Source organism: Mesorhizobium sp. L2C084A000, from assembly GCF_000502875.1.
Classification (GTDB): domain Bacteria; phylum Pseudomonadota; class Alphaproteobacteria; order Rhizobiales; family Rhizobiaceae; genus Mesorhizobium.
On sequence record NZ_AYWX01000010.1, the window covers coordinates 113,784 to 167,742 of the forward strand.

Sequence of the window (53,959 nt, forward strand, 5' to 3'; positions counted from 1 at the left end):
ACGCACCGGTCTGGCCAGGAAGGTTGCGTAGCCGCTGGCTCGGAACTCGCCAAGCATGCCGCGATCGGTCGGCGCGATCAGCGTGATCGCCTCACAGTCGGAGAAACCGCTTTGGCGCAGGCGCTTGAGCAGCCTTCCGTCGCCTTCTTCCATCGCTGCATCGACCAGGATCGCATCGCAGCCGGCGGCGAAAGGCGCGGCCTGTGCGGCAGTGGTGGCGATGTCGACCGCGCCGCCATTGGCGCGGATGGTGCGGGCGATGGCGTCGGCCTCGACGGCGTTCTTCGACAGGATCACCGCGCGTCTGCCCGAGAGAGCATTCTGGTGGCCCTGCGGCGCTTCGGTGGCCGCTATCGCAGGGATTTCGAAGACGAACTCGGATCCCTGGCCGAGCCGGCTGGATACCGAGATCGTGCCGCCCATGGCGGCCACCAGGCGTCTGGAGATGGCAAGGCCGAGGCCGGCCCCGCCATGTGTGCGTGTCGACGTGCCGTCGGCCTGCTCGAACTCCTCGAAAATGCGCTCCAGGTCGGCATCACGCAGGCCCGGACCGGTATCGGCGATGGTGAAGCATATGCGGTCGCTGGTTTCGGTGCGTGCGCGTGCTATGCTCACCAGCACGCCGCCGCTGTCGGTGAACTTGATGGCGTTGCCGATGAGGTTGAGAAGCACCTGCCTCACCTTGCCCGGATCGGCGGTGATCAATTGCGGCACGTCGGGTTCGACATGGCAACCCAGCCCGATATCCTTGGCGAAAGCCCGCGCTGCCAGCAATTCGATGATGTTGTCGGCGATCTCGCGCACCGACATCGGCTGCGGCTCGGGGTCGAAACGCCCGGCTTCGATCTTGGAATAGTCGAGAAGATCCTCGATCAGGGCAAGCAATGCGCTGGCCGAGGTCGAGACGGCGCCGACATAGGTTTGCTGCTCCGGCGACAGGCTGGTGTCGGCCAGCAACCTGGCCATCCCCATGATGCCGTTCATCGGGGTGCGGATTTCATGGCTGACGGTGGCGAGGAAGCGCGATTTGGCCTGGCTGGCATATTCGGCCCGTTCGCGTGCGGTGATCAGCGAGGATTCGGCGCGTTTGCGGGCGGTGATGTCGCGGGCGATGGCGCGGTGCGAAACCGCGCCGCTGTCCTTGTCGCGCACCGACAGTTCGATCCAGGAGAACCAGCGCTGCCCGCTCGGCGTGCTGATAGAGACATCGGTGGAACTCAGGCACTCATGGTCGGAAAAGGCGGCATCGGGAACCATGCCGACCTCGATGCCCAGTTCTGCCAGGGTCTTGCCGGCAAGGTCGCGCTGGTCGATCTCGACGAGATCGGCGAAGACCTTGTTGGCATAGACGATGTAGCCATCGCGGTCGCGATGGATGACGAGATCGCCAAGCGCGTCGATCAGGCCGCGAAAGCGCTCATCGCTCTCCTGCATCTCCCACATGCGGTCGGCCAGCGTCTCGATCTCGGCGCGGCTGCGGGCAGTGGTTTCGTCAAGAAGGGCAGAGGTGCGATGTTCGCTCCGCCTGGCGCGCAGATGCAGGGCAAGACCGGCAAGACCGGTTGCCAGCAATGCGACGCTAATGAAGATTGGTGCCCCGGTCAGATGCGCCAGCCCGGCCACCACCACGATGGCGACGAATGTCAGAAAGGGCAGGCTTTCGCGCCTGGAGAATTCCGGCTCGGGCACCAGCGGCGGCGCGGCGACAAAGCGCCGCGCNGACGTGTGCTCTTCCGATCTTTCCGCGATCATGCGAAATCCTTGCCAGACAGAGATTATGGAAAATTGCGGCGGATCGTTCGAATTTTAGCGGATGAGCGCTTTTTGCCGAGGCGCGGCGGGTTTGCCGCAGATCTGGCGATTCCATCCTTCCGGCAGTTGGGCGGAGTCACATATCCACGACGACGCGGCCGCGGATCCTGCCGTCGACGATGTCGCGCGCGGCATCGACGATGCCGTCGAACCCGATGGTGCTGGACAGGCTGGCGAGCTTCTGAAGATCGAGGTCGGTGCCGATGCGGCGCCATGCCTCGAGGCGGACTGCTTTCGGCGCCATCACTGAATCGATGCCGAGCAATGAGACGCCGCGCAGGATGAAGGGCGCGACGCTGGTCGGCAGGTCCATGCCGCCGGCCAGGCCGCAGGCGGCGACCGCGCCGCCATAGGAGGTCATCGAGAGCACATTGGCCAGCGTGTGGCTGCCAACTGCGTCGATGCCGCCGGCCCAGCGCTCCTTGGCCAGCGGCTTGGCCGGCTGGGCAAGCTCGTCGCGCGATATCACTTCGGCGGCGCCAAGGTCGATCAGATAGGGGCTTTCGGCATTGCGGCCGGTGGAAGCAATGACATGGTAGCCGAGGCTGGACAGGATCGAGACCGCGACCGAGCCGACACCGCCGGCCGCCCCCGTCACCACCACCGGGCCGCGATCGGGCAGGATGCCGTGCCGCTCCAGGGCCATGACGCAGAGCATGGCGGTATAGCCTGCGGTGCCGACGGCCATCGCGTCATGCGGGCTGATGCCCTGCGGCAGCGGCACCAGCCAGTCGCCTTTGACACGGGCGCGGCCAGCATAGGCGCCGAAATGGGTTTCGCCGACGCCCCAGCCGTTCAGGATGGCTTTGTCACCGGCGCGCCAGTCGGGATGGGAAGACGAGATGACGGTGCCGGCGAAATCGATGCCCGGCACCAGCGGCCAGCGGCGGATCACCGGCGCCTTGCCTGTGATCGCCAGGCCATCCTTGTAGTTCACCGTCGTTGCCTCGACCGCGATGGTGACATCGCCTTCCATCAGGTCGGCGTCGGTGAGATCGGTCACGGTTACCGACTGCTTTTTCTCGGCGTCACGCGAAACGAGGATGGCTTTGAAGGTTTCGGACATGTCTTTCTCCGCGATCGTGTTTGGCGACATGAACTGTGCGGCGATGGCGGCACGGGGTCAATCCTTCGAAGACTTGGCCTTCGAAGACTTGGCCTTGGAAGGCATGGCTTTGGAAGGCTTGGCGTTGGACGGCCCGGGCTCGCGCCGCCAGCCGAACAGCTCGTCGAAGACGACCAGTGCCGCGCCCACCGAGATGAAGGCGTCGGCAAGGTTGAAGACGGCGAACGACCAGACCGTCGTGTGGAACAGGATGTAGTCGATGACGTGGCCGTAGACGGCGCGGTCGATCAGGTTGCCGAGCGCGCCGCCGACGATCAGCGCAAAGCCGGTGCGGGCAAGGATCTGGGACGGCGCGATCCGCGTCGCCAGGAACAGCACGAAGGCAACGACGGCGAGCGAAATGACGATCAGCCCGGTGTCGCCGAAGGATGAGAACATCGAGAAGGCGATGCCGGTATTGTAGGTGCGAAACAGCGCCAGGAAGGGCAACAGATCAACCTTTTCCTGAAAAGGCAGACCGGCCTCGACCAGGTACTTTATCCACTGGTCGAGCGCGATGGCCGCGACGACGAGCAGTGCGTAGGGAGACCATGATCTCACGGGCAGGCAACCTTCATTGCTGGTCCAGGATTGGCTCGAGCTTCAGCGCGCCGCGCCGGATCTCGAACAGCATGATGCCGGTGGCGACGGCCAGATTGAGCGAATCGGCACGGCCCGCTTGCGGAATCCTGAGCAGCCTGTCGCAGCTCGCAGCCAGGCTTTCGGGCAGCCCCTGCTGCTCGTTGCCCATCATCAGCAGCACGGGCCCGCGGGAAAAATCGACCGAGCGGTAGTCGACGGCGCCTTTCAGGTGGGTTCCGGCGACGAGGCCTGAGAAGCCGCCCCGCCAGGCAAGGAAAGCCTCGGTTGTCGCCTTGGCTACCGGCACGGCAAAGATCGAACCCATGGTGGCGCGCACCGTCTCCACGGAGAATGGATCAGTGGTATCGCCGACCAGAATGACGCCTTTGGCGCCGACGGCATCGACGGTGCGGATGACGGTGCCGAGATTGCCGGGATCGCGTACCCGATCGAGTGCCACCCAGACGTCGCCATTGTCGGCGCGCACATCCTTCAAGGCGAGGAATTTCTGCGAAAAGACGCCCACCACCATTTGCGGATTGTCGCGGCGGGTGATGGCGACCAGCACCTTTTCCGACACTTCTAGCACCATGCCGCCTGCGGCAACGGTGCGTGCGGCCACCTTCTCCACCGCCGCATTGCCGCGCCCGGCTTTGGCGAAAACCAATGTCCTGATCTGCCAGCCGAGATCGAGCGCATCGATGACCAGCTTCAGCCCCTCGGCCATGAAGGCGTTCTGCTGGTCGCGGAACTTCTTCTGAGCGAGCGCCTTGATGTCCTTGACCAGCGGATTGGCGAGGCTGGTGACCTCCTTCACCTGGCCAGGTGCGCCTGCATGCCGCTCGTTCATTCAGCCACCCAACGCGAAAACAATGAGGTCGAGAGCGCCCGGCCGGCGGACTTTTCACGGATGATCAGCTCACCCGATTCAATCTTGCCGCCCATGCCGGCAAACGTATCGCGCATCAAGGCGTGGATGGCGAAGAAGGAGGCGCGGATCGAATAAGCGGTTAGCACCACGGCGAGCGGCTTCGGCGTCAGGATCGCGCGGCAAAGGTCGGTCAAATCAGGCAGGTCCTCGAACAATTGCCAGACCTCGCCCTTGGGGCCGCGGCCATAGGCCGGCGGGTCGAACAAGATGATGTCGTAGCGGCTGCCGCGACGCTCCTCGCGCTCGGCGAATTTGACCGCGTCGTCGACGATCCAGCGGATCGGCTTGCTGCCGAGGCCGGCCATCTCCTGGTTTTCACGGGCCCAGCCAATTGCCTTCTTCGAGGCATCGACATGGGTGACCTCGGCGCCGGCGCGAGCCGCCACCAATGAGGCGAGACCGGTATAGCCGAACAGGTTCAGCACCTTGACCGGCCGCTTCGCCGCCGCGATCAGCCCGGCCATGTGATCCCAATGGGAGGCCTGCTCGGGAAAGACGCCGACATGACGAAACGAGGTGAAACGGCCGAGATAGTCGATGCCGTCATGCTTCATCGGCCAGGTCTCGCCGAGTGGCAGCTTGGGAAAACGCCAGCGGCCGATACCCTCCTCGTCGGTGTCGCCGGTGAAGACGGCGTCGGCGCGCTCCCATTCCTTTGCCGGCAAGGCCTTTTGCCAGATCGCCTGGCCCTCGGGCCGCACGATACGGTAGGGGCCATATTGTTCGAGCTTTTGGCCGGTGCCGCTGTCGAGGAGCGCATAATCGGCATTGGGCGCCACTTCCAGGATCACGGGAAGATGTTCGGCGGGCAGAGCGCCTTCGCGGCGGGCCAGGATGCGCGGCGCCGAGTTCGGTTCGGAACGACTTTCCGTCTTCGCCTCATGGCGCTCGCGCGGTGGCGCTTCCGGTCTGGCGGGAGCCTGGCCGGGACGCGGACGTGACACGTCCGCCGCACCCTTCGCGGATGGATGTGGACGGTTGTCGCGGCGTTTGTCGCGAAAAGACTTCAAGCGGGGGCAACTCCGAACGGGGTGGCCGCTTTTGACATAGGGCAACCGGCTTCGCAACCAAGTCCGACAGGTCGGCCTCTCCGGTTCAGGTTGGCCGCGATGGACCAATGTCAAAGAAACAGGCAAATCTACCGGATGTCCCGCTCCGAACGCCTGCTCGACCTGATCCAGTGCCTGCGCCGGCATCGCCGGCCGGTGAGCGGGCAAGCGCTGGCCGATGAACTCGGGATTTCGATCCGCACGCTCTACCGCGACATCGCCACGCTGCAGGGCCAGGGCGCGCCGATCGAGGGCGAGGCGGGTGTCGGTTATGTGCTCAAGCCCGGCTTCATGCTGCCGCCGCTGATGTTCAGCGACGAGGAGATCGAAGCCATCGTGCTCGGCTCGCGCTGGGTCGCCAAGCAGCCGGACCAGCGTCTTTCGGCCGCCGCTGCCAACGCGTTGGCCAAGATCGCGGCTGTCCTGCCGGACGATCTGCGCGAGGATCTCGACGCGAGCACACTGCTGGTCGGCCCTCCCGCCATGGCCATCGAGACCATCGACCTTGGCCTCGTACGGCAGGCCATCCGCAACGAGCGCAAGCTCGGCTTTCTTTACCGCGACGCTGGCGGCGCTGCGTCCGAGCGTGTCGTGTGGCCATTTGCGCTGGGCTTCTTCGACAAGGTGCGGGTGGTGGTGGCGTGGTGCGAGATGCGGCACGATTTCCGGCATTTTCGCACCGATCGCATTACCGAACTCCATGCAACAGATACGCGCTATCCCATCGTCGCCAGGCGCTGCTCAAGGAATGGCGGGCAACGCTCGACACGTCGCGTGGTTCGTGACGGCTACTGCCAGAAACTGACAGTAGCGCATCCTATGTTCGCCAAGTCGAAACGCTGAACCTTGGAGAGCAGACATGACCACCCCGAATTTCGTCATCCTCTATGTCGACCAGCCGCAGCAGAGCGGCGCCTTCTACAGCGCGCTGCTCGGCCGTCAGCTGGTCGAAAGTTCGCCGACCTTCGTGCTGTTCGTGCTCGATGCCGGCTTCAAGTTCGGCCTGTGGTCGCGCCATACGGTGGAGCCGGCAGCCGCCACGTCAGGCGGTGGCGCCGAAATCGTGTTTGCGCTGGATACGCCCGATGCGGTCGATGCCGCCCATGCCGACTGGTCCGGGCGCGGGCTGACAATCCTGCAGACGCCGACCGACATGGATTTCGGCCGTACTTTTGTCGCGCTCGATCCCGACAATCATCGCCTGCGCGTCTATTGGCTGTCCGACGGCGCACAAGCCGATGGTGACCAGAAATGAGCGCGTATTGGATCGCGGTGGCATCGGCCGAACATGTCCGGCGGGGTCGCGCAGCCGGCTTCATGCAGGTCAATCACGGCAAGGCGGCACCGCTGCGTCGCGTCAAGCCAGGCGATGGCATCGTCTACTATTCGCCGACCACTGTTTTGGGCGAGAAAGATGGCCTGCAGGCCTTCACCGCGATCGGCACGGTGCGGGAAGGCGGGCCCTATCAGGGCGATATGGGCGCCGGCTTCACGCCGTTCCGCCGCGATGTTGCGTGGGCTAAGGCCGAGGAAGCGCCGATCAAGCCGCTGCTCGACAAGCTCGAATTCACCGTCGGCAAGTCGAACTGGGGTTATCAGCTTCGCTTTGGCCTGTTTTCGGTCAGCGCGGCCGATTTTGCTCTGATCGCAGAGGCGATGGGCGCCAAAACGGCTGCGGCGGCGAATTAAGTCTTCATCGCCTTGTAGACGGCAATGCCGGCGGCAAGATCCTCGAGCGCCGCGCCGACCGACTTGAACAGCGTGATCTCACCGGCGCTCTCGCGACCCTTCTTCTGCCCGCGCGCCAATTCGTGCAGATCGGCGACGATGGTTTCCGGCTTCAGCACGCCGGAGGCCAGCGGCTGGACGATGTCGCCGGCTTCCTTGGTGGCGCCGGCGCGGGTGTCGACATAGACGCGGGCAAGCCTGATCGCGTCGTCATCGCTCTCGCGCATCGTCGGCGTAAAGCCTCCGACCAGGTCGACATGGGTTCCCGGCTGCAACAGCGCACCCTTGATCAACGGCGTGGTGGTGATCGTCGCCGAGGAGACGATGTCGGCCTGCCCAAGCTCGGCATCGAGATCGCTCGCCGCGCTGGCTGCAAAACCCTCGGCGCGCAGGTCGGCGGCGACTTTCTCGGCATTGGCCGGAGTGCGGTTCCAGATGCGGATGGTCTTGATCGGCCGTACGGCCGAGTGCGCCTTGGCGAGGAAGGGCGACAGCGCGCCGGCGCCGACCACCAGCAGCCGCGAGGCATCGTCGCGGGCGAGATAGGAGGCCGCGAGCGCCGAAGCGCAGGCGGTGCGCCACTGTGTCAGCCGCTGGCCGTCGATCAAGGCCTCGGGTTCGCCGGTGGCGCCATTGAGCAGGAGATAGAGCCCCATCACCGCCGGCTTGCCGATGGCATTGTTGTCGGGGGACACGGTAACGATCTTGACGCCGACGTGACCGCCGGCCGACGTGCCGGCCGCGTTGAGATCGGTCCAGGCCGGCATCAAAAGCAGGGTGGAGGCGGCACCATCTGGCCGCTCGATCGTATGATGATGCCTGACCGGCTGCACCGCACCGTCGCGAAACGCCATGCGCAGCGTCTCGACCAGCCTGGCAAAGCTCAGGGCATGGTCAACCTCTGCGGCCGAAATGGTCAGCATGCAAAACTCCGTGGGGACAAAACCGCCAACAGGCGGTTCAAGCGGTCGGCTTCGGCAATGCGGACCCTTGGGCGGACCCGTGGGCGGAGCCTGGGGCCGTTCCCGGAGCCTGGCTTTGTGATACCGCCGGCGCACGGCTGACCGCCTGGCGCAGGTTCTCGGCCTCGACGCCGCGCTGGCGCGCCAGCTTGCGATAGCGGCCCTGCTTGACCCAGGTTGCCAGGCTGCCGACGATCATGCCGATGGCGAGTGCCAGGAACAGGAAGATGAACAGCGGCAAAGTCAGGGTCAGCTTCGGATTGCCGGGGTTGAACGGATCCAGCGTGAAGGCGACCAGTTCGCGGTTGGCAACGGCGAGTGCGATCAGGATGATCGCCAGGGGCACGAAGATCGCGATGAGCATGAAGCGATTGAACATGATGTTTTCCGTCGGAAGCTGGCCTGTCCGAAGGCCGTCAGGCGCTGACGTCGCGCCTACTTGCCGCCGTTCAGCCTTTCACGCAGTTCCTTACCAGTCTTGAAGAACGGCACCCATTTCTCCTCGACCTCGACGGATTCGCCTGTGCGCGGATTGCGGCCGGTGCGGGCGGGACGATTTTTCACCGAAAAAGCGCCGAAGCCACGCAACTCGACCCGGTTGCCTTCGGCAAGGGCGTCGGTGATTTCATCGAAGATGGCGCCGACGATGTTTTCGACGTCGCGCAGGAAAAGATGCGGATTGCGCGTGGCAATAATCTGCACAAGTTCGGACTTGATCATGAGACGGGTCCCCGTGAAAGCAGTGCGGTCAAAATTATGAGGATGATTTTATTTGCTTTTTTCACTTGCCCCAAACGGCGTCTCAAGGGTGCCAGACGGAAACGAGACCGTCAAGAAACAAGCGGTCGGCTCCGAGTTCATGGATGACGTCGCCGCTGTAGGCGGGCAGGCCGAGCGCACTGCCGATGGTTTGCGCCATCGCTTTCGAGAACAGGAAGCTGCCGCGCCGTTCGGTATCCTTCCACTCGACGACCTTGAGCTTGGCATCGACGCCCTTGGTGGCCAGCCAGTCGACCGCTACGGCCTCGCCGCCGACGGCGTCGATCAGCCCGTTGGCAACGCCTTGGCGCCCGGTGAATATCGAGCCGTCGGCAAGCGCCAGCGCTTGTTCGCGGGTCATCTTGCGGCGTTCGGCGACGATGTCGACGAACCAGTTGTAACTGTCGAGGATGAGTTTGCGAACCATGGCGCGCTCGTCGTCATTGGTCGGCTTGAAGGGAGAGGGCGCGGCTTTCAGCGGCGAGGATTTCACCTCCTCCAGCTTGACGCCGAGCTTGTCCATCAGGCCGCTGACGTCGGGATACTGGATCAGCACGCCGATCGAGCCGACGATCGAGGTCTTGCGGGCAACGATGTGATCGGCGGCACTGGCGATCATATAGCCCGCCGATGCGGCGAGCGTGCCGACTTCCGCCACCACCGGCTTGTCGGCGGCCAGCTTGCGCACTTCTTCATAGATCGATTCACCGCCAACGGTGGTGCCGCCAGGCGAATCGATCGACAGGATCACCCCTTTCACCTTCGATGAAAGACGGATGGTTTCCAGGCGCTTGATCAGTTCCTCGTCCTCGGTGATCGTGCCTTCGATCTTGACCTTGGCAATATGGTCGACCGTCGAGCCGCCGAAATCGTCGCCATAGAACCAGGTTGAAAGCGCAATCACCCCAAGGGCTACGATGCCTATGGCGACAACGCGCCAGAATGTCAGCTTGCGCCGCAAACGGCGGCGGTCGATCAGGTCGTCGGCTCTCAGTGCCATGGTCAGCCTTTCAGTCGGCGGAAGGGGACGCTTTTAGACCATGATCCTCTCATCGGGAAGCAGTTCTCTTTCCGGCAGTGTCTCAGTCTGAAGTTTGCGCAAACGGCTAATCCTTTGGCCGAGTTGCGCAAACGCCCTATATACCGGCAAAAGGCATAGGAGATTTCATGATCGCCAAACACACAACCGCCGAAGATATGGCTCGAACTGTAGGCGTCGACCCGAACACATTCCGCCAAGCGTTGCGTAATGTGAAGCACCCTCGGAAACGCAACACTGATTGGGAAGTGAAAATTGGCAGCCCATCGTATTCGGGAATGCGCACCGTTCTTGTTGGTCTCATACAGAGGAAGGCGGCCTGACGCCGACCGGATCTAAAGCCAAAAGCGTCCCGCCGACGTGATCGGCAACGCCGCATACACGATCGGCCAGGCTGGCCAGGCGGGGCATCCGACATCTCCCCTCACGTTTTTGGGCAATTACCGCGAGGTCGGGCGGCGAGACAGGCGCTGATAAATTTTACGCCGCGTGTCTGTTTCTGCTATGGAGAACACGCAGTTGTGCGGACTTCGTTTTCGTCTGTACAAAGGCGGTTGTCACACTTTTGCAGTTTTCGTGGGCTTGTGCTTGCTTGAAAGCGCCGGCGTCCCACCTATAGGCGGTGCTCAAGGGCGGGCAGGGTTAGAAGAAAGCAGTGAATGTTAGGGCGACCTATTGAACCAACCAACGCCGAGGCGGTGTTGGCTCCCCCGGCGGACGGCCGGACGCGCGGCGATGCTTTCGACCGTGCACAGCGTCATTCGCGCCGCGTGCGCGTTCTCAAATTTGCCGTGCCAGTGGCCGCGGCACTGATAGCGGTCGCTTTCCCGGTCTATTCCTATCTCGCCGCACCCGTCGCCGTGAAGGTTCAGGCGGAAGGCACTGCCTTTTCCAACGGCAAGCTGGTGATGGCCAATCCCAAGCTCAACGGTTTCACCAAGCAGAAGCAGCCTTATTCGATGACGGCGTTGCGTGCCATTCAGGATGTCAGCACGCAAGGTATCATCGAGCTGGAAGGCATCGACGCCAAGGTGCCGATCGCGCCCGACAATGTGGCGGCGGTCAAGGCCTCGCACGGCACCTACGATCGCGACGGCAATACGATGAACCTGACCAGCGACGTGACGATCACCACGACCGACGGCATGCAGGCCAAGTTCAAATCGGTCTTCCTCGACATGGGCAAAGGCACTATGAAGACGGGAGATCCCGTCGATGTCAGCCGTGGCGGGTCACGGATCACGGCGGATACGATGTCGGTCCAGGACAATGGCAAGGTTCTGGTTTTCGAGAACAAAGTGCGCGTCAACATCGATTCCGCCGCCTTGAAGGCGGCACAGGGAAACAGCGGAGAAACCAATGCGGCTCAGTAGTTCGACGCGGCTCGCGGCTGCAACTTCAGCGTTGCTGCTGCTCGGACTCGTGCCGTCATGGGCGCAGACGACCAGTCAATCAGGCCTCAAACTGTCCGGCGACAAGCCGATCCAGATCGAGAGCGACAAGCTGGAAGTCCGCCAGGCCGACAGTGTCGCCATCTTCACGGGCAATGTCAGCGTCGTCCAGGGGCCGACATTGATGAAGGCCGGCAAGATGACGGTCTACTACGTCAAGGACCCCAACGCCGCTGCCAAGGGCACGGAGGCCGCGGGTGCGGCGATGACGGGCTCGGCCAACATCGATCACCTGGAGATCTCCGACAAGGTTTACATCAAGTCGGATGCGCAGGTCGCGACCGGCGATCAAGGCAGCTTCGATATGAAGAGCCAGGTGCTGGTGCTTTCGGGCAAAAAGGTCGTTCTGTCGCAAAACGACAATGTTCTGGTGGGCTGCAAGCTTACGGTGCAGATGAAAAGCGGACTGGCTCAGGTGGATCCATGTGCTGGGCAACGCGTCCAGATGTCGATCACGCCGCCGCCGAAATCGGGAGCGACGAACCCCTGATGGCCAGCCTGTCGTCGTTGACGGCGCGTCTTCCGGGACGGGCCGCCGGCAAGCTTTCGGCGCCGGCCACGGTGACCGTCGATGCGGGAAAGTTCAAGGGAACCCTGATCGCCAAGGGGCTGACCAAGAGCTACAAGGGCCGCAAGGTCGTCAGCGGCGTCACCATCGGCGTGCGCGCCGGCGAGGCCGTTGGACTGCTCGGCCCCAACGGCGCCGGCAAGACGACCTGTTTCTACATGGTTACCGGCCTCGTGCCGGTGGATGAAGGCACGATCGAGATCGACGGCTTCGACGTCACGTCGATGCCGATGTACCGTCGCGCACGCCTCGGCATCGGCTATCTGCCGCAGGAAGCGTCGATTTTCCGTGGGCTCAATGTCGAGCAGAATATCCGCGCGGTGCTGGAAGTGGTCGAAAAGGACCGCAAGGTGCGCGAGCGCAATCTCGACGAACTGCTCGAGGAATTCCACATCAGCCATCTGCGCAAGGCGCCATCCATGTCGCTTTCGGGCGGCGAGCGGCGACGCCTGGAAATCGCGCGAGCGCTGGCGACGCGTCCGGCCTACATGCTGCTCGACGAGCCTTTCGCCGGCATCGATCCGATCGCTGTCGCCGATATCCAGCAACTGGTGCGCCACCTGACAGCGCGCGGCATCGGCGTCCTCATCACAGATCATAATGTGCGCGAAACGCTCGGCCTGATCGACCGCGCCTACATCATCCATGCCGGCCAGGTGCTGACCCATGGCAGGGCCGACGAAGTGGTGGCAAACCCGGATGTGCGGCGACTTTACCTCGGCGAGGGTTTTACGCTCTGAACGGTTCGTCGTTTCGCGGAAAACGCCAATCCGCTCCGTCTTTTCGTCTTGACGCAATTCCCAAGGGAAAGCGCTATGCGCTTTTCCGGGAAAACCGTTTCACACTTTTCCTGGAATTGCTCTGAGCGTGAAATTTGTTTCCTGACACGATTTTTGCGGTTCGCGCGGCGCTTTTTTCTCGATTTTGCTCCGGGATAACGCTCCGGTAAGCGCGTTTTGCTACCAATTGCCTTGACAAGCAAAAGCCGGGCCAGTTTTTATGGCCGGCTGCAAAATTCTTGCCCGGAAGTCGGGATGCGTAGACGAGGCGTTTGAAACCGAACCATGGCGTTGGCGGCCAAACTACAGCTACGACAATCGCAGTCGCTGGTGATGACGCCGCAGCTGATGCAGTCGATTCGGCTGCTGCAGTTCACCCATGTCGAGCTTGAGCATTTCATCGACGAGGAAATCGAGCGCAACCCGCTGCTGGAACGCGCCGAGCCGCAGGACGATGCCGCCAGCGACCAGGCGCAGAAGATCGAGGCGGAGCCGCAAGCCACCGCCGAAGGCGACTGGTTCGAAAACGAGACGCAGTGGAGCGCCGAGGCGATCTCGGACAAGCTCGACACGTCGCTGGAAAACCTGTTTCCCGACGACCCGGGCACCAGCGAGCGGCTCGGTCCCGACCTGACGGCACAATGGAAGTCGGCTTCGGGCAATGGCGCGGGTTCCTCATCCGAGTGGTTTGATGCGGGCGATATGGCGGCCGCGACGATCACGCTGCGCGACCATGTCGGTGAACAGGTGGCGCTAGCCTTCGCCGATCCGGCTGCACGGCTGATCGCCGCCGAACTCGCCGACGGCCTTGACGAGACCGGCTATCTGCGTGCCGACCTGGCCGAGATCGCCGCTCGTCTCGGTGCGGATGCCGCTGCCGTGGCGAAGGTGCTGGCGGTGTGTCAGACCTTCGAGCCGGCCGGCCTGTTTGCCCGCGACCTAGCCGAATGCCTGTCGCTGCAACTTGCGGTGCGCAACCGGCTCGATCCGGCGATGAAGGCGCTGGTCGCCAATCTCGAACTCCTGGCACGGCGTGATTTTCACGCATTGAAACGGATCTGCGGTGTCGACGAGGAGGATCTGCTCGACATGCTGGCGGAGATCCGGGCGCTCGATCCCCGGCCGGGCATGGCGTTTTCGGGCGGCGCCAGCGACGCGATCGTCGCCGATGTCGAGGTGCGCGCGGCCAATGACGGCAGCTGGACGGTCGAACTCAATGCCGAAACGCTGCCGCGGGTTTTGGTCGACCATATCTATTTCGCCCAGGTCTCACCGCAGGCCAAGAACCAGGCGGAAAAGGATTTTCTGGCCGAATGCCTGCAGAACGCCAACTGGCTGACGCGCAGCCTCGACCAGCGGGCAAAGACCATCCTCAAGGTCGCCTCGGAAATCGTTCGCCAGCAGGATGCCTTCCTCGTCCATGGCGTGCGGCAGCTGAAGCCGCTCAATCTGCGCACGGTGGCCGACGCCATCGGCATGCACGAATCGACGGTCAGCCGGGTCACAGCCAACAAATACATGCTGACGCCGCGCGGCGTGTTCGAGCTCCGGTATTTCTTCACCGCCTCGATCGCCGCCTCGGGCGGCGGCGATGCGCATTCCTCGGAAGCCGTGCGTGACCGCATCAAGCAGTTGATCGACGAGGAAAAACCCGTCGACGTGCTTTCCGACGACGCAATCGTCGACATGTTGCGTGAAAGTGGCGTCGACATTGCAAGGCGTACGGTCGCCAAGTACCGGGAAGGCATGAATATCCCCTCTTCGGTGCAGCGCCGACGCGAGAAACGGGCGATGGCCAGCGCCGGGCGCTGAGCGGGTCGATTTTCCACAGGCCGGCACTTCATTGACAAGCCGCGGTGAAGTGGCTAGAAGCCCGCCCGCATGAGACGGGCTAGATGCCCGCATGCGGATGGTCCGTCACGACGTTGGCCTCGGGACGGTCAAAGGGCGGCTTGTGATCAACCGGAAAGTTTGGATTTAAAATCGGCGCAAGTGACGCCGCAAAGCTTGTGCGCACGGATCACGAGTATAAACTCTGGCCAGTTTGAAGCCTGAGCAAGGAAGGTCAGTTTTCAGATGAATCTGCGCATATCGGGAAAACACATGGACATCGGCGATGCGTTTCGGACACGCATCAATGATCGCGTCGGCGAAGCGATCGGCAAATATTTCGATCGCGGCTTTGCCGGACATGTCACGGTCATCAAATCGGGCTCGCGCTATTCGGCGGACTGCATGATCCGGCTGGATTCCGGCGCTTCGCTGCAGGCCACCGGCGATGCCCAGGATCCGACGCTTGCCTTCGAGGCGGCGGCGGACCGTCTGGAAACCCGCCTGAGGCGCTACAAGCGCCGGCTGAAATCGCACAATTCGGGCGCCGCCAACGGCCAGCCGACCGACATAGCCTACACGGTGATGGCGCCGCTTGCCGATGACGACGAGGACATTCCGGAGAATTTCGCGCCGGCCATCGTCGCCGAATCAACCATGACGCTGAAGACCATGTCGGTGGCGTCGGCGGTCATCGAGCTCGACACCAAGGACAGCCCGGTCTTTGTCTTCCGCAATGCGGGAACCGACCATCTCAACATCGTCTATCGCCGACCCGATGGAAATATCGGCTGGATCGACCCGTCGACGACCAAGGTCGCGCAAGCGTGACGACAAAGGTCGCACGGACGTGACGACCACGGTCGCACTGGGATAAGAGCCGGCCGCACGAGGGGTGGGGACTGGTGACGGCAGGCGAACAAGGGATTTTCAAGCATGGATCTGAGCGATCTTATCAACGTTCCGGCGATACTGCCGGCGTTGAAGGCGAACTCCAAGAAGCAGCTGCTGCAATTGCTGTCCGAACGGGCAGCGGCGATTTCCGGCATTCCGGAGCGGGAGGTGTTCGACACCATCCTGCAGCGTGAGCGGCTGGGTTCGACCGGCGTCGGCAACGGCATCGCCATTCCGCACGGCAAGCTGGCCGGCGTGAAGCGCATCGCAGGTGTTTTCGCCCGGCTGGAGACGCCTGTCGATTTCGAATCGCTGGATGATCAGCCCGTCGATCTCGTGTTTCTGCTATTGGCGCCGGAAGGGGCGGGCGCCGACCACCTCAAGGCACTGTCGCGCATCGCGCGGGTGCTGCGCGATGCCGACACGGTGGCCAAGATCAGGGGTACGCGCGACGCCGCCGCTATCCACGCGCTTTTGTCGGACACCCAGGCTTCGCACGCGGCCTGAATTTCGAGAATGATATCGCCACAGGGCCGCCATGGGCGGCCCTTTTCCGTTTCAGCCGGAATCGCTGTCAGTGAATGGCGACGGTGGTCAGGTCGTTTTCCATGGCGCCGGCCAGAGCGCGGTCACGCGCATCGGAAAGCAGGATCGGCTGACCATTGGCGGCAAACAGCGCCCACAGTTCCATGCCGGGGGCGATTTCGCCGAGATTGGGGAAACGGCCGAGCAATTCGTCGCTCGAGACCTTTCTGAGATAAGCGACCGAGCCTTCGCCGAGATGAGCGAATTCGCCATTGGTCATGGTGATGTTTTCAGTTCTGGTCATTTCAAAGCCTCCTTGGCGCGAGGACGCCGCTCAAGGCCATCCCGCATGAGAGCCATTCAATTTGCTGCATCGTGCTTTCGAAAAATCGGTGCCGATTTTCCGGCCGATGCAGTGGTAACGATCAGTCTTTCACCGATATGTTTATTTTCCGTACCAGCCGTTCGGACTCCGGCCGATCGAGGTCGATCGACAAAAGACCGTTCTTCAACTCCGCCGCGATCACCCGCATGCCGTCGGCCAGCACGAAACAGCGCTGGAACTGGCGCGCGGCGATGCCGCGATGAAGAAATTCGCGCTCGGTGTCGTCGGTCTGACGGCCGCGCACGACCAGCTGGTTTTCCTCCGTGGTGACATCGAGATCGCTTTCGGCGAAACCGGCGACCGCCAATGTAATGCGCAACCTTTCGGTCTTGCCGTCGGCGCCGCTGAGGCGTTCGATGTTGTAGGGAGGGTAGCTGTCGCCGGATTTCGCCAAGCGTTCCAGGGTCTTTTCCATGGCGTCGAAACCAAGGAGAAGCGGGCTGGAAAAGGGCGTCATTCGGCTCATGTTACACTGTCCTCTCAAGAGCGACATAAAGTGGAAAAACCCAGATGGCATTTTTCCCGATGGCCTTGATATGGTCCGCCCCGCGACCAAGTTCAAGCCGTCAACAGACCCGCCCAAAAAGACCAGGCGTGGACTCACAGGAATGACCGACATGGCGCTTGAAACGGCGAGCAGATGCAAGGAGAAGCGCGCAGGTCGGGGATTGTCTTCCCCGGTCGAGCGGTTCGGCGTGGCAGCTCGCGGCCGCTTCGGCGTCATTTGGATGCTTCGATCGGATCGGTTCAAGCCCACGACCTCGCCAAACAAGGAATTGAAATGCCCCAGTCACGCAAGATCATCATCGACACGGATCCCGGTCAGGATGATGCCGTCGCCATATTGCTGGCGCTCGGCAGCTCCGAACTGGAGATCGTCGGCATATCAGCCGTTGCCGGAAACGTGCCGCTGAAGCTTACCGAAAAGAATGCCCGCAAGATCTGCGAGTTGGCTGGCCGTCCGGACATCAAGGTCTATGCCGGCGCCATCCGGCCCCTGATGCGCGAATTGGTCACCGCCGAGGAAGTGCATGGCAAGACCGGTCTCAACGGACCGCAACTGCCCGAACCGACGATGAAGCTGCAGGACCAGTACGCGGTCGATTTCATCGTCCAGACGCTGATGAGCGAAGAAAGCGGCACGATCACGCTTTGCGCGCTCGGCCCGCTCACCAACATTGCGCTGGCGCTGATCCGCGAGCCGCGCATCGCACCACGCATCAAGGAAATCGTGCTGATGGGCGGCGGCTTCTTCGAAGGCGGCAACGTCACCCCGACCGCCGAATTCAACATCTACGTCGATCCGCAGGCCGCCGATGTCGTGCTCAAATCCGGCATCCCGATCGTGATGATGCCCCTCGATGTCACCCATAAGGCGCTGACCACTGCCAAGCGCACGCAAACCTTCCGCACGCTCGGCACCAAGGTCGGCACCGCCACCGCCGAGATGCTGGAGTTCTTCGAGCGCTTTGACGAGGAGAAATACGGCACCGACGGCGGCCCGCTGCACGACCCTTGCGTCATCGCCTATCTGTTGAAGCCGGACCTGTTCAAGGGCCGCAACTGCAACGTCAGCGTGGAAACGGCCTCCGAGCTCACCATGGGCATGACCGTGATCGACTGGTGGGGCGTCACCAAACGGCCGAAGAACGCCATGGTGATGCGCGACATCGACCATGACGGCTTTTTCGCGTTGCTGGTGGAGAGGCTGGGGCGGCTGTAGGTTCTTCCTTCTCCCCGTTCACGGGGAGAAGGTGCCGGCAGGCGGATGAGGGGNGGCTGTAGGTTCTTCCTTCTCCCCGTTCACGGGGAGAAGGTGCCGGCAGGCGGATGAGGGGCGGCACAAACGTTAATATTTTGTCTGCAGACCCGGCGTTGCCCCTCACCCGATCGCTTCGCGACCACGCTCTCCCCATAAACGGGGCGAGGGAAGAGGCACACCTTACTTCGCCTTTGAAAACGCCAGCCAAAGGCCGCCGCCGACCATGAAGCTGCCGCTGATCCTCGACAGAAGTTTTATGCGCCCGGCCGACAACAGGCGCCCGGCGCGGCCGGCGGCCAGCGCATAGGTCGAATCCGAGAAGGCGGCGAAGATCATGGCGGTGAGGCCCATGACGGCGATCTGCAGCGAGTAGTTGCCTTGCGGCGAAATGAACTGCGGAAAGAAGGCGCCGAAGAAAATCAGCGTCTTGGGATTGCTGAGCGCCACCAGCAGGCCCTGCAGGAAGAAGCCGCCGCGCGGCTTTCTCGCCGTTCCATCGGCATTCAGCGTGCCCTTGGAACGGAACATCTGCACGCCCATCCAGATCAGATAGGCGGCGCCGATCAGCCTGACCCATTCGAACCAGTGGCCCATGCCTGCGATCAGCGTGTTGAGGCCGATGCCGACGATGGCGATCATCACGGCAAGCCCGGCCTGCGTGCCGGCGACATTGGCGAGGCCGGCGCGGGAACCATGGCGAATGCTGTTGGCGATGATCAGCGTGACCGTCGGGCCCGGCACCAGGATGATGACGACGCAAGCGAGCACATAAGCGGCGTAGAGTTCCAGCGACATGGTTTTTCCCCAAGAATGCCGCCGATGCGGCGCAACCGATGATAATCATGCATAGCAGCGCAGCCGGTGCAAGCCGTTACGCGGCGCCCTGCGACACGCCAGTCCGCCCGATTCAGGCGCCGGCCGGCCAGGGCAGCGTTGCCTCATAGGCGGCCGCCGCCTTCAGCACGGCGAGGTCGCCGCGTGGCCGCCCGATCAGTTGCATGCCCATCGGCCTACCCTTGTCGTCGAAGCCGACCGGCACGTTGACTGCCGGGCAGCCGCCCAAGGTCGCGAAGGCGGAAACCTGCATCCAGCGGTGATAGCTGTCCATTGCGCGTCCGGCGACCTCACGGGGCCAATGTGTGCCCATGTCGAAGGGGAAGACCTGCGCCGTCGGCAGCGCAATCAGGTCATAGCGGTCGAAGATCGACAGCAGCATGCGATGCCACGATGTACGGGTCACGGAGGCGGCGCGGATCTGCGGCGCCGTCAGCCGCATTGCGTTCTCCACTTCCCAGATGGCTTCCGGCTTGAGCAGACCGCGCTTCGCGGGATCGTCATAGTGGGTTTTGAGCGCACAGCCGCTGCTGGCCTGGCGCAGCGTCACGAAGGCCTGCCACAGCGCTTCGAAATCGAAATCCGGCAGCAGGGGTTCGGTCGTGAAGGACGCTTCCGCAAAGCGGCCAAGTGCCGCCTCGCACAGGCCGAGAATGCCTGTTTCAACCGGCAGATGACCGCGGAGGTCACCGAGCCAGGCGATGCGGCCACCAGTTGCCGGTATTCCAAGCCCTTCGAGGAACGAGCCGGGTTTCTCGTAGGACAATGGCGCGTGCGGGTGGTAACCGGCCTGCACATCGAGCAGCAGTGCCATGTCACGGACGTTGCGGCCCATCGGTCCGTCGACGCCCATCTGCGCATGGAAGACTTCAAAATCGGGTCCGCCGGGAACAAGTCCTTGCGACGGGCGGAAGCCAAAAACATTGTTCCAGGCGGCCGGGTTGCGCAGCGAGCCGCCGAAGTCGCTGCCATCGGCGACGGGCACCATGTCGAGCGCCAGGGCCACCGCCGCGCCGCCGCTCGAGCCGCCGGCGGTCAGGGCCGGATCGAAGGCGTTCAGCGTCGGCCCGAACACGGCGTTGTAGGTGTTGGAACCAAGCCCGAATTCGGGGACGTTGGTTTTGCCGATGATGATGGCGCCGGCATTGCGGATGCGCTCGACGAAGAAATCGTCTTCCTGCGGCACGAAATCGGCGAAGATCGGCGAGCCGAAGGAGGTCTTGAGGCCCGTGGTCGAGGCGAGATCCTTGATGGCGATGGGGAGGCCGAAGAGCGGGCCGGTTTTGGCTCGTGCTGGGCTGGCATTGGCCGCATCGGCTTCGCGCAGGATATCGGCGCGATCGCGCAAGGAGACGATGGCGTTGACCAGCGGATTGACCGCCTCGATGCGGTCGAGGAATGCCGCCACCACCTCGCGCACGGAAAGCTCTCTCTCCCGGATCGCGCCGGCGAGTTCGACCGCGGACAGGCGGCAGATGTCGCCTGCCGGCGGCACGGCATGTTTCGTTTGAGGGCGCAGCATTTTAACGGGTTTCCTGCAGCGCCTGATCGACGTCTTTGGCGAGCGGGATCGCCGGTTGGGCGCCAGGCTTCAGGCAGGCCAGCGAGCCGGCCGCGCCGGCGCGCGCCAGCGCCTGTTCGAGCGTGAGGCCCGACGACAGGCTGGCGGCGAAATAGCCGCAGAACGTATCGCCGGCCCCGACCGTGTCGACAGGGGTGATCTTGCGTGCCGTAACGGTGAGGAAATCACTCGGTGTCGCCGCCATCACGCCGTCGCCGCCGAGCGTGACGACGACGGTGCGGCCGGTCTTTCCGGCAAAGTCGCGCATGCGGGCCGCCCGGTCGCGGCCTTGCAGCGACAGCGCTTCGCCATAGAGGTCGAACTCGGTTTCGTTGGCGACGACATAGTCGGCCTTGTCGAGAAAGCCGGCTGCCTGCCCCTGGAAAGGGGCGGTGTTGAGCACGGTGATGGCGCTGGCCGCCCTTGCCTGGTCGAGGGCGGCATCGACGGTGGCCAGCGGAATCTCATTTTGCAGCAGCACGACGTCGCCTTTTTTCAGAAAGGCCTTGGAGAGATCGCCGGGCACTACGGAAGCGTTGGCGCCCGGCACCACGGCGATGATGTTCTCGCCGTCGTCGGCGACCATGATCAGTGCCGTGCCGGTCGAGGCGTGAGTCTCGGCAACGCCGGACAGGTCGACCTTGCCGTCGCGCAGCAATGCCAGTGCCTCGGCGGCGAAGCTGTCCCTGCCGACGGCGCCGACCATGCGCACCGAGGCGCCGGCGCGTGCGGCGGCCAGCGCCTGGTTGGCGCCCTTGCCCCCGGGCGCGGTGGTGAAGGCCGAGCCGCCTACCGTCTCGCCGGGGCTAGGCAAGCGGTCGACCTTGGCAATAAGGTCGAGGTTGATCGAACCGATGACGATAATCAAGCAAGGCCTCCTGGCAACGCAAATTCAAATGTCGGAGCATCCTTGTGCGTCCAAGCGAACCCAGGTCGTTCCGATTGCGCGGAAGCTAACCTGTAAGGCCGCGGCTTGCCAGACCACGCGCATGGTCCAGCCCGATTTGGGGTGTCGTGGCCTTATTCGCAGCGCAGGGTGACCGTGCCCTGATAGTTGCCGGCGGGAAAGATACCGCTCGACCTGGTGGCGGTGAGGTCGACCTGCATCGTGTGGGTGCCGTTGGCAACCCTCTGCGGCACACTTCCGTTGACATCGGCCCCCGAGCCATCGAGGCGGAAGACCGAAGCGAAGGTCACGTTGGTGCCGCCGCCGCTCGGCGCGGACGAGAATGCGGCAGGCGCCGGCGCCGAAACCGAATAGCAGTCAAGCAAATTAAGTATCGAGCACAACAGGGAGCTTGCCACCACGGTGGCGCTGGCGCTCGATCCGCCTGCCTGTTTGGAGCCCAGTATGCTGATGGCGGGATTGGCCTTCATCGTTCCGGACGCCCCGACCATGATGGTGCAGGTGCCGATGATCGCCGCCTGCACCGGAAGGCAGGAACCGGCAAGTGCTGCCATCGCAAGCAGCGCGCGACTACTGCTTCTTCTTTTTCTTGCCATCACCACTTCCGGTCCTGATGCTCCAGCCTTCGTTGGCCCACCCCGGTGACGCGGCCGTAGAAGTGCTGGCAGCCACGCTCGCCGTCTGGCCGTCGGCGCCGAGGCCCATTTTGAGGAGCTTCAGTTCCAACTGCAGGCGCTCGACCTCAAGCTCATAGAGACGGCTGCAATCGACGCGCTTCGGCGTGCGCCCGATCGGGATCACCACCCGACCATAGGTGGCAACGCTGTTGTCCGACTGGCTGTTGCCTCTGATAACGCCGAGATCGACATAAGCGCCGGAACCGGAGACGGCGGAACGGCAAGTGGTACCGTCCGCGGCATGGACCTCGTCCTGGCCCTGGGGCAAGGTGACGCCGGGCAGGTTGAAGCCGCTCTCATTCTGGTTAAGGTTATAGACGTCCTCGGCCCCGGCCGGCGACGCACCCGCCCAAGCAGCCGCGAGCGCCAGTGTCAGGACTTGCGGCGCCCAAAAAACTTTCCGCATATCTGTGCCCTTATCTGCGTCTGTTGATTGGGAAAGGGGATGCTTTCGGTACAGATACGCACTTTACGCTCGGCAGCGCCGTCAAAAGGCACAACCACAAGGACAGAACGGGAGGCCTGGGAAGCCAGCTGGAATATATCTGGAGAGATTCTGGCATCTACCGGCTGAAAATCCTGATCGTAGACATGGATTTCGACCCGGATCTTCCGGTCGTAGGGATTGGCGGGGAAGACGCGAACCGCGAAGACGTCGGTGAAGCTGTTGATCTCGCCACGCATCGGCGACATCGACTGGGCCTTGGCGGCAATGGGCGCCAATCCGACGGCCAGTGCCGTCGCCAGGATTCGAGCATGTTTCACGACCCCCTCCTTCGCTCGCGTCATTCGCAGCGCAGCGTTACCGTTGCCTGATAATTGCCGTTGGCGAAGCGATTGCTGCCGCCCTTGGTGCCGGCGAGGTGGACCGAAACGAGGTCGGCGCCGGGGGTGGTGATGCTGCTTGCCGAGCCGGTCTCACCGATGGCATGCGCGCCGGCGGCTGAGTAGGTGGGCGTCCAGGTCGTCGACGTGCTGTCTGCCGATGGCACCGTCATGGTGGTGACCGGGTCGACACTCAGCGACACACCTCCGGTCGTCGTCAGCGTCACGGTTCCAGCCGAGCCGCCGCTGTTGTGCGAACTGAGGGACTGGAGATCGGGGCTGGCCGTCATCGTGCCGTTGGTGGCAACGACAAGTGTGCAGGTGGGCGCGATCGTACCATTGAATATGACATTCTGCGTCGTGGCCAGCGCGGCCTCGTCGATGCTGGCAACCAGCAGAGCTGCGCCGCAGACGGCGCGAAACAACGTCATCGGGACCTCCTATCAAGCCGGATCGTCCGGATTAACATGGGGTATCATCACTTTATCGTGGTTAATTTAGAGTTACCTAAAATAAAGGCTCGAAATAACAATTACAGGAACCGGAGGTTGTCCTCGGTTGCAAAGGCGAAAACCACAGTGGAAATCGCGCTTATACTTAATAACGCCGACATACCCATGGTTTTCTTCCTAATATCGAAAAAAATCGATATTATGATACCTGTCCGGCTTCCCAGCCCAGAATGGCGCGCTTGCGGGTCAGGCCCCAGTGATAGCCGGTGAGGTCGCCTGATTTACCGATGGCGCGGTGACAAGGCACCACGAAAGAGAGCGGATTGGCGCCGTTGGCCGCACCGACCGCACGGCTGGCGGACGGTGCGCCGATGCTGGCCGCAATCGAGGAATAGGTGCGGGCCTTACCCATCGGGATCTTGAGCAGCGCCTCCCAGACGCGAACCTGGAAGTCGGTGCCGATCATGACGACATGCAGCGGCTGGTCGGGGCGCCACAGCGCCGGGTCGAAGATACGGGCGGCATAGGGGCCGGTAGCAATCATGTCCTCGACATAAATGGCGTTCGGCCAGCGGCTGGACATGTCGGCGAAGGCGGCGCGTTCCTCGCCGGGGTCGCTGAAGGCGAGGCCGGCGAGTCCGCGCTCGGTGGCCATGATCAGGGCGGTGCCGAACGGCGAGGAATGGAAGCCGTAGCGGATGATGAGCCCGGCGCCGCGTGTCTTGTAGTCGCCCGGCGACATCGCCTCATGCGTGACGAACAGGTCATGCAGCCGGCCCGGGCCGGACATGCCCAGTTCAAACGAGGTCTCGAGCAGCGGCATGCCGGAATCGAGCAGCCTGCGCGCATGGTCCAGTGTCACCGCCTGCAGGAAGGCCTTGGGCGACAGGCCGGCCCAGCGGGTGAAGAGTTTTTGCAAGCCGGTTGGCGTCTCGCCGACCTCCTCGGCCAGTTCTTCAAGGGAAGGCTGATCACGATAGTCGAGACTGATCTTCTCGATGGCACGGCGCACGATTTCGTAGTCGCTGCCTTCAGGCGTGATGTCCTTTTTGAGGACCGCGGTGTGTGTGCTCATGGAACTGTCTCCTTGAGCCGGAATATCGCCCCTCGGGGCGTCGATCGCCACCCGAAACTTGCTTTCTTGCGGCGCATCCCAGATGGACACAGGATTCGAGCCCTGGAGTCGCTCGTGGCTGGCTCAGCGTGCCTTGGCGGTCGCCAGCGCCCGCGAAAAGGCGGTGGCAAAACTCTCGCGGGAATCGGGGTCCAGGAAGGATCCGATCGGCACGTTCTGCCCTTGGCCTTCCACCGTCATCCCTGTGATGCCGATCTCGGCGTGACGGGCCACCGAAAACCGCGCCCAGAACGGATTGAAGCGATGCGCTTCCGATTTCCCCGAGGGGGCTGTCTTGCGGATGTCGAGGCTGGTGCGCGAGACCGAGACTTCTTCGCGGGCACGAGCGGCACGATAGTTGATGCGAAAGGCGATGTAGACGGCGGCCACGTCGAGGCCGAAGAAGCCGAACACCGGCCAGGCGCCGCGCGACAGGAAAAACGCGCCTGTCACAAGCCAGCCGAACAGCAGCGCACCGATCAGGACGAAGAATCCTGTCCGGCCCAGAGACCGGTGCGGGGTGAGTAGCGCCTGAAAGAATGGCTCGTCGGCCTGAAACGAGGCGTTTGTGTCGCTCATGAGGGGATATTATAGGAGGGAAATGGCAAGCCCCAAGTCCAAAGATTCTTCCCTGTCCAAAAAAGAGCTGTTGCCCGCACGAAGCGATGGGTCGAACGCCAAGCCGCGTCCGCGGCCGGTGCGAAGCGCGTCACGCTACAGCCCGGCCGAAGTGAACGAGATATTCCGGCGCTTTTCCGTCCAGCGGCCCGAGCCGAAGGGCGAGCTCGAACATGTCAACGCCTTCACGCTGCTGGTCGCGGTGGTGCTGTCGGCGCAAGCGACGGATGCCGGCGTCAACAAGGCGACGCGGGCGCTGTTCAAGGCCGCCGATACGCCGCACAAGATGCTGGCGCTGGGGGAGGCAAGGGTCGGCGAATATATCCGCACCATCGGGCTGTGGCGCAACAAGGCGAAGAATGTGATTGCGCTGTCGCAGGCGCTGATCCGCGACCATGGCGGCGAGGTACCCGACAGTCGCGATGAATTGGTCAAGCTGCCCGGGGTCGGGCGCAAGACCGCCAATGTCGTGCTCAACATGGCCTTCGGCCAGCACACGATGGCGGTCGACACGCACATTCTCCGCATAGGCAACCGGCTCGGGCTGGCGCCCGGCAAGACACCGGAACAGGTCGAGCAGGGATTGTTGAAGATCATTCCGGACGAATATATGCGCCATGCACATCACTGGCTGATCCTGCATGGCCGCTACGTCTGCAAGGCGCGCAAGCCGGATTGCCCGGCCTGCGTCATCGCCGACATCTGCAAGGCCGAGGTCAAGACGACCGATGTGCCAGCACCGCTGGTGCCGATCGCACCGCTCGATCCTGTCGAAGAGATCCAGGACCGAAGCGGAACGACGACGTAGTTCAACTCTCCTCCACAAACACCTCTTCGCGCTTTTTCTTGACCGCCGGCAGGAAGACGATGACGAGCACGGCGAGCGCGATGAGCAGCAGGCCGGCGCTGATCGGTCTCGTCACGAAGGTGCTTGGGTCGCCGCGCGAGAGGATCATGGCGCGGCGCAGGTTTTCCTCGAGCAGCGGGCCGAGCACGAAGCCGAGCAGCAGCGGTGCCGGTTCGCAGCGCAGCTTGGTCAGGAGGTAGCCGAGGAAGCCGAAGAAGGCGACGGCGTAGAGGTCGTAGACGTTGCTGTTGACGCTGTAGACGCCGATCGAGCAGAACGCCATGATGATCGGGAAAAGCACGTAGTAGGGGATCGTCAGCAGCTTCACCCAAAGCCCGATCAGCGGCAGGTTGAGGATGATCAGCATCAGATTGCCGATCCACATCGAGGCGATGATGCCCCAGAACAGCGCCGGCTGTTCGGTCGCGACATTGGGGCCGGGCACGATGCCCTGGATGATCATGGCGCCGATCATCAGCGCCATGACCGGGTTGGCTGGAATGCCGAGCGTCAGCATCGGGATGAAGGAGGTCTGCGCACCGGCATTGTTGGCCGATTCCGGTCCGGCGACGCCTTCGATGGCGCCCTTGCCGAACTCCTGCGGGTTTTTCGAGACGCGTTTTTCGACCGTGTAGGACGCAAAAGCTGCCAGGATCGCGCCGCCTCCCGGCAGGATGCCGAGCGCCGAACCGATGATTGTTCCGCGCACGATGGGCGCTGCCATGCGCCGAAAGTCCTCACGGGTCGGCATAAGGCCGGTGACCTTGCGGATCATCACGGAACGCTCATCCTCGTTTTCGAGGTTGCGCAGGATCTCGGCGACGCCAAAGACGCCGACCGCCACCGCAACGAAATTCAATCCGTCGGCATATTCCCGGATTCCAAGCGTGAAGCGCGGCGTGCCGGTGTAGATGTCGGTGCCGACAATGCCGAGCAGCAGGCCGAGCACGACCATGGCCAGCGCCTTGACGATAGAGCCGTGGGCGAGCGCGACGGACGAAACCAAGCCGACGATCATCAGCGAAAAATACTCGGCCGCGCCGAATTTCAGCGCGATCGCCGTCAGCGGCGGGGCAAAGATGGCGACGAGGAACGTCGACACCGTGCCGGCAAAGAACGAGCCGATGGCCGCGATCGCGAGGGCCGCTCCGGCGCGGCCGTTCCTGGCCATCTGGTAGCCGTCGATCGCGGTGACGGCGGACGAGGATTCGCCCGGCATGTTGATGAGAATGGCGGTGGTCGAGCCGCCATATTGGGCACCGTAATAGATGCCGGCGAGCATGATGAGGGAGGAAACCGGGTCGCCGATCTGGAAGGTGATCGGCAAAAGCATGGCGATGGTCGCGGTGGCGCCGATGCCGGGCAGGACGCCGATCAGCGTGCCGAGAAGGACGCCGATCAGGCAGAAACCGAGGTTGGTCAGCGACGTCGCCGTCGAAAAACCGAGCGCGAGGTTGTCGAGCAGATCCATGCTCATCGCCTCACGACACCAACCATGGGGCCAGCCACGGGCCGAAGCGGCGGAACGGCAGGCCGAGCGCGTAGCTGAAGACGAGGTACGCAAACAATGTCAGGCCGGCCGACAGCACGAGCGCGGTCAACGGCTTCATGCGGCGGCTGGCAAACGACGCGATCAACGCCGTCAGGAAGATCGACGGGATGAAGCCGAGGCCGCGCACCGTCAGGCCGAAGAAGATCGGAGCAGGCAGGATGAGCAGCATGCCGCGCCACGCGATATGCCCGATCGCTTCGCCCTCGACGCGTACGGCCTGGACGAGAATGACGGCGCCAAGCAGGATCAGCACGATCGCCAGGACCAGCGGAAAATAGCCTGGACCCATGCGCAACGCGGTGCCGATTTCGAGGCCGAGCGATTGCAGCGCGAACCATGCGCCGAAACCGATGAACAGGGCGGCGCACAGGCCGTTGGCCCTGTCGATCGCGAAAGGTTTCATGATGGTTCTCCCAAGCCCGCAGTGGGTAGCGGATGCCAAGCGAATAGGGGCGCTGGTGGCGCCCCTATTCAAACCTCAGTCGGCGTACTGGCCGGCGGCTTCGATGATCGGCTTCCAGCGCGCGATCTCGCTTTCCAGCTTGGCCTTCAGTGCGGCGGGCGTCGCATCGGCCTCGGGCGACGGCTTGGTGCCGAGTTCGGCGAAGCGGGCGACGACGTTCTGGTCCTTCAGCGCGACCTGCAGCGATTTCGACAGGCGTTCGGTGATCCCGGCCGGCGTGCCCTTGGGTGCATAGAGACCGTGCCAGATGCCGACCTGCACTTCGGGAAGGCCGCCTTCCACCGTCGTGGGCACGTCTTTCAGCACATCAAGGCGCTCCGGCGAGGTGACGGCATAGGCCTTGATGGTGCCGCCCTGAATCTGCTTGGTGGTGTTGGTCGTCTGGTCGCACATGATGTCGACCTGGCCGCCGAGGAGATCGGTCATGGCCGGGCCGGTGCCCTTGTAGGGTACGGTGACCAGCGGCGTCTTGATGGCGCTCATGAACAGCATGCCGCATAGATGCGAGGCCGCACCGATGCCTGCATTGGCGACGGTTATGGAATCCTTGTTGGCCTTGGCGTACTCCACCAACCCCTTGAGGTCGGTCGGCTCCAGGTCCTTGCGGCCGACGATGGTCATCGGCACCTCGGTGACGAGGCCGACATATTCGAAGGCGTTCAGCGTGTCGTAGGCGAGCTTTCTGTACAGTGTCGCACTTGTCGCCATGCCGATATGATGGAGCAGCAGCGTATAGCCGTCAGGCTCGGCGTTGGCGACGCGGCCGGCACCCAGCGTGCCGCCGGCACCGCCGACATTTTCGACGATGACCTGCTGGCCGAGATCCTTCGACATCGCTTCGGCGACGAGGCGCGTGACCGTGTCGGTCGGGCCGCCGGCCGCAAACGGCACCACAACGGTGATGGTGCGTTCGGGATAGGTCTGCGCGCCGGCAGTGAACCCATAAAGCGTGACGGCCGCGGCAGCAGCCAGAGTGGCGACAAATCTTCTCATCGTGATCTCCTCCCAGTGTATCAATCTCCAACCGCTGCGCGGGGTCCCTCTCAGCACCGCCTGCGGATGAAGCAACAACTAGCGCAAGCTAGCAGATTGCAACCGGAGGCAAACGGCAAACTGCTGATCAGCCCTATCCTAGTAGCCGTAGCCGCGCGCCATCGCCGCCGCGAAGACCGGGATGAGCAGGAAGATGAAAGCTTCGGCTCGGATGTAGGTCTTCACGGACGCAAGCTCGGCCGCCGGCACCTGGAACGAGGCATTGCCGCTCGCCTGCCTGTTCCAGGATATGAAGCGGACGGTTGGGATGATCGACAGCAGGCCGACAGCGCCGAACGCCGCTATCTTGGCCCAGAACACCCAGTTGTAGACGTAGAATTCCCAGCCCTTGAGGCCATAGAAGACGCGGCCGATGCCGACGACGATGATCAGCGCGGCGATGACGCCGTAATGGCGGTCGATGCCGGCGAGCCTCTTGAGCGTCGCAGCACCCAGATCGCCGCGGATCAGGACGAATTCGGCGCCGATGATTCCCGCCAGCGAAAACACCAGCAGATGATGGAAGATCGCAAGCGCAAGATCGGCGGTGTCCATGCTCTTTCCCTGGGTTTGACGGCGCCAATGCGCGCTTGAAAGTCGCGCCGGCAGGTGTTGAAATCGGCCTGCGGTGAAAAATAACACCGTCTCGCAAAATTCCCATAGCGGCGCCTGGATGATGGGCCGTGTTGCCCTGGCCCCTTGCGCCGCATCGGCGATTTGCTAATCGCTGGCGATCCGTGCGAGGCAGATCCCATGAACAATCCACAAGCGACCAGCGCTCCTGTCATCGAAACGAAGCGAACCATCCTGCGGGCACACCGGCTGGACGATTTCGACGCCTATGCCGCGATGTGGACCGATCCAGTGGTCACCCGTTTCATCGGGGGCAAGCCGCGCACGCGCGAAGAGAGCTGGATGCGCTTCCTGCGTCACGCCGGCCTGTGGTCGCTGCTCGGCTATGGCTTCTGGGCGATCGAGGAGAAGGCGACCGGGCGCTTCATCGGCGAGGCCGGGTTTCACGATCTGAAGCGCGACATGGAACCATCGATCGAAGGCATTCCCGAGGCCGGGTGGGCGCTGGTTCCGGCCGTGCACGGGGCGGGCTTCGCCACCGAGGTGGTTGCCCGCGTCCTGGCGTGGGGCGAAGCGATTTTCGGGCGCGAGAAGACCGTCTGCATCATCGATCCGGAAAACGGCGCTTCGCTGAGGGTGGCTGCCAAGTGCGGTTACCGGGAAGTGGTGAAGACCACCTATCATGACACTCCGACCGTCCTGCTGGCGCGGTGACCTGAGCGGCGAGGCTGCCCGCTGCCGGCGCCGGCATGATGGCGCCTGTCGCCAGCAATAATGACAGGCGGGCCCCGCCAAGAACCGCCGTGTGGTTCTGGTCAAATTGACCCTGAGCGAGCCTTCCAACCAGGACGCATTCTACGGCATGGCGTCCGCTGCCAGGCTTGCCCGCTCCAGCATGGAGGCGTCCTCGCCGAAGGCGCGGGTGGCGCGGGCCGCCGCCTCGAGCAGCGGACGCTTCATGCGCTGCAGAAATGCCGCGTCGACGCGCGTGCTGGGCCCAGCCAGAGTCAAGGCGCCGAGCAGGACGCCTCCCGGGCCGAACACCGGCGCCGACACGCCCCCCGTCTCGGGGTCCCGGTCGCCCACGGCGAGGCAGTTGCAGGTCTTGCGGATGGTCTCGTAGGGTTCGCCCTGCTGGCCCGAAAACGCTGCGAGCACGCGGCCGCCCGAGCCGAGCAGCAAAGGCAATACGTCGCCTTCGCGTATCGTGTAGCGGATCGGGTGCTTGGATTCGACGCGGTAGAGACAGGTGCGGACATCGCCCGAGCGAACATAGAAGGCAACGCTCTCCCAGCTTCGCTCGGAAAGATCGCGCATGATCGGCAGCAGGATATCGACCGCCACGACCGAACGCTGGTAGAGCGCACCGAGCCGAAAGGTCGCGGGTCCGACGCGGTAGCGCCCATTGTCGAGGCGCTCGAGCAATCGTCCGCGCAAAAGGGAATTCGCAAGCCGCAGGATGGTGCTCTTGTAGAGGCCGGTGCGCGCCGCGATTTCGGCCAGGCTGAGCGACCGGTCATCCGTGGTGAAGGCATCGAGGATGGCAATGGCCCGATCAAGCGCGGCAACACCGTCCGCCGAGGTGCGATCTATTTCCCCATTTGCCGATTTGCTTGGCGAGTCCATGGCGGTTCCAGTTTGAAGAAAGCCGAGCACGCCACTCTGTCGCGCCGCCAAATCGTTCTGTCCAGTAGAATATCGTTTCCGTTGACAGAACTCCGTAACATCTGCTTGAAATCGATGACGGGTCTGGATGCAGGCGCGTTTTGGCGGGCACCGGAGGAGGTGTCGTGATTTGGAGGAATCCCCATGCTGAACAGACGCAGATTTTTGATGAGCACCGCAGCCGTGGGTGCCGGGCTGATGACGTCGCATCTTTCTCCCGCTTTCGCCGAAGGCGCGCCCCAGATACAGCTCTTCGTGCCTGCCGCACCCGGTGGTGGCTGGGACCAGACGGCGCGCACGATCGACCAGGTGCTGCGCAGTGAAAAGCTCATCTCGGGTTCGCAGATCACCAATGTCGGCGGCGCCGGCGGCACTGTCGGGCTGCCGCAATTCATCAGCCAGTGGACCGGCAAAGGCAATTCCCTGATGGTTGCCGGCATGGTCATGGTTGGCGCCATCATTGCCAACAAGGCCGCGAACAATCTGACGCAAGTCACCCCGATCGCCCGCCTCACCGGCGAGTTCGAGGCCTTGGTCGTGCCGGCGGAGTCGCCGTTCAAGACGGCCGCTGATTTCGTCGCCGCGCTCAAGGCCGATCCGACAAAAGTTCCCGTCGCCGGCGGCTCCGCCGGCGGTTCGGATCACATCCTGTTCGGCTTGATTGCCAAGACGGTCGGCGTGCCGGCGACAAACCTGTCCTACGTGCCGTTCGCCGGCGGCGGTGAGGCATTGTCGGCGCTGCTCGGCAACCAGGTCGCGGCCGGCATCTCCGGCTTTGGCGAGTTCTCCGAGCAGGTCAAGGCGGGCGCGCTGCGGCTGCTCGCCATCTCGGCAGACAAGCGCCAGGACGGCATCGATGCGCCGACGCTGAAGGAGGCCGGCATCGATGTCGAGCTGTTCAACTGGCGCGGCGTCTTCGCACCGCCGGGCATTTCCGACGCCGACAAGGCGGCGATGGTCACAATGATCGAGACCATGGCCAAGAGCGATGCATGGGCAACCGAGTGCAAAAACCGCAACTGGACGCCCATCCTTTTGACTGGCGACGACTACGCAAAATTCCTCACCGAGGACACGGCCCGCATCACCGCGATCCTCAAGGATCTCGGCCTCGCCTGATGTCTTCAGGGGGCGGTTAGAGTGCCGCCCCCTTCCCATCTCGCCTGCCGCATGGACATATGATGCGGCGAAACTGCGGATGCGGTCGGCTGGAGGATGCCGGCCACCTTGGGAGGACACCGATGAGCACCAGCGACCCTCAGGCGGCGGCGCCGCGCCTTGCCATGCCCGAATTGTTGATCGGCGTCGGGCTTCTCGCCTGCGCCGGGGCCGTAGCCTGGCAGACCTTGGCGATCCCGGTGTCGCCGCTCTATTCCAAGGTCGGGCCGACCGTCTTTCCCTATATCACCATGACCGGCATGATCGTGCTTTCGCTGCTGCTCATCCTCGCAGCGCTGCGCGGCGGCTGGCAGCCGGAGGAAGAAAAGGAAACGCCGACCGACTGGAAGGCGATGGGCATCGTCGTTATCGGGCTGGTGGCAAACCTGGTGCTGATCCAGCCGCTCGGCTTTACCGCCGCCTCGGTCATTATGTTCGTTCTGGTCTGCTACGGCTTCGGCAGCAAGCGCACACTGCGTGACGCAGTGCTCGGCCTGATCCTGGCGCTGGCCGCCTATTTCGGCTTCGCCAGGGCGCTTGGCGTCAACATCGGTGCCGGTTTCATCGAGAACCAGCTGAACACGGTCATCGATGCGTTCATCACCGTGTTGAGGGGCTGACGCCATGGAAACGCTCGGACATCTCGCACATGGCTTCTCGGTCGCCTTCACCCCGGTCAACCTTCTGTGGTGCCTGCTTGGCACCACGCTTGGCACCGCCATCGGCGTGCTGCCCGGTCTTGGGCCGGCGCTGACCATCGCGCTGCTTTTGCCGATCACCTATCAGGTGGCGCCGGAGGCATCCTTCATCCTGTTCGCCGGCATCTACTACGGCGCCATGTACGGCGGTTCGACGACGTCGATCCTGCTCAACACGCCCGGCGAAAGCGCCACCATCGTCACTGCGTTGGAAGGCAACAGGATGGCGCGTTCCGGCCGTGGCGGTGCGGCGCTCGCCACGTCGGCGATCGGCTCGTTCGTCGCTGGCACGATCGGCACGATGGGCGTTGCCTTCCTGGCGCCGGTGGTGGTCAAATTCGCGCTGGCCTTCGGTCCGGCCGAATATTTCTCGCTGATGGTGCTGGCCTTCATCACCGTTTCGGCGGTGCTCGGCTCGTCGTCGGTGCGCGGCCTGACCAGCCTGTTCGCCGGCTTCGTCATCGGCATGATCGGCGTCGACCTGCAGACCGGCCAGCCGCGCTTCACCTTCGGCACGAACGAACTGCTCGATGGCGTCGATGTCATCATTGCCGCGGTCGGCCTGTTTGCCGTCGGCGAGACGCTCTACATGGCCTCGCGCCGCTATGCAGGCAAGGACGAGATCGTGCCGCTGAAGGGCTCGCTCTACATGACGGCGGCCGAATGGGGGCGTTCGTGGAAGCCGTGGCTGCGCGGCGCTGCTATCGGCTTCCCGATCGGCGCCATGCCGGCCGGCGGCGCCGAGATCCCGACATTCCTGTCCTACGCCATCGAAAAGAAGCTGTCGAAGCACAAGGAGGAGTTCGGCACGGTCGGCGCCATCGAAGGCGTCGCCGGCCCGGAAGCCGCCAACAATGCGTCTGCAGCCGGCGTGCTGGTGCCGATGCTGACGCTCGGCCTGCCAACGTCGGCGACGGCGGCGATCATGCTGTCGGCCTTCCAGAGCTACGGCATCAATCCCGGACCGCTGCTACTCACGACCCAGGGCGATCTCGTCTGGGGGCTGATCGCCAGCCTGTTCATCGCCAACGTCATCCTGGTCATCCTCAACCTGCCGTTGATCGGGCTGTGGGTGCGGTTGCTGAAAATCCCGGCGCCGCAGCTTTATGCCGGCATCCTGGTGTTCGCGACGGTCGGCACCTATGGTATTTCGCAGTCGCCCATCGACCTCGTCATCCTCTATCTGCTGGGAGCGGCCGGTTTCCTGATGCGGCGGTTCGATTTCCCGACCGCGCCTGTCATTATCGGCATGATCCTTGGGCCGCTCGCCGAAACCCAGTTCCGCCGGGCGATGACCATCTCGAATGGCGACTGGTCGGTGTTCTACACCCACAAGCTGTCGCTGACGCTGCTGACGCTCGCCTTCATCGGCCTCGCCGGCCCGCATATCTGGGCCTTCATCGAGCATCGGCGTCGGCGCGGACCGGAGCATGTGCCCGGCGATGCCTGATCGATCCATGATGCCATGACAGAACTGCTTTCCGGTATCCGCGTCCTTGACCTGACCAATGTGCTGGCCGGTCCCTACTGCGCCTATCAGCTGGCGCTGCTTGGCGCCGATGTGATCAAGGTCGAGGCGCCGCAAGGCGGCGACCTGGCCCGCCAGCTCGGCGGCTCGCCAAAGCTGAACAGCGCCGGCATGGGCGCATCGTTCCTGGCGCAGAACGCCGGCAAACGGTCGGTGGTGCTCGACCTCAAGAAGCAAGCCGATCGCGAGCGCTTTTTCGATCTGGTGGCCAGCGCCGATGCCCTGGTGGAGAATTTCCGCCCGGGCGTGATGGATCGGCTGGGGCTTGGCTACGAGGCGCTGAAGACGGTGCGTCCAGGCCTCGTCTATTGCGCGATATCGGGTTTCGGCCAGACCGGGCCGATGCGCGACAATCCCGCCTATGACCAGATAATCCAGGGCCTGTCGGGGATCATGAGTATCACCGGCACACCGGAAACGGCGCCGCTGCGGGTCGGCTATCCCGTGGCCGACACGCTTGGCGGACTGGTCGGCGCGTTCGCCATCGCCTCGGCGCTGGTGCGGCAGAAGACGAGCGGCGAGGGTGCCTTTCTCGACGTCTCGATGCTCGAATGCACACTTTCCGCGCTTGGCTGGCCGGTTTCCAACTATCTGACCGCAGGCATCGACCCCAAGCCGATGGGCAATGAGAACATGACGGCGGCACCCTCCGGTGCGTTTCGCACCGGCGACGGGCTCATCAATATCGCCGCCAACAAGCAGGAACAGTTCGTGACGCTGTGCCGGCTGATCGGCCGGCCGGAACTGGCCCTGGATGCCCGCTTTGCCGAGCGCGAGACGCGCAAGCGCAACCGTGCGGCGCTTAAAGTCGAGATCGAGCACGCCCTGGCGGGCGCGCCGGCTGCGGCCTGGGAAGAGATGCTCAATCGCGCCGGCGTGCCTGCCGGCAGGGTGCTGACGATCCCGCAAGTGCTGGCCGAGCCGCAAGTCCTCGAACGCCAGGTGACCGCGAATTTCGACGATGTGGCTGGTATGGACAAACCGCTGACCGTTCTGCGCGGCGGCTTCATGGTCGATGGCGAGGCGCCCTTGCCGACAAAGCCGCCGCCGGCGCTCGGCGAACATATGGGCGAGGTGTTCGCCGACCTGCCACCGCGCGTCAACACAAAGGCAAGCGCATGAGCGGCACGGAGAAGAAGACAGGCCGTGAGCGCGGCGAGGAATGGTGGCAGACCGACATCATCGAGATGCGGCCTGGTGTCATCCGGCTGCGCGGCTACGAGATCCAGGATCTGATCGGCCGCGTCAGCTTCCCGGCGATGATCTGGCTGATGCTGCGCGGCGAACTGCCCAGCGAGGATCAGGCCGCGCTGCTCGGCATTGCGCTCGGTGCCGCCGTCGACCACGGACCGCAGGCGCCATCGATCGCCATCGCGCGCATGGCTGCAACCTGCGGCGTCGGTATCAACAGCGCCATGGCCTCGGCCATCAACGTTCTCGGCGACGTGCATGGAGGCGCCGGCGAGCAGGCGCTTTCCTTCTATGGTGACATTGCCGTGGCGATCGATGCCGGGATGACGCTGAATGAGGCGGTCTCGGCGCGGCTCGACCGGTTCTTCGCCGAGGAGAAGGGCTATGTGCCGGGACTCGGACATCGCTTCCATCCCGTCGACCCGCGCGCGCCGCGCTTGCTGGAACTGATCCGCGAATTCGCCGCACGCGGTGCCGTCAATGGACGTTTCGCCGACATCGCCGCTGCGATCGAGGCTGACGTCGAACGCCGCAAGGGGAAAAAAATACCGCTCAACATCGATGGCGCCACCGCCGTCATCTATGGCGAACTCGGTTTTCCGCCGCCGCTGACGCGAGGGCTTTTCGTGCTGTCGCGCTCGGTCGGCATCCTGGCGCATGCTTGGGAGCAGTCGCAGCAGGCCGAGCGAAACAAGGGGCCGCTGCCGCGCGAGTGGCTGTGGGCCTATACCGGCACGCCGGTGCGGCCGTTTCCCGAAAGCGATGACCCCGGCGAGTGAGGCTTTACGCCTTGTCCACCTGCATAGGCTGGGGAAGCTTCAGCGTCTTCACCAACGTTGAAAGATCCGGCTCGTCGATGAGCATGGCCGCATCGGCTGGTGCCAGCCAGGCCCGCTGGCGTCGTTTGGCTTCCTGCCAATCGGCCAGTTCCTCCGTTACCTCGAGCAGATAGACGATGACGTCGACGCGGACAAAGCGATTGGCCAGCCGCTTCCAGTAGGAATAGGTGCCTGCCGGCTGCTTCAGCGTCTTGCCGAGTACGCCGGCTTCCTCCTGCGCCTCGATGGTGGCCGCCTTGCGCCCGCTCTTGCCCTTCATCGGCCAGCCCTTGGGTACGATGAAGCGCCTGGTGGTGCGCGACGTAACCAGCATGACCTCGATGTCGCCGCGCGCGATCAGCCGAAAGGGAACAGCCGCCACCTGGCGGATTCTTTCGCCCTTTTTTGCCTTGCGTACGGCTTTCTTCTTGGTGGCTGCCATTCGTCAATCCAGTCGATGCAATGCCGCATAGCGCGACAAGGCGTCGTTGCAAAACCAAAACTTTCGCATGTGCCGCCAAAACTTTCGCATATGCCGAAAGACACTCGAAATACCTAAGTCGGCTAAATAAATGAAAAAGGCCTTGTTGTCAGCGGCAATTGCTCACGGCGGTGGTGCCGATTATCTGGGTCTGGCAGCTTGGCTTGAGCTGCTGCACGACCGGGGGCGGTTGCTGAACGATCTGGCGGTCCTGGGCGCGGTACTGCCGCTGTTGCTGCTGATATTGCTGCCGCTGTATCCTGTTTTGCAGGATTTGCAGGTCGTTCTGCCGGATCAGCGCATTGTTGCCGGTAGCGGAATTGAGCGCTTGTGCGGAAGCCGGCAGGCAAACGCCCGCCAGCACTGCCGTGGCCAGCATTGCCACTGTGAAGATCGTTGATGGCCGAAGTGCCGACATTCGCTCATTCCCGCGCAAAAAACTCTGCCCACTGATATAGGACGTTTGCGCGGCGATGCCATGGCCAGCGGGTCGAGCGACCAAATCTGCTTGTCACCCCCGAAGGTCGCTTCGCGGCGGCGGAGAATCTGCCTGGCAACCCCGCATTGCACTTGACGGAGGCCGTCGATTCGCCGCTCTATCGGGTCGGCGCCGGCCTTGAGCTGAATGGCGTCAATGGCGTCGGCATGTCCGTCAGATATAATGGCGCCTTCGGCGAAACGGTTAAACAGAACGCGATCAGCGCGTCTCTCAAGGTCGGTTTCTAGCTGGCCCGAGGCGGAGCCGGGCGGGAGGGATCTTGATGAGGAAGTACGCGCATTTCGTGGCGATGCTGGGTGTTGCCTGCACCGTCGGCGTGGCGGCCGTGGCGGCACAAACCAAGAGCGACAAGGCGGTCGCGGCACCCGCTGCCGCGGATGCGCCGCAGTTGCCCGGCGGCGCGTCGGCACTGTCTGAAACCCACGGCGACTGGACGGTCAATTGCCAGATATCGGGCACGGCCAAGACCTGCAGCCTGTCGCATCAGCAATTCAACAAGCAAAGCAATCAGCGGCTGCTGGCGATCGAGCTGTCGAGCAAGACCGGCGAGGATGCCACGGGCACGCTTGCGTTGCCGTTCGGCCTGGCGCTGGCCAAGGGGGTCAGCCTGACCATCGACGATCAGAAGCTGGACGGCAGCCTGGCGTTCAACACCTGCCAGGTCGTCGGCTGTCTGGTGCCGGTGGTGTTCGATGCGACTGTCACGCCACTGCTGAAATCAGGCACCACACTGAAGATCGACGCTTTCGCGGCAGACACCGGACAAGCGGTGAGCTTTTCCATTCCGCTCAACGGCTTCGCCGGCGCGCTTGCCCGAACCGCCGAGCTTTTGACCAATTGATGTAGAGCCGCAGGACTTAAAGCGCGCCGCCTGAATGCCATCTCGCGGCAGGGCGGTGCGTTACTGCAGCAGAACGTCTTTCAGCTCAAACGACGATCGTTTTAAGCCTTTCGGCGATCAGGGCGGCGAGCCGCGCCGCCACATCATCCTTGCTCATCTCCGGCCATTCCTCGACGCCAGCCTTTGACACGATCCGCACCCGGTTGCGATCGCCGCCCATCACGCCCGAAGAACCGACGCCGCTTCCCTGCGACACGTCGTTGGCGACGATGAGATCGGCGCCTTTTTTCTTGAGTTTGGCCTCGGCGTTGCGCAGGAGATCCTGCGTCTCGGCGGCGAAGCCGATAACCAGGCCGGGTCGCTGGCTGTGATGGCCGACGCCGGCGAGAATGTCGGGATTCTCGACCATGCGCAGCACCGGCGGCCCTTCGCCGGCGACCTTCTTGATCTTCTCACCGGCTGAATTCTCGGTTCGCCAGTCGGCCACGGCGGCGACGAACACCGCCGCGTCTGCGGGCAGGAGCTGTTCCACCGCGTCGCGCATCTCTTGCGCACGTTCAACATGGATGGTCTTCACGCCTGCCGGATCGGCGATGCCGACAGGGCCGGAGACGAGGTGCACATCGGCGCCGAGCCTGGCCAGTGCCGCGGCGATGGCATGGCCCTGCTTGCCGGACGAACGGTTGGCGATGTAGCGCACCGGGTCGATCGGCTCATGCGTCGGGCCGGAGGTGACGATGATCTTGCGCCCCGACAGCGGATTGGGGCCGCCATCGAGCAGCGCCTCGATGGCGGCGACGATCTCCAGCGGCTCGGCCATGCGGCCTTCGCCCGCCTCATTGCTTTCGGCCATCTCGCCCCTGGCCGGGCCGATGAAGGCAATGCCATCCTTCTGCAGCGTCGCGCGGTTTCGGCGGGTGGCTGGATGCGCCCACATCCTGGGGTTCATGGCCGGCGCCATCAACACCGGCTTGTCGGTGGCGAGAAGCACGGTGGAGGCCAGATCGTTGGCGTGGCCGTTGGCGAGCTTGGCCACCAGGTCGGCGGTGGCGGGCGCCACGACCAGAAGGTCGGCCTCGCGCGACAGCCTGATATGGCCGACATCGTGCTCGTCCTGGCGGTCGAACAGTTCGGTGAAGACATGGTCGGCGGAAAGCGCGCCGACCGACAGAGTGGTGACGAATTCCTGTGCCGCCGATGTCATGATCACCCGCACCGCCGCACCACGCTCGCGCAGCCGGCGGATCAGATCGAGCGCCTTGTAGGCGGCGATGCCGCCGCCAATGATGAGCAGGATGCGCTTGCCGAAGAGGCTCATGCCCAAGACCAGTTCTTATCGAGTGTCATGCCGGCTTCAGCGCCGGTTCGATATCGGTATGGATGAAATCATTGCCCTTGAAAAGCAGCGGCAGGTTTCGCGTCTTGGCCAAGGCGTAAGCGAAACAGTCGCCCATGTTGAGATCAGCACGATGATGAGATCCACGGCCATAGAGAGAGTAGGCAAGCCGTGCGACTTCAAGCTGCGCTAAATCAAAAGGAACTACCGTCAACTCGAGAAGATCGATTAGCAGTTTGAGTTCGTTGACGTTAACGCCATCACTCGACCGGCTCGCGACACAATGCGCCTCCAGCAGCGTCGCTGCGCTTACCAGTGCAACAGATGAGGTACCGAAAACGTCGACGAATGCAGCGGCATCCGGCTCCGAGCCTAGGATTGCGATCAACGCCGAGGTATCGACCGCGACTGTCACAGAAGTCCCTCGTCCCACATATGGTCAGTAATCGCTTTGAGATCAAAAGGGCGTTCCAGCTTCCGCCCGAGCGCCAAGATTTCGTCACGGGAAGCCTTCAGTCGCCACGCCCCATTCTCAAGCCTGGTTTTTGGGATTGCCGCCTCACGCAAGGCATCCCGCACTTCCTGCTCCATCGAAACGCCGCGCGCGGCGGCGCGCTCGCGGAGCACCTGCTTCACGTTGTCGTCAAGGTTGCGGACTGTTATCGTGCTCATGGTCTTGCTCCAAGCCGCTTAATATAGGCAACAAGCAGCGTGCATGCAATGACAGCATTGCTGTCATTGCCTGCACTCAGATGAGCTTCCAGGCGATGTAGACCAGCGTCAGCGCAATTACCCAGAGTGCCCAGCGGCCGGAGCGGCTGTAGCGCGCCTCGGCCTTGCCGATGGCGTCGGCGGTGGTCTCGTCGAAGCGCAGGCCGTGCTCGGCCATCAGGTCGATCTCGCGCGACAGCCGGTCGGTGCGCGCCGCAAGCTCGGGAATCTGGCGGGCCAGCGTGAGCAGCGCCCTGGCGCCGTCACGCGCATCGATCATCATGCCACGCGGCCCAAGATTGCCTGATATCCAGTCGCCGACCACCGGCTCGGCCGTCTTCCACATGTTGAAGGCCGGGTCGAGCGTGCGCGCCACGCCCTCGACCACCACCATGGTCTTCTGCAGCAGGATCAATTCGGGCCGCGTCGCCATGTCGAAGAGTTCGGTGACCTCGAACAGCAGCGTCAGAAGCTTGGCCATCGAGATGGTCTCGGCCGGCTGGCCATGGATCGGCTCGCCGATCGCCCGGATCGCCTGCGCGAAGGCTGCGACATTGTGCTGGCGCGGCACATAGCCGGCCTCGAAATGGACCTCGGCGACACGCAGATAGTCGCGCGTGATGAAGCCGTAGAGAATTTCGGCGAGGAAGCGGCGCTCCTTCTTGCCGAGCCTGCCGGCAATGCCGAGATCGACGGCGACGATGGTGCCGTTTGCCTCGACGAACAAATTGCCCGGATGCATGTCGGCATGGAAGAAGCCGTCGCGCAGGGTGTGGCGCAGGAACGACTGGATGAGGTTGGCTGCGATCGCCTTCAGATCGTGGCCGGCGGCCTCCAGGCCGGCAATGTCGTTCATCTTGACGCCGTCGACCCACTCCATGGTCAAGACGTCGCGGCCGGTGCGCTCCCAGTCGACGGACGGCACGCGAAAGCCGGGGTCGTCCCTGGTGCTTTCGCCGAGCTCCGAGAGAGCCGCCGCCTCGAGGCGAAGATCCATCTCGATCTTGGTGGTCTGTGCCAGCGTCTGGGTGACCTCGACCGGCCGCAGCCGGCGTGACGAGGGGATGTATTTCTCCTGCAGGCGAGCGGCGAGGAAATAGCTTTCGAGATCCTGGAAAAAACGGCGGCGCACGCCTGGCCGGATCACCTTGACCGCCACCTTGGTGGCAATGCCGTCATGGAGAGCGTCGGCGGCATGGACCTGGGCGATGGAGGCGGCGGCGACCGGGTCGCCGAATTGCGTATAGAGGGCGCCGATCTTGCGCCCGAGCGAAGCCTCGACCGCCGCGATGGCCTCGGCCCGGGGGAAGGTGTGCATCTTGTCCTGCAACGTGGCGAGATCGAGCGCCATGTCGTTGCCGACGACGTCGGGCCGCGTCGCCAGGAACTGGCCGAGCTTTACATAAGATGGACCGAGCCGGACGACCGCCTTGGCCAGCCGGTCGCTGCGCTCATAGGCCAGCGCGCGGCGGCGGGTGAGCAGCCGCGCCATCCGCCATCCGAACTTCGGCAGGCCGGACAGTTCCTCACCCGGCAGAGCGGCGACGACACCCTCGCGGACCAGCACCCAGCCGGCCCTTACGAGCCGGAATCCTGCACTGACATTGCTCATGGCAGCGCCGATCCTGCCGGCTCTTTGAACCGGCATAGCACGCGTCGGTTGTGAGAAATGCGGCCCGGCCTCAAAGCTTCCAGCCCGAATGAAGTGCTGCAATACCGCCGGAATAGTTGCGGAAGGAAACGCGGTCGAAGCCGGCGCGGGAAATCATCGTCGCGAAATTCTGCTGATTGGGAAACCTGGCGATCGATTCGACCAGATAGGAATAGGGTTCGCCGTCGCCAGTGACCATCTTGCCGATCTTTGGAATGGCGTTGAACGACCAGGCTTCGTAGGCCTTGTCGAGAAGCGGCATCTCGACCTCGGAAAACTCCAGGCACAGGAAGCGCCCGCCGGGCTTCAGCACGCGAAACGCTTCGCCCAAGGCCACCTCGATGCGCGGTACGTTGCGGATACCGAAAGCGATGGTGTAGGCATCGAATGTGGCATCAGGGAAGGGCAGTTCCTCGGCGTTGGCCTCGACGAAATCGGTGTTGCCGGACAGGCCCTTCTTTTCGGCCCGGTCGCGGCCGACAGCCAGCATCGAGCCATTGATGTCGAGCACGGTGGCATGGGCATTGCCGTGGCTGGCATCGACGATGCGGAAGGCGATGTCGCCGGTGCCGCCGGCAACGTCCAGCACGCGCCAGCCGATCCTTTTGGGAGGATTGAGCCAGGTGACCATGGCGTCCTTCCACAGCCGGTGCAGGCCGGCCGACATCAGATCGTTCATCAGGTCGTAGCGGTTGGCGACCTTGTGGAAAACATCGTTGACCAGGGACTGCTTGTCGGCAGCCCCTACACGCTTGAAACCATAGGAGGTTTCCATGCCGCCCGCAGCCGTGGTTCTCTCAACTGACATTTTTTTGATCCGTCATAAAACCGGCGGGACCATAGCCGATCGATGGTGCGGGCGCTATTGTTTAAGGCGCGGTGTTCAGCCGCGCTTCCAGGTGGCGGGTTTTCGAGACCTGGACGGACCGACGGGATGGTTGAATGCCTTTGAAAGCGGAACTGCACTGCCACATCGAAGGGGCAGCGGCGCCCGAACTCGTCATCCGCCAGGCGCAGAAATACGGCAAGGACACCTCGCCCTATATCCAGAACGGTTCCTTCGTCTGGCACGATTTCACCTCCTTCCTGGCGGCTTATGATTTTTCCGCCGATCTGTTCCGGACCGAGGAGGACTATGCGCGGCTGGCCGACCACTATCTGACCAGTCTCGCTCGCGATGGCGCCATCTATTCCGAGGTGTTCACCTCGCCGGACCACGCGAAAAAGGCCGGCCTGTCGCCCAAGGCCTATACCGATGCGCTCGGCGAAGGCATGGCCCGCGCCAAGGCCAAGACCGGCATCGAGGGCCGCATGATCGTCACCGGCGTACGCCATGTCGGCGTCGAGTCGATCGAGCAGGCGGCGCGCTTCGCGGCGCGCTGCGGGCATCCGCTGGTCACCGGTTTCGGCGTCGCCGGCGATGAGCGCATCGGCGATATGGAGGACTATGTCAGGGCTTTCGAGATCGCCCGCGAGGCCGGGCTCGGCATCACCATCCATGCCGGCGAATTGACGGGCTGGGAGACCGTCCAGGCGGCGCTCGATCATATCCGTCCGTCCCGCATCGGCCATGGCGTGCGCGCCATCGAGAACCCGGACCTGGTCCGGCGCATCGCCGACGAGGGCGTCGTGCTGGAATGCTGCCCCGGTTCCAACATCGCGCTCAAGGTGTTCGACAGTTTCGCCGGTCATCCGTTTCCTGCCCTGCAGGCGGCCGGCTGCAAGGTGACGCTCAATTCCGACGATCCGCCCTATTTCTGGACCTCGCTGAAGCGGGAATACGAGATTGCCGCCGAGCATTTCTCGATGAACGAAAAGGCGCTGGCCGCCGTTACCCGCACCGCCATCGAGGCCGCTTTCGTCGACAGAAAGACAAAGACGGCACTTCTTGCCCGGTTGAGCAGCGCGGCACGCTGATTTCCGCCGACAAAGCTGTGGTCGGTGCGGGCCAAGCGGTTCCTTGGCCGGCGCATTGCCGCTAGGGTTCGCCCATGCAGTTTGAAGCGCGGCGCGTCCGAAAGGGCCATGTGCGCATTTTCGGGCGCAGGCATCAGGAGAACACCATGAAGGGCGTCACCGTCGTCGACCACCCGCTTGTCCAGCACAAGCTGACCATCATGCGCAAGAAGGAAACCTCGACGGCCGGCTTTCGCCGGCTGCTGCGCGAAATCTCGCTGCTGCTCGGCTACGAGGTCACCCGCAACCTCGAACTGACGACGACGACCATCGAGACGCCGATGGAAACCATGGAAGCGCCGACGCTTGAGGGCAAGAAGCTGGTCTTCGCCTCGGTGCTGCGCGCCGGCAACGGCTTGCTGGAAGGCCTGCTCGACCTGGTTCCGGCGGCCCGCGTCGCCCATGTCGGTCTCTACCGCGATCACGAAACGCTGGAAGCGGTCGAATATTTCTTCAAGGCGCCGAGCGACCTCGCCGACCGGCTGGTGATCGTCGTCGATCCGATGCTGGCGACCGCCAATTCGGCGATCGCGGCGATCGACAAGCTGAAAGAGCGTGGTGCCACCAACATCCGTTTCCTTTGCCTGCTGGCGGCGCCCGAAGGCATCGAGCGCTTCATCAAGGCGCATCCGGACGTTCCCGTCTTCACCGCTTCGATCGACCGCCAGCTCAACGAGAAGGGCTACATCATGCCCGGCCTTGGCGACGCCGGCGACCGCATGTACGGGACCAAGTAATATCAGGCGAAGTCGCCTGGTCCGATTTACCAAATGTTTACGCAAAGGCGCGGTTTTGGCGCGCGTTAAAGCGGCAAACACCATCCGGGTCTAACGATCGGCTGTCACTACGGCGCCGCGCGTCCATTTCGGACGCGCAAAGGGCGCTGTAGCACTTTGATTTTGCGCATGAGCCTTTCCGAAAATCGATCCCGATTTTCGGGGTCATGCGGCGAGGCCGATCCATGCTGCGCAAACTTCTCATCCTTGCCGTTTTCGCCGGTTCATCGGCATCGATACCGATTGTGTATCAGTCCAATCCGCAACTCGTCGAAAACCTGCTGAGGTCGGCGGTGCCGGGCAAACAAGCGGTCGAAGCCCAACCAGACGTCAATCTGGCATCGATGCCCAACAAGCCCGCGGCACCGCTGCCGATGGGCCGCAAGGTGGTCGTCGCGGCTGACGAGCGCGGACATTTCTCATCGGCTTTCAAGTTCAACGGACGTCAGATCGACGGCATGATCGACACCGGCGCGACATTGGTCGCCATCAACATTTCGACGGCGCGCAGGATCGGCTTGTCGCTGAACGCTTCGGACTTCAGCCACGAGGTCAACACCGCCAACGGCACCATCAAGGCGGCCGTGGCCATGATCGACCGCCTGCAGATCGGCAACATCACGGTCAATGACGTCCAGACCATCGTGCTCGACGACAGGGCGCTGCGCACCAATCTGATCGGCATGAGCTTCCTCAACCGGCTCGACAAATACCAGGTCGAGAACGGCACGCTGCTGCTTGTCCAGTAAGGCCGTTCGTTCTCCGTAATTTCCAAGGGAAAGCGTTATGCGCTTTTCCCGGGAAGCCGTTTCACACTTTTCCTGGAATTGCTTTAGCCGCGCGGCAGAATCCGCCGGATGACCGACTTGTCGGCGGGCGGCTTCGAGGCGCCGACCGTATAGGCCGAAAGCACGGTTGCCGCGGCGGCCTCAGCATCGGCCGATGAGCGGGCATGGACCAGCGCCAGCGGCTCGCCGGCCCCAACCTCCGCACCGACCGGCAACAGCCTGGTGATGCCGACCTCGGGGTCGATCTTATCGTCCGGCCGCGTGCGTCCACCTCCCAGGCCGACCACGGCGAGCCCGATATCGCGGGTGGCGATGCCGGTGACGAAGCCGTTTGCCGTTGCCTTGACGGCAAATTCGATCGCCGCCGCCGGCAGATGCTTTTCCGGCTTCTCGATGAAGTCGGCGGGGCCGCCAAGCGCGACCACCATGCGTGCGAAAGTGGCGGCGGCGCGGCCGCTGGCGAGCGTCTCGGTGGCGCGCCGCATGCCATCCTGGTTGGACGATACCAGCCCGGCCGACTGCAGCATTTCGGCGGCCAGCGCCAGCGTCACGTCCTCGAGCCGACGGTCACGATACCGGCCGGTGAGGAAATCAACGGCGTTGCGCACCTCGACGGCGTTGCCGGCGGCCGACGCCAGCGGCTCGTTCATGCCGGTGATCAACGCCGAGGCCTTCAGTCCGGCGCCGTTGGCGATCTCGACCAGACTGTTGGCGAGCGCGGTGGCGTCGCGCGATTTTTCCATGAAGGCGCCGTTGCCGACCTTGACGTCGAGCACCAGCGATTGCAGCCCGGCCGCAAGCTTCTTCGACAGGATCGAAGCGGTGATCAGCGGCACCGATTCGACCGTGCCGGAGACGTCGCGGATCGCATAGAGCCGCCGATCGGCGGGCGCGAGGTCGGCGGTCTGGCCGATGATGGCACAGCCTGTTTCGAGCACCGCCTTGCGAAACAGCGCGACGTCGGGCTGGCTGATGTAGCCGGGGATAGCATCCATCTTGTCCAGCGTGCCGCCGGTGTGGCCAAGGCCACGGCCCGAGATCATCGGCACATAGGCGCCGCAGGCGGCGACGATCGGCGCCAGCATCAGCGAGACATTGTCGCCGACGCCGCCGGTCGAATGCTTGTCGGTGACCGGGCCGGGCAGGTCCGACCAGTCGAGCACGTCGCCGGAATCGCGCATCGCCAGCGTGAGCGCCACGGCCTCGTCGCGGCTCATGCCGTTGAAGAACACCGCCATGGCGAAGGCGCCAGCCTGGCCATCGGTAACGGCGCCTGACGTCACGCCCTCGACGAAGCCGGCGATCTCCTCTTCCGACAGCCTGAGGCCATCGCGCTTGCGGCGGATGATTTCCTGGGGAAGCATCAGATCTCCAGCAGTCCGTCGCGAAACACGCGCTGCAGGATCGTCGCCAGCCGCGCGCCGCCTACCGGTGCCATGTCCTTGGTCTCCTGGTGCGATAGCTCGGCCCCGGTCATGCCGGCCGCCAAATTGGTGATGACCGAACAGGCGGCGACGCGCAGTCCGAGGAAGCGGGCGAGAATGACCTCCGGTACGGTCGACATGCCGACCGCATTGGCGCCCATGATGCGCGCCATGCGGATCTCGGCCGGCGTTTCGAAGCATGGGCCGGAGAACCACATATAGACGCCCTTGTGCAGGGTGGTGCCGGTCGCATTTGCCGCCCGTTCGATGGCCTGGCGGATGCCGGCATCATAGGCTTCAGTCAGGCCGACGAAACGCCGGTCGCTTGGTTCGCCGATCAGCGGATTGGTGCCCGAGAAATTGATGTGGTCCGATATCAGCATCACCGAGCCCGGCGGCATGTCCGGATCGACCGAGCCGGCGGCATTGGTGAGGATCAGCTTCGTGATGCCGATGCCGGCAAGCACTTCCAGCACCGGCCGCATCGCCGCGGCAACGCCGTGCTCGTAGTAATGGGCGCGGCCCNCGATGCCGGCAAGCACTTCCAGCACCGGCCGCATCGCCGCGGCAACGCCGTGCTCGTAGTAATGGGCGCGGCCCGAAAGCATCAGCACCGGCACGCCGGCAAACAGCCCTGCCACCACTTCGCCGGCGTGCCCGGTGACACCGCTTCTGGGAAAACCGGGCAGGTCGGCATAGGAGATGCGGATCGGGTCCTCGATCTGGTCGACCAGACCGCCGAGGCCCGAACCGAGCACCAGTGCCGTGGCCGGCGCCAGGCCGTCCAGCCTTTCGACGAGATGATCCAGGGCTTTTTCCGTCATCGCTGCCAGCTGTTCATTTGAGCCCATTGTTCATTTCAAAATATCGCCGCGGAAGCCGTAAGGCAGCATGTCGCCCATGGTCACGGTCTCGGCCACACCTGCATTGTCGCAGAGATAGAGCTTTGTTTCCGGCCGGCAGAATTCGGCCAGCCGCTGCCGGCAGCCGCCGCAAGGCGAGCATTTCGCCATGCGTTCGGCGATGACGGCGATTTCCACGATCTTGCCGCCGCCGCCCATGATGTAGTGGCCGAGCGCCGTGGTCTCGGCGCACCAGCCTTCCGGATAGGAGGCGACTTCGATGTTGGCGCCGGTAAAGACGCGCCCGTCTTCGGTTCGCAAGGCAGCGCCGACCGGAAATTTCGAATAGGGCGCGTAGGCCCTGGCCATGGCGGCCTTGGCGGCCTCGAACAGATCATGCGACATTCAGGTGTTCTCTCCGATGATCGTGTTCAAAACCCGGCGCAAAGCCGACCTGCCGCTCAACGTTCCTTGACATAAGGCACGCCGCCGGCGCGTGGCGGGATTGCCTTGCCGATGAAGCCGGCGAGCAGGATGACGGTGAGGATGTAGGGCAGCGCCTGCATGAACTGCGCCGGCACCTTGCCGATGATGGGCAGCGGTGATCCCTGCAGGCGGATCGACGCCGCGTCCAGGAAGCCGAACAGAAGGCAGGCGAACATGGCGTTGACCGGCTTCCACTTGGCGAAGATCAGGGCTGCCAGCGCGATATAGCCCTTGCCGGCGGTCATGTCCTTCACGAAGCCGCCATTTTGCACCATCGACAGGTAGGCGCCGGCAATGCCGGTGAGGATGCCGGTGCAGATCAGCGCCCTGTAGCGCAGCCAGGCGACCGATATGCCGGCAGTATCGACGGCGGCCGGGTTCTCGCCTACGGCGCGCAGCCTGAGGCCAAAACGGGTGCGAAACAGCACCCACCAGGTGAACGGCACCATCAGGAAGGCAAGATAGACCAGGATCGAGTGGCCCGACAGGAGCTCGGCATAGATCGGTCCGATGACCGGCACGTCGCGGATGGCCTCGGCGCCCGGCAAGGTGATGGCCTCGAAGCGCTCGCCCGGTTGCAGCGCCGGCGTGCGCCCGCCCTGCTGGAACCAGGCCTGGCCGAGGATGATGGTCGAGCCGGCGGCGATGAAGTTGATCGCCACGCCGGAGACGATCTGGTTGCCGCGATGGGTGATCGAGGCAAAGCCGTGGATCATGGCAAAGGCGACCGAGATCAGGATGGCCATGCCGAGGCCGAGAAAGGCCGAATGGAACACGGAAGCGGCGGCCGCACCGGCGAAGGCGCCGACCAGCATCTTGCCTTCGAGGCCGATGTCGAAGATGCCGGCGCGTTCCGAATAGAGCCCGGCGAGACAGGCAAGCAGCAGCGGCACCGAGAGGCGGATGGTGGAGTCCAATGTCTGGATGATCGCGTTGAACACATCCATCTCAGGCACCTTTCCCCTTGACCGCTTCCATGCCAACCGATCGCGGACTGAACGAGGCGAACAGCGCCTGGATGTAGGGCCGGAACATGTGCTCGAGGGCACCGGCAAACAGGATCACCAGGCCTTGAATGATGACGATCATGTCGCGGCTGATTGCCGGCATCTCGAAGGCGAGCTCGGCGCCGCCCTGGTAGAGCATGCCGAACAGGATCGCCGCCAGCACGATGCCAACAGGGTGCAGGCGGCCCATCAGCGCCACGGCGATGCCGACGAAGCCGGCGCCGGAAACGAAGTCGATGGCGACATTGTGCTGATCGCCCATCACCGGATTGAGTGCCATCATGCCGGCCAGCCCGCCCGAGATCATCATGGCGGTGATGATGATGCGGGTTTCGGAAATGCCGGCATAGCGTGCCGCTTTCGGGCTGTGACCGTAGGTGCGCATTTCATAGCCGAGCTTGGTGCGCCAGATCAGCAGCCAGACCAGGAACGCCATGACCAGCGCCAGCAGGAAGGTGACGTTGAGCGGCGCCGAACGGATCTTGGCGCCGAACAGCTCGATGATCCAGTTGAGCTTGGGCAATTCCGCGCCAGCGAGGAAGTTGCGCGTCTGCGGCGCTTGCGAGGCAGCTGGTTTCAAAGGGCCGACCAGCAGGTAAACCATGATCGAGGCGGCGATGAAGTTGAACATGATGGTGGTGATGACGATGTGCGAGCCACGCTTGGCCTGCAGATAGGCCGGGATGAGCGCCCACAATGCGCCCACCGCCGCCGCAGCAATGATCGCCAGCGGGAAGGTCAGCCACCATGGCAGTGTGCTGTCGAAGCTCAGGCAGACGATGGCGATGCCGAGGCCGGCGATGTAGGCCTGCCCTTCGGTGCCGATGTTGAACAGGCCGCAATGCGCGGCCACCGCCACCGAAAGCCCGGTGAAGATGAAGGTGGTGGCATAAAAGAGGGTGAAGGCGATGCCGGTGCCTTTGCCGAAGGCGCCTTCGACCAGGATGACGGCTGCGCGCAACGGATTCTCGCCGACCAGAAGCACGACGAAGCCGGCGACGACGAAGGCGACGAACAGATTGATCAGCGGGATCAGGCCATAGTCGGCCCAGGCCGGCAGTTTGGCGTAAGGCGCGCTCATTCGGCGGCCTCCTGGTGCTCGATGCCGGCCATCAGCAGGCCGAGCTCGCCCTCGGTCGCTTCGGGGCCGCGCTCGCCGACGATGCGGCCGGCAAACATCACCAGGATACGGTCGGACAGCGAACGGATCTCGTCAAGCTCGACCGACACCACCAGCACCGCCTTGCCCTGGTCGCGCATGGCGATCAGGCGCTTGTGGATGAATTCGATGGCGCCGACATCGACGCCGCGTGTCGGCTGGCCAACGATCAGAACACCAGGGTCCTGCTCCATCTCCCGCGCCAGCACGATCTTCTGCTGGTTGCCGCCGGAGAAATTGGCGGTCTTCAGCCGGCAGTCGGCCGGGCGGATGTCGTATTTGGCGATCTTGTCCCTGGCATCGTTGCGGATGGCATCGATGTTGAGGAACGGCCCCTTCAAATACCGGGGATCATCGTGATAGCCTAGGATCGAATTCTCGTTCTCCTCGAAGGCCAGCACCAGCCCAACGTGATGACGGTCCTCCGGCACATGCGCGAGGCCACGGTCGCGCAGTTCGCCGGGGTCGGCGGCGCCGGTCAGGTCGATCGGCTTGCCGTCGAGCATGACCGAGCCGGACACCGCGCGCCTGATGCCGGAAATCGCCTCGAGCAGTTCGGATTGTCCGTTGCCGGCGACACCGGCGATGCCGACGATCTCGCCGGCCCTGATATCGAAGGAGATGTCGTCGACCATGGTGACGCCGCGCGTATCCCTGACCGTCAGGTTCTTGACCGCGAGCTTGACGGCGCCGGCCTCGGCCTCGCCCTTCTCGACCCGCAAGAGCACGCGCCGCCCGACCATCAGCTCGGCCAGTTCCTCGACCGTGGTCTTCCTGGTTTCGCGCGTCGCCACCATCGTGCCCTGGCGCATCACCGACACGGTGTCGGTGATGGCCATGATCTCGCGCAATTTGTGGGTGATCAGCACCACCGTCTTGCCCTGGTCCTTCAACTGCCCGAGGATGCGGAACAGATGGTCGGCCTCGGCCGGTGTCAGCACGCCCGTAGGCTCGTCGAGGATCAGGATCTCGGCGCCGCGATAGAGTGCCTTCAGGATCTCGACACGCTGCTGCAGGCCGACCGGCAGTTCCTCGATGACTGCATCGGGATCGACTTCCAGCCCGTATTCACGCTCCAGCCGCTCCAGTTCGGAGCGCGCCTTGGCGATGCTCTTCTTCAGCAGCGCATCGCTTTCGGCGCCGAGGATGACGTTCTCCAGCACCGTGAAATTGTCCACCAGCATGAAGTGCTGATGCACCATGCCAATGCCGAGCGCGATGGCGTCATTGGGGGTCTTGATCGAGGCCGGCTGGCCGCCAACGCGGATCTCGCCGCTGTCGGCCTGGTAGAAGCCGTAGAGGATCGACATCAGCGTCGATTTGCCAGCTCCGTTCTCGCCGACAATGCCGTGGATCGTGCCGCGACCGATCTCAAGATTGATGTCCCGGTTGGCGCGCACCGCACCAAAACTCTTGTTGATGCCGATCAACTCGATTGCGGCTTGCGCCATGCAGCCTGTCCCACTCTTATTTTTTTATCGCTTGGTCAAAACGCCTAGCATGACGCTCCGCCCGTGCCAATTGGCGGAGCAGGTTCACTCTCGACAAATCCCGGTGCGCTTGTCAATTTGCAACGTGGCCGGGGGCCTTCACATTCGCTAGTATGACGGAGCCGAAATTCGCATCGCGGCGCAAGACATCGCGATGAAGACTGGGGAATTCACATGATCACGCCCGCCGACCGGCTGACGACGCTGGAAATACGCGCCGCCGAGCAGGAGAAGACCATCGAGGAACTGTCCGGCCAGATCGCCGAGCAGTGGAAAGTGATCGAGCGCATGCAGCGCAAGCTCGACGCGCTGACGGATCGCTTCCTGGCGCTGGAGGAGCAGACAGGAGATGAAGTGCCGGTAGCCAAGCCACCGCACTGGTGAGGAAAAAGGGAAGGTGCACGCCGTGGTCGGTGAAAGCGATCGCATCGCGCGGGCCGGCGACTATGTGCTCGGTCTTATGAACGATAAAGACCGCGAACGGGCCGAACGTGACCTGGAGGTCGATCCCGCCTTCCGCGACGCGGTCGTGCGACTTGCCGAGCAGATGTATTTCTTCGACCGTTACGGAAAACGCGGCCTGCTGCCTGGCAGGCATTGGGAACTGGTTACCCAACGCCTAGCCGAGTTACCTCAGATGCGCAGCGTCGAGCTCGGCGGCAATGAGGTCAAACCGCGCACGGTGATCCGAAGCCTGTCCTGGCCACCATACGGCATTGGCGTGCACGCGCTTGGCGGCCGGCGCGGAGTTGTCGTTGCCGCCGGGCTGATGGTGGCGCTTGCGCTGGGCTGTCTCGTCGCGAAGCTGCTATAGGCGAGGCCGGCGCGACATCAGCGCCATCGTCTCGCCGTCCGAGCCGCTTATCTCAACGGTATTCCAGCCGAGAGCCGCGTAGAAATCACGCGCATCCCACGTGTAGAGATGGAGCATCTCGACGCCCCGTGACGCCGCATGGGCTTCCGTTGCCTTGACCAGCGCGGTGGCGATGCCTCGGCGTCGATACCTTGCGTCGACAACCAACCCGGCCAGCCATGGCGTCAGATCATGTGCGGGCTCCAGCTCGTGGCGGACCAGCAGGCATGCCCCGACCGGGGTGTCGCCGATCCGGGCCACGAATGCCGCCTCGAAGCCGTCACCGGCGATCAAGCCACGAAGCCCTGCCGCATCTTCCCCGAGGGTCCTTCCGGTTCCCTCGAAAAAGGCAGCCAGGCGCAGCTGGGCTACCGCTGCTACGTCGTGCTCGCCCATGGGTCCGATCTTCGGCTGCATCTGTATCCCCAAACGGTGTCCGGCACGGAGCGAACGTTTCGCTCGATCCGGTAAAGACAAAACCGCCGGGCTGGCGCCCGGCGGTTTGCAGATCATGGCTGTGTGTTCGTGCCGCTCAATAGGGGCAAGCGTTGTCAGCCGTATAATCGTGTACTTCGACCTTGCCGGCAATGATGTCGGCCTTGGCCTTTTCGACGGCCGCCTTCATCTCGTCCGTCACCAGCGCCTTGTTGTTGTCGTCCATGGCGTAGTCGACGCCGCCTTCCTTGAGGCCCAGATTCTCGACTCCGCCCTTGAAGGTGCCGTTCTTGCCGTCCATGAAGGCGGTGTAGACGGCGACGTCGACGCGCTTCAGCATCGAGGTCAGCACCTTGCCCGGCTGCAGGCCGTTCTGGTTGGAATCGACGCCGATGCCGAGCTTGCCGGCATCTGCCGCCGCCTGCAGCACGCCGACGCCGGTGCCGCCTGCCGCGGCATAGACCACGTCGGAGCCTTGGTCGATCTGCGTCTTGGCGATCTCGCCGCCCTTGGCCGGATCGTTCCAGGCAGCCGGCGTATCACCCGTCAT

Annotated in this window: 64 protein-coding genes and 1 pseudogene (2 of these 65 only partly in view); 26 read left to right on the top strand and 39 right to left on the bottom strand. The window is 63.5% G+C overall.

The window, feature by feature from the left end:
* From X735_RS144880 to X735_RS144860, 5 genes are all read right to left on the bottom strand, one after another.
* Window positions 1–1,752, bottom strand: the 5' portion of a protein-coding gene (locus X735_RS144880) for a PAS domain-containing hybrid sensor histidine kinase/response regulator (protein WP_023812527.1). Its footprint begins 501 nt before the window's first position; only the first 1,752 of its 2,253 coding nucleotides appear in the window; it begins with the start codon at window positions 1,750–1,752; its stop codon lies beyond the left edge, outside the window.
* A 136-nt stretch (window positions 1,753–1,888) separates the two neighbouring features.
* Window positions 1,889–2,878, bottom strand: coding sequence for an MDR family oxidoreductase (locus X735_RS144875; protein ID WP_023812528.1), 990 nt, complete (start codon window positions 2,876–2,878; stop codon window positions 1,889–1,891).
* A gap of 57 nt (window positions 2,879–2,935) precedes the next feature.
* Entirely contained in the window at window positions 2,936–3,478 is a 543-nt protein-coding gene (gene lspA, locus X735_RS144870; protein WP_023812529.1) for a signal peptidase II, read from the bottom strand.
* A gap of 13 nt (window positions 3,479–3,491) precedes the next feature.
* Window positions 3,492–4,349, bottom strand: a complete 858-nt coding sequence (locus tag X735_RS144865; RefSeq protein ID WP_013529576.1) for an RNA methyltransferase — start codon at window positions 4,347–4,349, stop codon at window positions 3,492–3,494.
* On the bottom strand, window positions 4,346–5,440 hold the full coding sequence (locus tag X735_RS144860; protein WP_023812530.1) for a class I SAM-dependent rRNA methyltransferase: 1,095 nt from the start codon (window positions 5,438–5,440) through the stop codon (window positions 4,346–4,348). Before X735_RS144860 ends, X735_RS144865 begins: the two co-directional genes overlap by 4 nt.
* A gap of 135 nt (window positions 5,441–5,575) precedes the next feature.
* On the opposite strand from X735_RS144860, the pseudogene X735_RS01000000166070 reads away from it, so the two are divergent.
* The 3 genes and pseudogenes from X735_RS01000000166070 (at window position 5,576) to X735_RS144850 (ending at window position 7,168) form a co-directional block, all read left to right on the top strand.
* Window positions 5,576–6,264, top strand: a pseudogene (locus tag X735_RS01000000166070) (YafY family protein).
* Between the two features lie 74 nt (window positions 6,265–6,338).
* The gene (locus tag X735_RS144855; RefSeq protein ID WP_023812531.1) at window positions 6,339–6,734 is read left to right on the top strand and encodes a VOC family protein; all 396 of its coding nucleotides are present in this window, start codon (window positions 6,339–6,341) and stop codon (window positions 6,732–6,734) included.
* Window positions 6,731–7,168: an EVE domain-containing protein gene (locus tag X735_RS144850; protein ID WP_023812532.1), complete on the top strand. Its 438-nt coding sequence runs from the start codon at window positions 6,731–6,733 to the stop codon at window positions 7,166–7,168. Before X735_RS144855 ends, X735_RS144850 begins: the two co-directional genes overlap by 4 nt.
* Here the strand turns inward: X735_RS144850 and X735_RS144845 are convergent.
* From X735_RS144845 to sppA, 4 genes are all read right to left on the bottom strand, one after another.
* Window positions 7,165–8,130 (bottom strand): ornithine cyclodeaminase family protein, encoded by a 966-nt coding sequence (locus tag X735_RS144845; protein ID WP_023812533.1) that lies wholly within the window; start codon window positions 8,128–8,130, stop codon window positions 7,165–7,167. The two genes, X735_RS144850 and X735_RS144845, sit on opposite strands and share 4 nt — an antisense overlap.
* A gap of 37 nt (window positions 8,131–8,167) precedes the next feature.
* Window positions 8,168–8,548, bottom strand: coding sequence for a LapA family protein (locus X735_RS144840; protein ID WP_023812534.1), 381 nt, complete (start codon window positions 8,546–8,548; stop codon window positions 8,168–8,170).
* Between the two features lie 56 nt (window positions 8,549–8,604).
* A complete protein-coding gene (locus X735_RS144835) occupies window positions 8,605–8,889 on the bottom strand; it encodes an integration host factor subunit beta (RefSeq protein ID WP_006200394.1) in 285 nt (94 codons plus the stop codon).
* 82 nt (window positions 8,890–8,971) lie between these two features.
* Complete coding sequence (sppA, locus tag X735_RS144830; RefSeq protein ID WP_023812535.1) at window positions 8,972–9,928, bottom strand: signal peptide peptidase SppA; 957 nt, start codon at window positions 9,926–9,928, stop codon at window positions 8,972–8,974.
* A gap of 167 nt (window positions 9,929–10,095) precedes the next feature.
* On the opposite strand from sppA, the gene X735_RS1000000168820 reads away from it, so the two are divergent.
* The 7 genes from X735_RS1000000168820 (at window position 10,096) to ptsN (ending at window position 15,996) form a co-directional block, all read left to right on the top strand.
* The gene (locus X735_RS1000000168820) at window positions 10,096–10,290 is read left to right on the top strand and encodes a hypothetical protein (RefSeq protein ID WP_127296383.1); all 195 of its coding nucleotides are present in this window, start codon (window positions 10,096–10,098) and stop codon (window positions 10,288–10,290) included.
* A gap of 336 nt (window positions 10,291–10,626) precedes the next feature.
* Window positions 10,627–11,340 carry an LPS export ABC transporter periplasmic protein LptC gene (lptC, locus tag X735_RS144825; RefSeq protein ID WP_023812536.1) on the top strand — a complete coding sequence of 238 codons (714 nt, stop codon included), beginning with the start codon at window positions 10,627–10,629 and terminating at the stop codon, window positions 11,338–11,340.
* Window positions 11,327–11,908: an LptA/OstA family protein gene (locus X735_RS144820; protein ID WP_023812537.1), complete on the top strand. Its 582-nt coding sequence runs from the start codon at window positions 11,327–11,329 to the stop codon at window positions 11,906–11,908. The genes lptC and X735_RS144820 overlap by 14 nt, the downstream gene beginning before the upstream one ends.
* Window positions 11,908–12,726 carry an LPS export ABC transporter ATP-binding protein gene (gene lptB / locus X735_RS144815; RefSeq protein ID WP_013529586.1) on the top strand — a complete coding sequence of 273 codons (819 nt, stop codon included), beginning with the start codon at window positions 11,908–11,910 and terminating at the stop codon, window positions 12,724–12,726. Before X735_RS144820 ends, lptB begins: the two co-directional genes overlap by 1 nt.
* A gap of 324 nt (window positions 12,727–13,050) precedes the next feature.
* Entirely contained in the window at window positions 13,051–14,577 is a 1,527-nt protein-coding gene (gene rpoN / locus X735_RS144810) for an RNA polymerase factor sigma-54 (protein WP_023812538.1), read from the top strand.
* 264 nt (window positions 14,578–14,841) lie between these two features.
* On the top strand, window positions 14,842–15,426 hold the full coding sequence (gene raiA / locus X735_RS144805; protein ID WP_013529588.1) for a ribosome-associated translation inhibitor RaiA: 585 nt from the start codon (window positions 14,842–14,844) through the stop codon (window positions 15,424–15,426).
* 105 nt (window positions 15,427–15,531) lie between these two features.
* On the top strand, window positions 15,532–15,996 hold the full coding sequence (gene ptsN / locus X735_RS144800; protein WP_013529589.1) for a PTS IIA-like nitrogen regulatory protein PtsN: 465 nt from the start codon (window positions 15,532–15,534) through the stop codon (window positions 15,994–15,996).
* Window positions 15,997–16,063: 67 nt separating this feature from the next.
* Here the strand turns inward: ptsN and X735_RS144795 are convergent, their stop codons facing one another.
* A complete protein-coding gene (locus X735_RS144795; RefSeq protein ID WP_023760740.1) occupies window positions 16,064–16,318 on the bottom strand; it encodes a DUF1150 family protein in 255 nt (84 codons plus the stop codon).
* Between the two features lie 121 nt (window positions 16,319–16,439).
* Entirely contained in the window at window positions 16,440–16,865 is a 426-nt protein-coding gene (locus tag X735_RS144790; protein WP_023760739.1) for an Hsp20 family protein, read from the bottom strand.
* A gap of 315 nt (window positions 16,866–17,180) precedes the next feature.
* Here X735_RS144790 and X735_RS144785 point away from each other — a divergent pair, with 315 nt between their 5' ends.
* Window positions 17,181–18,122, top strand: a complete 942-nt coding sequence (locus X735_RS144785; protein WP_023812539.1) for a nucleoside hydrolase — start codon at window positions 17,181–17,183, stop codon at window positions 18,120–18,122.
* A gap of 219 nt (window positions 18,123–18,341) precedes the next feature.
* Here X735_RS144785 and X735_RS144780 read toward each other — a convergent pair whose 3' ends face one another.
* The 9 genes from X735_RS144780 to X735_RS144740 all read right to left on the bottom strand — a co-directional run bounded on the left by X735_RS144780 (window position 18,342) and on the right by X735_RS144740 (window position 25,110).
* Window positions 18,342–18,956, bottom strand: coding sequence for a LysE family translocator (locus X735_RS144780; protein ID WP_023812540.1), 615 nt, complete (start codon window positions 18,954–18,956; stop codon window positions 18,342–18,344).
* Between the two features lie 112 nt (window positions 18,957–19,068).
* The gene (locus tag X735_RS144775; protein WP_023812541.1) at window positions 19,069–20,517 is read right to left on the bottom strand and encodes an amidase; all 1,449 of its coding nucleotides are present in this window, start codon (window positions 20,515–20,517) and stop codon (window positions 19,069–19,071) included.
* A 1-nt stretch (window position 20,518) separates the two neighbouring features.
* Window positions 20,519–21,424 (bottom strand): ribokinase, encoded by a 906-nt coding sequence (locus X735_RS144770; RefSeq protein WP_023812542.1) that lies wholly within the window; start codon window positions 21,422–21,424, stop codon window positions 20,519–20,521.
* A gap of 152 nt (window positions 21,425–21,576) precedes the next feature.
* Window positions 21,577–22,059 (bottom strand): hypothetical protein, encoded by a 483-nt coding sequence (locus X735_RS144765; protein WP_023812543.1) that lies wholly within the window; start codon window positions 22,057–22,059, stop codon window positions 21,577–21,579.
* Window positions 22,034–22,546, bottom strand: coding sequence for a hypothetical protein (locus tag X735_RS144760; RefSeq protein WP_023812544.1), 513 nt, complete (start codon window positions 22,544–22,546; stop codon window positions 22,034–22,036). The genes X735_RS144765 and X735_RS144760 overlap by 26 nt, the downstream gene beginning before the upstream one ends.
* A complete protein-coding gene (locus tag X735_RS144755) occupies window positions 22,513–22,905 on the bottom strand; it encodes a hypothetical protein (protein ID WP_023812545.1) in 393 nt (130 codons plus the stop codon). Before X735_RS144755 ends, X735_RS144760 begins: the two co-directional genes overlap by 34 nt.
* A gap of 20 nt (window positions 22,906–22,925) precedes the next feature.
* Window positions 22,926–23,396 (bottom strand): hypothetical protein, encoded by a 471-nt coding sequence (locus X735_RS144750; RefSeq protein WP_023812546.1) that lies wholly within the window; start codon window positions 23,394–23,396, stop codon window positions 22,926–22,928.
* 220 nt (window positions 23,397–23,616) lie between these two features.
* Window positions 23,617–24,492: a bifunctional helix-turn-helix domain-containing protein/methylated-DNA--[protein]-cysteine S-methyltransferase gene (locus X735_RS144745; protein WP_023812547.1), complete on the bottom strand. Its 876-nt coding sequence runs from the start codon at window positions 24,490–24,492 to the stop codon at window positions 23,617–23,619.
* 123 nt (window positions 24,493–24,615) lie between these two features.
* Window positions 24,616–25,110 (bottom strand): DUF2244 domain-containing protein, encoded by a 495-nt coding sequence (locus tag X735_RS144740; protein WP_023812548.1) that lies wholly within the window; start codon window positions 25,108–25,110, stop codon window positions 24,616–24,618.
* 22 nt (window positions 25,111–25,132) lie between these two features.
* Between X735_RS144740 and nth the strand changes: the two genes are divergently transcribed.
* Complete coding sequence (gene nth / locus X735_RS144735) at window positions 25,133–25,957, top strand: endonuclease III (RefSeq protein ID WP_023812549.1); 825 nt, start codon at window positions 25,133–25,135, stop codon at window positions 25,955–25,957.
* A 1-nt stretch (window position 25,958) separates the two neighbouring features.
* Here nth and X735_RS144730 read toward each other — a convergent pair whose 3' ends face one another.
* The 4 genes from X735_RS144730 to X735_RS144715 form a co-directional block, all read right to left on the bottom strand.
* Entirely contained in the window at window positions 25,959–27,467 is a 1,509-nt protein-coding gene (locus tag X735_RS144730) for a tripartite tricarboxylate transporter permease (protein WP_023812550.1), read from the bottom strand.
* A 10-nt stretch (window positions 27,468–27,477) separates the two neighbouring features.
* Complete coding sequence (locus X735_RS144725) at window positions 27,478–27,951, bottom strand: tripartite tricarboxylate transporter TctB family protein (RefSeq protein ID WP_023812551.1); 474 nt, start codon at window positions 27,949–27,951, stop codon at window positions 27,478–27,480.
* A 75-nt stretch (window positions 27,952–28,026) separates the two neighbouring features.
* Window positions 28,027–29,004: a tripartite tricarboxylate transporter substrate-binding protein gene (locus X735_RS144720; protein ID WP_023812552.1), complete on the bottom strand. Its 978-nt coding sequence runs from the start codon at window positions 29,002–29,004 to the stop codon at window positions 28,027–28,029.
* A 138-nt stretch (window positions 29,005–29,142) separates the two neighbouring features.
* The gene (locus X735_RS144715; protein ID WP_023812553.1) at window positions 29,143–29,598 is read right to left on the bottom strand and encodes a DUF2214 family protein; all 456 of its coding nucleotides are present in this window, start codon (window positions 29,596–29,598) and stop codon (window positions 29,143–29,145) included.
* Between the two features lie 198 nt (window positions 29,599–29,796).
* Between X735_RS144715 and X735_RS144710 the strand changes: the two genes are divergently transcribed.
* On the top strand, window positions 29,797–30,330 hold the full coding sequence (locus X735_RS144710) for a GNAT family N-acetyltransferase (RefSeq protein ID WP_023812554.1): 534 nt from the start codon (window positions 29,797–29,799) through the stop codon (window positions 30,328–30,330).
* A gap of 141 nt (window positions 30,331–30,471) precedes the next feature.
* Here the strand turns inward: X735_RS144710 and X735_RS144705 are convergent, their stop codons facing one another.
* Window positions 30,472–31,242, bottom strand: a complete 771-nt coding sequence (locus X735_RS144705) for an IclR family transcriptional regulator (RefSeq protein ID WP_023812555.1) — start codon at window positions 31,240–31,242, stop codon at window positions 30,472–30,474.
* Window positions 31,243–31,425: 183 nt separating this feature from the next.
* Here X735_RS144705 and X735_RS144700 point away from each other — a divergent pair, with 183 nt between their 5' ends.
* The 5 genes from X735_RS144700 (at window position 31,426) to X735_RS144680 (ending at window position 36,635) form a co-directional block, all read left to right on the top strand.
* Entirely contained in the window at window positions 31,426–32,400 is a 975-nt protein-coding gene (locus tag X735_RS144700; RefSeq protein WP_023812556.1) for a tripartite tricarboxylate transporter substrate-binding protein, read from the top strand.
* Between the two features lie 122 nt (window positions 32,401–32,522).
* Window positions 32,523–33,059, top strand: a complete 537-nt coding sequence (locus X735_RS144695) for a tripartite tricarboxylate transporter TctB family protein (RefSeq protein ID WP_023812557.1) — start codon at window positions 32,523–32,525, stop codon at window positions 33,057–33,059.
* Window positions 33,060–33,063: 4 nt separating this feature from the next.
* Window positions 33,064–34,587, top strand: coding sequence for a tripartite tricarboxylate transporter permease (locus tag X735_RS144690; protein ID WP_023812558.1), 1,524 nt, complete (start codon window positions 33,064–33,066; stop codon window positions 34,585–34,587).
* A 15-nt stretch (window positions 34,588–34,602) separates the two neighbouring features.
* Window positions 34,603–35,787 carry a CoA transferase gene (locus X735_RS144685; RefSeq protein WP_023812559.1) on the top strand — a complete coding sequence of 395 codons (1,185 nt, stop codon included), beginning with the start codon at window positions 34,603–34,605 and terminating at the stop codon, window positions 35,785–35,787.
* A complete protein-coding gene (locus X735_RS144680; RefSeq protein ID WP_023812560.1) occupies window positions 35,784–36,635 on the top strand; it encodes a citryl-CoA lyase in 852 nt (283 codons plus the stop codon). The genes X735_RS144685 and X735_RS144680 overlap by 4 nt, the downstream gene beginning before the upstream one ends.
* A 4-nt stretch (window positions 36,636–36,639) precedes the next feature.
* Here the strand turns inward: X735_RS144680 and X735_RS144675 are convergent, their stop codons facing one another.
* Window positions 36,640–37,116 (bottom strand): NUDIX hydrolase, encoded by a 477-nt coding sequence (locus X735_RS144675; RefSeq protein WP_023812561.1) that lies wholly within the window; start codon window positions 37,114–37,116, stop codon window positions 36,640–36,642.
* A 130-nt stretch (window positions 37,117–37,246) separates the two neighbouring features.
* On the opposite strand from X735_RS144675, the gene X735_RS1000000170415 reads away from it, so the two are divergent.
* The 3 genes from X735_RS1000000170415 to X735_RS144665 all read left to right on the top strand — a co-directional run bounded on the left by X735_RS1000000170415 (window position 37,247) and on the right by X735_RS144665 (window position 38,495).
* Entirely contained in the window at window positions 37,247–37,555 is a 309-nt protein-coding gene (locus X735_RS1000000170415) for a hypothetical protein (RefSeq protein WP_164892879.1), read from the top strand.
* Between the two features lie 164 nt (window positions 37,556–37,719).
* A complete protein-coding gene (locus X735_RS1000000168825; protein WP_210164048.1) occupies window positions 37,720–37,881 on the top strand; it encodes a hypothetical protein in 162 nt (53 codons plus the stop codon).
* A gap of 35 nt (window positions 37,882–37,916) precedes the next feature.
* Entirely contained in the window at window positions 37,917–38,495 is a 579-nt protein-coding gene (locus tag X735_RS144665) for an invasion associated locus B family protein (protein ID WP_023812564.1), read from the top strand.
* Between the two features lie 85 nt (window positions 38,496–38,580).
* On the opposite strand, the gene coaBC is transcribed toward X735_RS144665, so the two are convergent.
* From coaBC to ubiE, 5 genes are all read right to left on the bottom strand, one after another.
* On the bottom strand, window positions 38,581–39,813 hold the full coding sequence (coaBC, locus tag X735_RS144660; RefSeq protein WP_023812565.1) for a bifunctional phosphopantothenoylcysteine decarboxylase/phosphopantothenate--cysteine ligase CoaBC: 1,233 nt from the start codon (window positions 39,811–39,813) through the stop codon (window positions 38,581–38,583).
* A 25-nt stretch (window positions 39,814–39,838) separates the two neighbouring features.
* The gene (locus tag X735_RS144655) at window positions 39,839–40,246 is read right to left on the bottom strand and encodes a type II toxin-antitoxin system VapC family toxin (protein ID WP_023812566.1); all 408 of its coding nucleotides are present in this window, start codon (window positions 40,244–40,246) and stop codon (window positions 39,839–39,841) included.
* Window positions 40,243–40,503, bottom strand: a complete 261-nt coding sequence (locus X735_RS144650) for a plasmid stabilization protein (RefSeq protein ID WP_023812567.1) — start codon at window positions 40,501–40,503, stop codon at window positions 40,243–40,245. Before X735_RS144650 ends, X735_RS144655 begins: the two co-directional genes overlap by 4 nt.
* A 76-nt stretch (window positions 40,504–40,579) precedes the next feature.
* On the bottom strand, window positions 40,580–42,154 hold the full coding sequence (gene ubiB, locus X735_RS144645) for a 2-polyprenylphenol 6-hydroxylase (RefSeq protein WP_023812568.1): 1,575 nt from the start codon (window positions 42,152–42,154) through the stop codon (window positions 40,580–40,582).
* 70 nt (window positions 42,155–42,224) lie between these two features.
* Window positions 42,225–43,001 (bottom strand): bifunctional demethylmenaquinone methyltransferase/2-methoxy-6-polyprenyl-1,4-benzoquinol methylase UbiE, encoded by a 777-nt coding sequence (gene ubiE / locus X735_RS144640; protein WP_023812569.1) that lies wholly within the window; start codon window positions 42,999–43,001, stop codon window positions 42,225–42,227.
* A 134-nt stretch (window positions 43,002–43,135) separates the two neighbouring features.
* Between ubiE and X735_RS144635 the strand changes: the two genes are divergently transcribed.
* The 3 genes from X735_RS144635 (at window position 43,136) to X735_RS144625 (ending at window position 45,674) form a co-directional block, all read left to right on the top strand.
* Window positions 43,136–44,110: an adenosine deaminase gene (locus tag X735_RS144635; protein WP_023812570.1), complete on the top strand. Its 975-nt coding sequence runs from the start codon at window positions 43,136–43,138 to the stop codon at window positions 44,108–44,110.
* Window positions 44,111–44,256: 146 nt separating this feature from the next.
* Window positions 44,257–44,886, top strand: coding sequence for a uracil phosphoribosyltransferase (gene upp / locus X735_RS144630; RefSeq protein WP_023812571.1), 630 nt, complete (start codon window positions 44,257–44,259; stop codon window positions 44,884–44,886).
* A 224-nt stretch (window positions 44,887–45,110) separates the two neighbouring features.
* Window positions 45,111–45,674 (top strand): TIGR02281 family clan AA aspartic protease, encoded by a 564-nt coding sequence (locus X735_RS144625; protein WP_023812572.1) that lies wholly within the window; start codon window positions 45,111–45,113, stop codon window positions 45,672–45,674.
* Window positions 45,675–45,757: 83 nt separating this feature from the next.
* Here X735_RS144625 and deoA read toward each other — a convergent pair whose 3' ends face one another.
* The 6 genes from deoA to X735_RS144595 form a co-directional block, all read right to left on the bottom strand.
* Window positions 45,758–47,077, bottom strand: a complete 1,320-nt coding sequence (gene deoA / locus X735_RS144620) for a thymidine phosphorylase (protein WP_023812573.1) — start codon at window positions 47,075–47,077, stop codon at window positions 45,758–45,760.
* On the bottom strand, window positions 47,077–47,961 hold the full coding sequence (locus tag X735_RS144615) for a purine-nucleoside phosphorylase (protein WP_023812574.1): 885 nt from the start codon (window positions 47,959–47,961) through the stop codon (window positions 47,077–47,079). The genes deoA and X735_RS144615 overlap by 1 nt, the downstream gene beginning before the upstream one ends.
* A 30-nt stretch (window positions 47,962–47,991) precedes the next feature.
* Window positions 47,992–48,384, bottom strand: a complete 393-nt coding sequence (cdd, locus tag X735_RS144610) for a cytidine deaminase (RefSeq protein ID WP_023812575.1) — start codon at window positions 48,382–48,384, stop codon at window positions 47,992–47,994.
* 56 nt (window positions 48,385–48,440) lie between these two features.
* Window positions 48,441–49,412, bottom strand: coding sequence for an ABC transporter permease (locus X735_RS144605; RefSeq protein ID WP_023812576.1), 972 nt, complete (start codon window positions 49,410–49,412; stop codon window positions 48,441–48,443).
* A 1-nt stretch (window position 49,413) separates the two neighbouring features.
* Window positions 49,414–50,553: an ABC transporter permease gene (locus X735_RS144600; RefSeq protein WP_023812577.1), complete on the bottom strand. Its 1,140-nt coding sequence runs from the start codon at window positions 50,551–50,553 to the stop codon at window positions 49,414–49,416.
* The gene (locus tag X735_RS144595; RefSeq protein WP_023812578.1) at window positions 50,550–52,082 is read right to left on the bottom strand and encodes an ABC transporter ATP-binding protein; all 1,533 of its coding nucleotides are present in this window, start codon (window positions 52,080–52,082) and stop codon (window positions 50,550–50,552) included. The genes X735_RS144600 and X735_RS144595 overlap by 4 nt, the downstream gene beginning before the upstream one ends.
* A gap of 216 nt (window positions 52,083–52,298) precedes the next feature.
* Between X735_RS144595 and X735_RS144590 the strand changes: the two genes are divergently transcribed.
* Complete coding sequence (locus X735_RS144590) at window positions 52,299–52,505, top strand: SlyX family protein (RefSeq protein WP_023812579.1); 207 nt, start codon at window positions 52,299–52,301, stop codon at window positions 52,503–52,505.
* A gap of 22 nt (window positions 52,506–52,527) precedes the next feature.
* On the top strand, window positions 52,528–52,935 hold the full coding sequence (locus X735_RS144585; protein ID WP_023812580.1) for a hypothetical protein: 408 nt from the start codon (window positions 52,528–52,530) through the stop codon (window positions 52,933–52,935).
* Here the strand turns inward: X735_RS144585 and X735_RS144580 are convergent.
* Entirely contained in the window at window positions 52,930–53,391 is a 462-nt protein-coding gene (locus X735_RS144580) for a GNAT family N-acetyltransferase (protein WP_023812581.1), read from the bottom strand. The genes X735_RS144585 and X735_RS144580 overlap by 6 nt on opposite strands.
* Before the next feature lie 115 nt (window positions 53,392–53,506).
* A protein-coding gene (locus tag X735_RS144575) for a BMP family ABC transporter substrate-binding protein (RefSeq protein ID WP_023812582.1) crosses the window boundary here: on the bottom strand, window positions 53,507–53,959 show its end. 537 nt of this gene lie beyond the right edge of the window; the window shows 453 of its 990 coding nt (coding positions 538–990); its start codon lies beyond the right edge, outside the window; the stop codon is at window positions 53,507–53,509.

Bases quoted from the DNA above. Each gene is read 5' to 3' on its own strand.
- X735_RS144730 (WP_023812550.1), bottom strand. From the start codon at position 27,467: ATGGATCTGCTCGACAACCTCGCGCTCGGTTTTTCGACGGCGACGTCG.
- X735_RS144750 (WP_023812546.1), bottom strand. From the start codon at position 23,396: ATGACGTTGTTTCGCGCCGTCTGCGGCGCAGCTCTGCTGGTTGCCAGC.
- X735_RS144765 (WP_023812543.1), bottom strand. From the start codon at position 22,059: ATGGCAAGAAAAAGAAGAAGCAGTAGTCGCGCGCTGCTTGCGATGGCA.
- X735_RS144820 (WP_023812537.1), top strand. From the start codon at position 11,327: ATGCGGCTCAGTAGTTCGACGCGGCTCGCGGCTGCAACTTCAGCGTTG.
- X735_RS1000000168820 (WP_127296383.1), top strand. From the start codon at position 10,096: ATGATCGCCAAACACACAACCGCCGAAGATATGGCTCGAACTGTAGGC.
- X735_RS144840 (WP_023812534.1), bottom strand. From the start codon at position 8,548: ATGTTCAATCGCTTCATGCTCATCGCGATCTTCGTGCCCCTGGCGATC.
- X735_RS1000000170415 (WP_164892879.1), top strand. From the start codon at position 37,247: ATGAAAAAGGCCTTGTTGTCAGCGGCAATTGCTCACGGCGGTGGTGCC.
- X735_RS144715 (WP_023812553.1), bottom strand. From the start codon at position 29,598: ATGGACACCGCCGATCTTGCGCTTGCGATCTTCCATCATCTGCTGGTG.
- X735_RS144855 (WP_023812531.1), top strand. From the start codon at position 6,339: ATGACCACCCCGAATTTCGTCATCCTCTATGTCGACCAGCCGCAGCAG.
- X735_RS144675 (WP_023812561.1), bottom strand. From the start codon at position 37,116: ATGGCAGCCACCAAGAAGAAAGCCGTACGCAAGGCAAAAAAGGGCGAA.
- ptsN (WP_013529589.1), top strand. From the start codon at position 15,532: ATGGATCTGAGCGATCTTATCAACGTTCCGGCGATACTGCCGGCGTTG.
- lptC (WP_023812536.1), top strand. From the start codon at position 10,627: ATGTTAGGGCGACCTATTGAACCAACCAACGCCGAGGCGGTGTTGGCT.
- cdd (WP_023812575.1), bottom strand. From the start codon at position 48,384: ATGTCGCATGATCTGTTCGAGGCCGCCAAGGCCGCCATGGCCAGGGCC.
- X735_RS144710 (WP_023812554.1), top strand. From the start codon at position 29,797: ATGAACAATCCACAAGCGACCAGCGCTCCTGTCATCGAAACGAAGCGA.
- nth (WP_023812549.1), top strand. From the start codon at position 25,133: ATGGCAAGCCCCAAGTCCAAAGATTCTTCCCTGTCCAAAAAAGAGCTG.
- X735_RS144635 (WP_023812570.1), top strand. From the start codon at position 43,136: ATGCCTTTGAAAGCGGAACTGCACTGCCACATCGAAGGGGCAGCGGCG.
- X735_RS144695 (WP_023812557.1), top strand. From the start codon at position 32,523: ATGAGCACCAGCGACCCTCAGGCGGCGGCGCCGCGCCTTGCCATGCCC.
- X735_RS144605 (WP_023812576.1), bottom strand. From the start codon at position 49,412: ATGGATGTGTTCAACGCGATCATCCAGACATTGGACTCCACCATCCGC.
- ubiE (WP_023812569.1), bottom strand. From the start codon at position 43,001: ATGTCAGTTGAGAGAACCACGGCTGCGGGCGGCATGGAAACCTCCTAT.
- X735_RS144680 (WP_023812560.1), top strand. From the start codon at position 35,784: ATGAGCGGCACGGAGAAGAAGACAGGCCGTGAGCGCGGCGAGGAATGG.
- X735_RS144690 (WP_023812558.1), top strand. From the start codon at position 33,064: ATGGAAACGCTCGGACATCTCGCACATGGCTTCTCGGTCGCCTTCACC.
- X735_RS144600 (WP_023812577.1), bottom strand. From the start codon at position 50,553: ATGAGCGCGCCTTACGCCAAACTGCCGGCCTGGGCCGACTATGGCCTG.
- X735_RS144835 (WP_006200394.1), bottom strand. From the start codon at position 8,889: ATGATCAAGTCCGAACTTGTGCAGATTATTGCCACGCGCAATCCGCAT.
- X735_RS144650 (WP_023812567.1), bottom strand. From the start codon at position 40,503: ATGAGCACGATAACAGTCCGCAACCTTGACGACAACGTGAAGCAGGTG.
- X735_RS144595 (WP_023812578.1), bottom strand. From the start codon at position 52,082: ATGGCGCAAGCCGCAATCGAGTTGATCGGCATCAACAAGAGTTTTGGT.
- X735_RS144790 (WP_023760739.1), bottom strand. From the start codon at position 16,865: ATGAGCCGAATGACGCCCTTTTCCAGCCCGCTTCTCCTTGGTTTCGAC.
- X735_RS144760 (WP_023812544.1), bottom strand. From the start codon at position 22,546: ATGCGGAAAGTTTTTTGGGCGCCGCAAGTCCTGACACTGGCGCTCGCG.
- sppA (WP_023812535.1), bottom strand. From the start codon at position 9,928: ATGGCACTGAGAGCCGACGACCTGATCGACCGCCGCCGTTTGCGGCGC.
- X735_RS144720 (WP_023812552.1), bottom strand. From the start codon at position 29,004: ATGAGAAGATTTGTCGCCACTCTGGCTGCTGCCGCGGCCGTCACGCTT.
- X735_RS144875 (WP_023812528.1), bottom strand. From the start codon at position 2,878: ATGTCCGAAACCTTCAAAGCCATCCTCGTTTCGCGTGACGCCGAGAAA.
- X735_RS144795 (WP_023760740.1), bottom strand. From the start codon at position 16,318: ATGACCAGAACTGAAAACATCACCATGACCAATGGCGAATTCGCTCAT.
- upp (WP_023812571.1), top strand. From the start codon at position 44,257: ATGAAGGGCGTCACCGTCGTCGACCACCCGCTTGTCCAGCACAAGCTG.
- X735_RS144725 (WP_023812551.1), bottom strand. From the start codon at position 27,951: ATGAAACCTTTCGCGATCGACAGGGCCAACGGCCTGTGCGCCGCCCTG.
- X735_RS144740 (WP_023812548.1), bottom strand. From the start codon at position 25,110: ATGAGCGACACAAACGCCTCGTTTCAGGCCGACGAGCCATTCTTTCAG.
- X735_RS144685 (WP_023812559.1), top strand. From the start codon at position 34,603: ATGACAGAACTGCTTTCCGGTATCCGCGTCCTTGACCTGACCAATGTG.
- rpoN (WP_023812538.1), top strand. From the start codon at position 13,051: ATGGCGTTGGCGGCCAAACTACAGCTACGACAATCGCAGTCGCTGGTG.
- X735_RS144700 (WP_023812556.1), top strand. From the start codon at position 31,426: ATGCTGAACAGACGCAGATTTTTGATGAGCACCGCAGCCGTGGGTGCC.
- X735_RS144775 (WP_023812541.1), bottom strand. From the start codon at position 20,517: ATGCTGCGCCCTCAAACGAAACATGCCGTGCCGCCGGCAGGCGACATC.
- ubiB (WP_023812568.1), bottom strand. From the start codon at position 42,154: ATGAGCAATGTCAGTGCAGGATTCCGGCTCGTAAGGGCCGGCTGGGTG.
- X735_RS144845 (WP_023812533.1), bottom strand. From the start codon at position 8,130: ATGCTGACCATTTCGGCCGCAGAGGTTGACCATGCCCTGAGCTTTGCC.
- lptB (WP_013529586.1), top strand. From the start codon at position 11,908: ATGGCCAGCCTGTCGTCGTTGACGGCGCGTCTTCCGGGACGGGCCGCC.
- X735_RS144625 (WP_023812572.1), top strand. From the start codon at position 45,111: ATGCTGCGCAAACTTCTCATCCTTGCCGTTTTCGCCGGTTCATCGGCA.
- X735_RS144865 (WP_013529576.1), bottom strand. From the start codon at position 4,349: ATGAACGAGCGGCATGCAGGCGCACCTGGCCAGGTGAAGGAGGTCACC.
- X735_RS144780 (WP_023812540.1), bottom strand. From the start codon at position 18,956: ATGTCGCTGGAACTCTACGCCGCTTATGTGCTCGCTTGCGTCGTCATC.
- X735_RS144580 (WP_023812581.1), bottom strand. From the start codon at position 53,391: ATGCAGCCGAAGATCGGACCCATGGGCGAGCACGACGTAGCAGCGGTA.
- X735_RS144705 (WP_023812555.1), bottom strand. From the start codon at position 31,242: ATGGACTCGCCAAGCAAATCGGCAAATGGGGAAATAGATCGCACCTCG.
- X735_RS144785 (WP_023812539.1), top strand. From the start codon at position 17,181: ATGCCCCAGTCACGCAAGATCATCATCGACACGGATCCCGGTCAGGAT.
- X735_RS144665 (WP_023812564.1), top strand. From the start codon at position 37,917: ATGAGGAAGTACGCGCATTTCGTGGCGATGCTGGGTGTTGCCTGCACC.
- coaBC (WP_023812565.1), bottom strand. From the start codon at position 39,813: ATGAGCCTCTTCGGCAAGCGCATCCTGCTCATCATTGGCGGCGGCATC.
- X735_RS144745 (WP_023812547.1), bottom strand. From the start codon at position 24,492: ATGAGCACACACACCGCGGTCCTCAAAAAGGACATCACGCCTGAAGGC.
- deoA (WP_023812573.1), bottom strand. From the start codon at position 47,077: ATGCTTCCCCAGGAAATCATCCGCCGCAAGCGCGATGGCCTCAGGCTG.
- X735_RS144850 (WP_023812532.1), top strand. From the start codon at position 6,731: ATGAGCGCGTATTGGATCGCGGTGGCATCGGCCGAACATGTCCGGCGG.
- raiA (WP_013529588.1), top strand. From the start codon at position 14,842: ATGAATCTGCGCATATCGGGAAAACACATGGACATCGGCGATGCGTTT.